The following is a 57,671-nucleotide window of genomic DNA, read 5'->3' as shown; positions in this document are numbered from 1 at the left end:
CTGCTGCTGCGGATGGCCGAGAACGCGCGCAAGCTCGTGTCCGCGGGCGTCACCCTGGCCCGGGACCTCGGCGGCCGCAACTTTCTCGACGTGGCCCTGCGCGACTCGATCGCCGCCGGCCTCACGGTCGGGCCGAACCTGCTCGTCGCGACCCGGCCGATCACCCCGACCGGCGGGCACTGCTGGTACATGGGCGGCGAGGCCGATGATCTTTCCGGGGTGCGGCGGGTCGCGCGGGAGAACCTGCGCGCCGGCGCCGACGTGCTGAAGGTGATGGCGTCGGGCGGCCAGATGACCGCGGTCGCTCCGCCGGCGTGGCGGTCCCAGTTCGACGTGACGCAGCTGCGCGCGATCGTGGAGGAGGCGGAGCTGCGCGGCAAGGGGGTGGCGGCGCACGCCCATTCGCCGGAGTCTATTTCGGACGTGCTGGAAGCCGGCGTGACGACGATCGAGCACTGCACGTTCCTGACGCCCACGGGCTACGCGTACGACGCCGATCTCGTCGCGCGGATCGCCTCCTCCGGGGTGTACGTCTGCCCGACCGTGCACGGGCAGTTCGAGGCGATCCGTTCGCGGGTCGGGTCGGCACCGCTCGACGGGTGGCTGTCGATGCTCACGCGGATGCGCGACGCCGGGGTAAGGCTGGTGGCCGGTGACGACTGCGGGTTCCACCTCGGCGACCTGGACAAGGCGGCCGACGACTACGTCGGCGGGCTCGAGGTGTTCGCGCTGGCCGGTTTCAGCGCCGCCGAGATCATCGAACTGGCGACGGTGACCGCGGCGGCGGCGTGCGGGGTCGGCGACGAGACGGGCAGCCTCGACGCCGGCAAGCGGGCCGACATCATCGCGGTGCACGGCGATCCGCTGTTCGACCTGGCGGCGCTGCGCGAGATCGACCTCGTGCTGGTGGCCGGCCGGGCGGTGACGCAGTCCGGTGTGGACACGGTGGCCGGGTCGAGCGGCGGCGGGCCGGACTCGCTACGGTCCGACCCCGGTGGCGGGCCGTGACAGCATCGCCCGGAACTCGCGCTCCAGGGCGTCGCCGTCTCGTGCCGTGTACCGGATTCTGGCGCCGTCGATCAGCACCGTGACGGTGACCGCTCTGCCGTTGCGTTCCACCGAGACCGGTTCCAGGTCGGTCACCCGGATCCGCTTGTCGAGGTGTGACTCGGCCGGCTTCTTCTTCCACCACTGCGTGGCCCATCGCCGCGCCCCGGGGAACAGCAGCAGCGGGGCGAACAGCACCGCACCGACGACGGCTGCGGCGAGGAACAGCCAACCCACCGACTCGATCGCGGCCCGGGCGAGCAGCACGAGCAGGCACGGCACGCAGATGACGAGCAGCAGGACGGAGACCGGCTTCGCGTCCTCCTGCCACAGGTAGGCGGCGAGGCCACCGAACACGATCAGCACGATGAGCGAGATGCCGGTCGTGGCGTCGCCGAGCAGCCGGTCGCCCCAGATCTCGAGCCGCTTCGGCTGCGGCAGGGCGCGGTAGCCGGTTCCGGTGAACCGCAGGGTCACCCGGCCACCCGGGCGGGCCCGAACCCCCGTAACGTCGGTCATGCCATGACACGGTAATGGGTTGTGTCTGCTTGCGGGTGGGTCGTATTCTCGTGGAGACGCCAAGCACGGGAAGGGGAAGCGAGATGTTCCGACGTTCATCGTCCGCACCGCGATCCTTCCAGTCGCGACCGGTACCGGGGCGACCGTAGGCATTGGCAACACGCCTACGCCGCCCACCCGCACCGGGTCCGGGCGGCTTTTCTTCGCTCTGATTTAACCGTCCTTTGTGGACGGTCATGCCTACGTGGTCCAAAGGAGAAGACACAGGTCTACGAAACCTGGGATCGGGGTTCGATTCCCTGCGTGGGCACGCACGTATCAACGGGTTGTGGCGCAGCTTGGGAGCGCGCTGCTTTCGGGTAGCAGAGGTCGTCGGTTCAAATCCGGCCAACCCGACTGTGCTGTTGTTTGTTGTTCGCTCGGAGAGGCCAGCCGACAGTTGGCGCCGGCCGCGGTTTCGAAAACCGTTGGGGGACACCCGTAGGAGTTCGACCCTCCTCCTCTCCGCTTCGGTTCCGCATGTCCTCGTTGCGAGCATACCTTCGTCACCGATATATTGCCGCCATGCGGGAGACGTTGCAAGAACCCACGTTCCTGATCCTCACCGCGCTCGCGGCCGGGCCGCTGCACGGATACGGCCTGATCACCGAGGTCGCCACGCTGTCCGGCGGGCGGGTCGAACTGCGCCCGGGCACCCTGTACGGCGCCCTCGACCGCCTCGGCGACGACGGCCTCGTCACCGCCGACCGCGAGGAAATCGTCGACGGCCGCCTGCGCCGCTACTACCGCCTCACCGACGACGGTGCTGCCGTCCTCGCCGCGGCCGCCGATCGGCTGCGCCGCAACGCGTTGGCGGCCACCCGGCGGTTGCGGGCCCGCTCCGCGACCGTCCGGCCGGCTGTGGGTGGCACGGCGTGATGGCGGGGTTCGGTGCGGCCGGTCGTGGCTTCCGGGCCGCTGTCGGCACGGTGCTGAGGGTCGCCGGTGTGCGCCGGACGCCCGACGAGGCGGATGCCGGGATGCGGCTGGCCGCCCGCTACCGGTGGCTGTTGCGCGCCTACCCGGCCGCGTACCGGGCCGAGCGGGGCGGCGAGATCCTCGACACCTATCTCGACGTCGCGGCCCGGCGGTCGTACGGCGTCTTCCGGGGGTGGCCCCGGCCGGCCGACGTCGTCGACCTGGTTGGCGCGGGCGTCCGGGCCCGGCTGCGGGCGCGTGGCTCGTCCGGCCTGGCCGACGCCGTTCCGTTCGCGTCGACGTTCGCCCTGTGCGCGGCGGTGGCGCTGGCCGCGGTGTGGCTGTCGACCGTCGAACCGCGGGCGGTGCCGGCCGGGATCGAGCTGCGGACGCTCGGGCCGGTGCAGTCCCTGGGCGCCGTCGCCTGGGTGGGCTGGATCCTGGCCGGGCTGAGCGCCGTCGCCCTGCCGGGTTGGGTCACCCGCCGGCTGGTGGCGGGTGCGGTCGCGGTCACCGTGCTGCTGGTGCCGGCGGCCGCGGTGACGCCGTTCGAGCGGCCGCCGCTGCTCGTGCTCGTGCCGCAGGTGGCGCTCGGGCTGCTCGCCCTGGGCTGGCGGGCGCACCGGGGCAGCCGGACCGCCGTCGGGATGTCGGCCGTCGCCACGGCGGGGCTGGCGTTCGCCGCGGCCGTCGACGGCGCGCCGCTGTACGGGTACTGGGCCACCGGCCGGGACGTCATGGCGTTCGTCGCCCTCGGGCTGGTGGCGGGCGCAGTCGGCACCGGGTTCGTGCGGGCGTTCCGGCGGGACGCCCGGGGCTGGTGGGCGACACTGCTCGTGCTGCCGCCGGCCGCCCTGCTGGTGGTGCAGCCCTTCGTGCGGATCGCTGGCGACACGACCGGCCTGACCACCGGCAACTGGTGGGCATACGCGGCGGCGGCCACGGGCCTGACGCTGTTCGCGATAGCGCCCCTCCCGCTGGCGACGGCCCTGCGCTCCCGCTGGCGCTGACCGCCGGCGCCTCCGTCAGAACAGGGCCATTTGACCTTCGCCGGGGGCGCGTCGTGACTGCGGCGTGCGGGCGCCCTCCCGGGGGCGGACGAACGGGACGGCCTCCTCCGGCACCGGGGGGCTGCCGCCGGTCAGGGCCCACAGGGACGGGCCGAGGATGATCCCGCGTCTGGCCAGGGCCCGGCGCATCACCAGGTAGTCCAGCGGGAGGCGAACGTCGTCGAGGGAGGGGAGGGGGAGGTCGTAACGCATGCGCATCAGGCGGCGGTTGCGGTCCACCGTCTCCCTGGTCTCGGCGGCCGAGAACGTGCGGGCGGCGGCCTCGCCGACGGCGGCGCGCAGGTCGTCGAACGCGGCCTTCAGCGCGGCGTCGACGCTGCCGAACGCGGCCAGCAACCGCGCCGCGGTGGTCGAGCCGAAGCCGCGGACACCGGGGAGGTTGTCGGAGGCGTCGCCACGCAGGGCGGCCAGGTCGGGGTACTGCCACGCCTCGACCCCGCACACGTCGGGCATCGAGACGGCGGTCACCAGCGTCGCGTTCTCCAGGCCGCCGTTGCGGACCCGCAGCACCGACGTGGTGGCATCGACCAGCGCGAACGAGTCGCGGTCGCTGGTGACCACGACGCACCGCCAGCCGCCGGCCCGGGCCAGCGCGACCGAACTGGCCAGCACGTCGTCGGCCTCGTAGCCGGTGGGCTGCACCACCTGGAAGGCGGCGTCCCGGAGCACCGACGGTGCCGCGAGAAGCTGCGAAAGAAGATCGTCCGGTTTGTCGGGGCGGTGCGCCTTGTACCCGGGGTAGTCGACCTTGCGGGCGGACGAGACGCCGCAGTCGAAGCCGACCAGGACCGCGTCGGGACGCAGTTGCGCGGCCGCCCGCGCGATGTACCCGACCAGCCCCTTGATCGCCCACACCGGCCGACCCCAGTCGTCGACGTGCTTTCCCGTGGCGGCGGCGTGGTAGGCGCGGTGCATGAGGCTGTTGCCGTCGAAGGACAGGAGCAACGGCTGGTCCGGCACGCCGTCCACCTTAGACCTGACAAGCAGCCGACACCCGGTTCACACGCCCCGTCACACGGTGCGCGAGGAGGATCTCGATCGAGAGAAACAGAGGAGCGCACAACCATGACGGACTTCGAAACCATCAAGAAGAACCAGCGGGCAGCCTGGGAGACCGGCGACTACCCGCGGGTCGGCAACACCTTGCAGATCATCGCCGAACTGCTGGTGGAGGCCGCCGACGTGCGGGCCGGCCAGCGGGTGCTCGACGTCGCCTGCGGCCAGGGCAACGCGGCGATGGCCGCCGCTCGCCGGTTCGCCGTCGCCAGCGGCGTCGACTACGCCCGGAACCTGCTGGAGCAGGGGCGCGAGCGGGCGAAGGCCGAGCACCTCGACGTCACCTTCATCGAGGGCGACGCCGAGAACCTGCCGGTCGGCGACCAGGAGTTCGACCTCACCTGCAGCACCGTCGGCGTCATGTTCGCCCCCGACCACCAGAAGGCGGCCGACGAACTCGTCCGCGCCACGAAGATCGGCGGGAAGATCGCGATCGCGAACTGGACCCCGAGCGGCATGGTCGGCCAGATGTTCAAGACCGTCGCCGGCTGGGCGCCGCCGCCGGCGGGCGTCCGTCCGGGGACGCTGTGGGGGACGCCCGGCCACCTGACCGAGCTGTTCGGTGACCGCGTGGAGTGGACCAACCTCACCGTGCGCACCTACGCGTTCCGCTACCTGAACGCCGAGCACTTCTCCGAGTGGTTCCGCGACTTCTACGGTCCGATCACGAGGCTGGCCGGCACGCTGTCGGACGACGACCTCAAGAAGTTCGCCGCGGAACTCGCCGACGTGCCGCGCGAGTTCAACGTCGCCGACGACGGGACGCTGGTCGCGCCGAGCGAGTACCTGGAAGCCGTGGGCGTCCGGCGCGCATAATCCCGAACGGATGGTCACGATCAGGCTGCTCGGACCGCCGGCCGTCGAGAAGGACGGCCGGCCGGTCCGCGCGCCCCGGGGACGCAAGGCGTGGGCACTGCTGTGCTACCTCCTGCTCGCCGACCGCCCGCCGGGCCGCCGGCACCTCGCCGAACTGCTGTTCGCCGACGCCGCCGACCCGCTGGGCGCGCTGCGCTGGACGCTCGCCGAGCTCCGGCGCGTCCTCGGCACCGACCTGTTCAAGGGCGACCCGGTCGACCGCACGCTGCCGGCCGGCTACGAGGTCGACCTCCACGGCGAGGACTCCGACGGCGACCTCCTCGAGGGGTTCGAGATCGACGCGGCCTTCGACGCCTGGTTGCTGGTCGAGCGGCACCGGGTCGCGGCGGCGATCGAGGCCCGGTTGCGCGCCGCGGCCGCCGCGGCGCTCGCGGCGAACAGGCCGGGGGACGCGGTGCCGTACGCCGCCCGCGCCGTCGCCCGCAACCCGTTGGAGCAGGGCAACCACGAACTCCTCGTGCGCGGGCTCGCGATGACCGGCGACCGGGCCGCCGCCGAGCGGCAGGTGGCGGCCTGCACCGACCTCCTGCGCCGGGAACTGGGTACGGAGCCGTCACCGGCGTTGCGGGAGGCGGCGACGCTCAGCTCGGCGTCCCCCAGCATCTTGCCGCTGCGCGGCCGCGCGGCGGCGCAGAGCCAGCTCGACGCCGGCCGCGCCGCGATCGCGGCCGGCGCCGTCGACGCCGGCCTGGAATGCCTGCGCCGGGCCGTCGCCGAGGCGGCCTCGTTCGGTGACGCGGCGTTGCGCGGCCGGGCGTTGGCGGCGCTCGGCGGCGCGCTGGTGCACGCGGTGCGCGGACGCGACGAGGAGGGCGCGGTCGTGCTGCAGGAGGCGATCGGCCACGCCACCCGCGCCGGCGACCGGGCGACGGCGGTGACCGCGCACCGCGAGCTAGGCTTCGTCGAGGTGCAGGCCGGCCGGCGGGCCACCGCCGAGAGCTGGCTGGCCCGGGCGACCGCCGATGCCGAGACCGACGACGAGCTCGCCGCGATCCTCGGCGTGCGCGGGATGAACGCCTCCGACTCCGGCGACTACGCGCGCGCGTTCGACCACCTCGACGACTCGGTGACCCGGGCGGCCCGGTGCGGCGACCACCGGCAGCACGCCTGGTCGCTGTCGCTGCTGGGCCGGGCGCACCTGCTGCGCGGCGAGCGGGCGCAGGCGGCCGCGGCCCTCGACGCCACGCTGGCGCTGGTGCACGACCAGCGGTGGATCGCGTTCCTGCCCTGGCCGCAGTCGCTGCGGGCGGAGCTCGACCTGGCCGCCGGTGACCTCGCCGCCGCCGCCGACGGGCTGGAGCACGCGTGGGCGCTGGGCTGCCAGCTCGGCGACCCGTGCTGGGAGGGCATGGCCGCGCGCGGGCTCGGCCTGCTCCACGCGGAGAAGGGCGAGCCCGGCGAGGCCGCCCGCTGGCTCGACGTGGCCGCGAGCCGCTGTTCCCGGGTGACCGACCGGTACCAGTGGGTGCACGCGCACGTCCTGGACACGGCGATCGGCGCCGCCCTCGACCGCGACGAGCCCGGCCGGGCCGAACCGATGCTGGCCGCGCTCAGTGCCCTGGCGGCCCGGTGTGACCTGCGTGAACTCGTGGTGCGGGCGCACCTGCACCGGCACCGGCTGGGTGACCGGGGCGCGCTCCGGGCGGCGCGCCTGCTCGCCGTCGACGTCGACAATCCGGCGCTGACCCCGCTGCTGTCCGTGTCCCCCGACCGGACGGGTTAGCCGGCTTTTCCGGTGGTCTGTCGGCTTTCGCATTGTTATGCACCGGGCGGCGGAGAAGCATTTCCTCGTGGCGGACGTTCGGGTGCTCGGCGGCCGGTACCGGCTGATCGAGCCGCTCGGCAGCGGTGGCATGTCGGTGGTGTGGCGCGGTTACGACGAGGTGCTGGGCCGGGCGGTGGCCGTCAAGGTGCTGCATCCGGGCGACGCCGTCGACGAGGACGCGCGGGAGCGCGTCCGGGTCGAGGCGCAACGCGCGGCCAAACTCGCCCACCCGTACATCACCGCCGTGCACGATTACGGCGTGTCGGGCGCCGGCGTCCCGTACGTGGTGATGGAACTGGTCGACGGCCCGACATTGGCCGACCTGATCGACGCCGGCCCGGTGCCGGTGGCCGACACGCTGCGCATCTGCGCCCAGGTGGCGGCCGCGCTGACCGCGGCGCACGCCCGCGGCGTGGTCCACCGCGACATCAAGCCGGCCAACATCCTGCTGTCCCGCGGCGGCGTGAAGGTGCTCGACTTCGGCATCTCCGCCCTCTCCGGCGAACCCGAACCCGCCCCCGACGGCCGGTCGGTGTGGGGCACACCGGCCTACCTGGCGCCCGAACGCATCGACGGGGGAGCGGTGACCCCGGCGTCCGACGTGTACGCGCTGGGCCTGCTGCTGTACCGGCTGCTCGCCGGCGGGATGCCGTGGCGGGCGGAGTCGGTGGCCGACCTGTTCGACGCCCACCGGTTCGTCGAGCCGGCGCCGCTGCCGACGGACCTGCCGGGGCTGCCGGCGGCGGTGCGCCGGATGTGCGACGACTGCCTGGCGAAGGACCCGCGCCGGCGACCGGCGGCGGGGGAGGTCGCGCGGGTGCTCTCGGCCGCGGCCGGCCGCCCGGGAACGGCCGCCGGGATGGCGGCAGGATTCGGCGTGGGCGCAGCAGCGACGGCGGGCGCGGGAGCGGCGGGGAGTTTGGGCGCGAGGGCGGCGGGCCTGGGCGCGGCGGCGGCGGGAGATTTGGGCGCGGGAACGGCGGCGGGCGCGAGCGCGGGAGTGGCGGCGGGATCTGGTCCGGGATCGGAATCGTTTAGGCGTCGGACGGCGGTGCGGGCTGTGCCCGTCCCCTCGGGGTTGAAGAGGGGAATCACCCGGCGGCGGCGGATGGCGGCCGGGGTGGCCGCGGCCGTTGCCGCGACGGTGGCGCTCGGCTTCGTGGCGGCCGCGACCCCGCGGGGGCCTCAGTCTTCCGGCAGGACGACCCAGTCGTCGATCACGGTGCCCGACGACGGCGCGAACACCGACTCGAAGGCGCGGTACACCGGCGTGCCCGACCTGCCGTCGCGGATCGCGAAGACGATCCGGTCGAACTGAGCGACCTCGCGGAGCGCGTCGGCGAAGGCGTTCGCGACGGTGGCGGGGTCGTTGCGGAACACGCCGCAGCCCCATGCGCCGAGCACCAGCGTGCGGTGGCCGTGGGCGGCCGCGACCCGGAGCACCCGCGTCGCCCGGCGGGCGAGGACCGCGGGGAGGTCGCGTGCGTCGGCGGGCTGGTTGCGGTGGATCGCGCCGGCGTTCGGGGCGGCGGCGGTGAGGAACGACGTGGTGTAGGGCTCGTCGAGGAGGGCGCCCTTGTCGTCGCGGAAGACCGGGACGGCCGGCGAGTAGATCACGCGGTCGGTGTAGCGGAGGTCGCGCTGGTCGCGGTGGTGGGCATAGAAATCGGACGCGGCACGCAGGCACGGGTACAGCGCCGACGCCCGCGCGAGGTCCTCCTCCTGCGCCTTGGCGCCGCCGAGGAAGCCGCCGCCGGGGTTCTTTGCGGAGGCGAAGACGAGGGCGGCGACGTCGCCCTGCAGTCGGCGGGTCGCGACGAGCGTGGACTCGTGGGTGACCTCGATGTCGGGCGTGCCCGGTGCGGCCTTCGGGAGGGTCTCGCCCGGTTCGTACAGGCGGGTGCCGGCGACCGCCGCCGCGACGTCGATCGTGACCTGGCGGCCCGACGGCGTGCGGTAGTGGCCCGCCCCGGCGATCTCCACCGTGACCCGGGCGATCTCCCGCAGCCTGCCGCTCACCCGCACAGCGTGGCCGCCCACCCGGTGATCGACAACCGAAATACGTTGGCGGGCGTACGCGGTGCGGGGCGGCGGGCGACCATCATGGACAGCGTGATGAGCGGGCAGCGGCGGGCGGTCGCGGGTGAGGTGGGGCTCGCCGTCGGGCTGCTGGTGCTCTGTCTGGCGACGCTGCCGGTCATCGCGCGGGTGCGGACCGAGGACAAGGCACCGGATCTGGCCGCGGTGGCGCTGATCGTGGTGGCCACGGCGGCGCTCGCGTTCCGGCGGCGGTGGCCGGTGGCGACGCTGGTGGTGGCGACCGTGGCCACCTCGGCGTACCTGGTGCTCGGCTACCCGCCCGGCCCGGTTCTCGTGTCGGCGGCGGTGGGCGTGTACTCGGTGGCCCGCCGGCTGTCGATGGCCGTGGCGGCGGTCGCCGCCGGTGGGGCGCTCGTCGTGCTGTCGGCACACATCGTCACCGACAATGCGACGATCGCCGGGCTGATCCCGGCGACGGCGTGGGTGGCGATCCCGTTCACGGTGGGCGTGGCCCGCCGGATGGTGCAGGAGGCGGTGGCCCGGGAGCGGGCCGAGGCCGAGCGGCGGCTGGTCGACGCGGAGCGGCTGCGGCTGGCGCAGGAGGTGCACGACGTGGTCGGGCACGGGCTGGCCGCGATCCAGATGCAGGCCGACATCGCGCTGCACATGCAGCAGACGAAACCCGGGCAGGCGCACGTGGCGCTGGCGGCGATCAGCCGGGCCAGCTCCGACGCGCTGGCCGAACTGCGGGCGACGCTGGCCGCGATCACGCCGGACGTCTCCGGCGACCGCGCGCCGACGCCCGGGCTGGCCCGCGTCGACGACCTGCGCCGCCGCGTCGAGGACGCCGGGGTGACCGTCGACCTCGCGGTGCAGGGCCCGCCCCGCACCCTGCCGGCCGCCGCCGACCTCGCCGCCTACCGCATCCTGCAGGAGTCGTTGACCAACGTGGTCAAGCACTCGCCGCACCCGATGGCGACCGTGGAGATCGCGTACCGGGCCGAGGGGGTCACCCTCACCGTCGCGAACCAGGACCTCGACGCGGGGTCGCACGTCGAGGGCTTCGGCATCGCGGGCATGCGGCGCCGCGTGGCCCATCTCGGGGGGACGCTCACCGCGGGGACCGGGCGCGCCGGCGTCTTCGAGGTGCGCGCGGAGATTCCTACGCCCGCGGACGTAGCCGAGGAGTCGTAGCGCGACGGACGTGTCCTTCCCGTGCGTTCACGAGCATGGGACGCATGACTCAGACCGTTGTCGCCACGGACGGATTGACGAAGCGCTACGGCACCCGGGCCGCCGTCGACGGCGTGACGCTCGAGGTGCGCCGCGGCGAGGTGTACGGGTTCCTCGGCCCGAACGGGGCCGGCAAGACGACGACGCTGCGCATGCTGCTCGGCCTGGTGCGGCCGACCGCCGGAACCGCGTCGGTGCTGGGCCACCCGCCGGGGGCGCCCGACGCGCTGCGCCGGGTGGGCGCGCTGGTCGAGGGGCCGGGGTTCTACCCGTACCTGTCCGGCCGGCAGAACCTCCGGGTGCTGGCCCGCTACCGGGGCCTCGACGACCGCGCCGCCGACCGGGCGCTCGACCGGGTCGACCTGGCGGCCCGCGGCAAGGACCGGTTCCGCACCTACTCGCTGGGCATGAAGCAGCGGCTGGGCGTCGCGGCGGCCCTGCTCGGCGACCCCGACCTGCTGATCCTCGACGAGCCGACCAACGGCCTCGACCCGGCCGGCATGGCCGCGATGCGCATGCTCGTGGTCGACGTGGCCGCGGGCGGGCAGACGGTGCTGCTGTCGAGCCACCTGCTGGCCGAGGTGCAGCAGATCTGCGAGCGGGTCGGCGTGGTCGCGGACGGGCGGCTGCTGCACCAGGGCACGGTCGACCAGATGCGCGGCGGGTCGGTGCTGGAGGTGCGCGCGGCGCCGGTCGCGGTCGCCGCACGGGTGGTGTCGCGCGTGGCCGGCGTGGAGGTGACGGCGGGCCTGGACGACCACGGCCACGAGGTGCTGACCGTGCCGGCCGCCGGGGTCGACGTGCCCGAACTGGCCCGGAACCTGGTGCACGAGGGCGTCGACCTGCACACGCTGGTGGTGCGGGAACGGGCGCTCGAAGAGGTCTTCCTGAGCATGACGGGGGTGTCGTGATGAGTGTTCTGCAGGCCGAACTGTTGCGGCTGCGCCGCTGGCCGACGCTGTGGGTGCTCGCCGGCGTCTGGACCGCGTTGCAGGTGATGTTCTCGTTCGCCTTCCCGTACATGGCGTACCGGTCCGACGATCCCGCCACCGCCTTTCAAGGCTCTTCGGGCGATCTGCTCGGCGGGATGCTGCCGCCGGCCGTGCCCGCGATCCTCGTCGCCGGCACGCCGATGTTCGGCGGCGCGATCGTGCTGATCTTCGGCGCGCTCGCCGCCGGCAGCGGCTACGGCTGGGGCACGTGGAAGACCGTGCTGACCCAGGGGCCGGGGCGGGGGACCGCACTGGGCGGCACGATCGCGTCGGTCGGCGTGTTCGTCGTCGGGCTGGTGCTGTGGACGCTGTGCCTCGATCTGGTGCTGTCGTGCGTGATCGCGCTCAGCGAGTCCCGGAGCGTTGTTCTTCCGGGCCTTGCCGACACCGCGCGGGCGGCCGGCGGCGCGGCCCTGGTGTTGGGAATGTGGGCCGCCGCGGGCATTTTTCTGGGGACCGTGACGCGCGGGCCGGCGTTGAGCGTCGGGCTCGGTCTGGTGTGGACGTTCGTGGTCGAGAACCTGTTGCGCGGCGCGGCGAACCTGCTCGACGCGTTGGCCGTGGTGACCGACCGGCTGCCGGGCACCGCGGCGGGCTCGCTGGCCGGTGCGCTCGGCGCGACCGCCGAGGGACCCGACGCCACGCCCGGGGTGCTGACCGTCCTCAGTGGACCGTCCGCGGCCGTTCTCACCGCCGCGTATCTGGCGGCGTTCCTCGCCGCCGCGGTCGTGCTCATGCGGCGCCGGGACCTGTCATGACTTCCTTGCGCTGGCATCCGGGTCCGCGGACGCGGAAGACGTTGCTGTTGCTGCACATCCTGTCGTCCGGCGCCTGGCTCGGCATCGACGTGGTGCTCGGGATCCTGGTGTTCACCGCGATCCTGTCCGGCGACTCGTCGGTCGCGGCGTCGGCGATCGCGAGCACCGGGCTCTTCGCGACGTGGCCGCTCGCGCTGATGGGCCTGCTGTGCCTGCTTTCCGGCGTGCTGCTGAGCACGGGCTCGAAGTACGGGCTGGTGCGGTACTGGTGGGTGGCGGTGAAACTGGTCCTCAACGTGGTGCTGGTGACGCTCGTCCTCGTGCTGCTGATGCCGACGCTGGGCCCGCTGGCCGCCGACGCGCGCTCCGGCGGCCCGCTGCCCGACATCGGCAACCTCGCCTTCCCGCCGGTCGTGTCGACGGTGGCCGTGCTGGTGGCGATGACGCTGTCGGTGTTCAAACCGTGGGGACGCGTACGATCGGGCCCGCGATGATTTCCGTGCTGGTGGTCGACGATCAGGATCTCGTCCGGCTGGGCCTGCGGGCCCTGCTGGAGAACGAGGACGGGTTCGCCGTCGCCGGTGAGGCCGCCGACGGTCTCGCCGCCGTCGACCTCGCCGTCCGCACGAAGCCCGACGTCGTGCTGATGGACATCCGCATGCCCGGCATCGACGGGTTGGAGGCGACCCGCCGGATCGTCGCCAACCCCGCCCTCGCCGAGACCCGCGTGATCGTCCTGACCACGTTCGAACGCGACGAGTACGTCTTCGACGCGCTCCGCCTCGGCGCGAGCGGCTTCCTGCTGAAGGACACGCCGCCCGCGCGCCTGATCGAGGCGATGCAGACCGTGGTCGACGGCGGCGCCCTGCTGGCGCCGTCGGTCACCCGGACGCTGATCCGCGAGTTCGCCGGCCAGCAGCACCGCGTGGTCACCCCGCACCCGAACCTGGGCCAGCTGACCGAGCGCGAACGCGAGGTGGTCGGCCTCGTCGCCCAGGGGATGAACAACGACGAGATCGCCCGCGAACTGGTGGTGAGCCCGGCGACCGCGCGGACCCACGTGAGCCGCGCGATGATCAAGCTGGGCGCGCGGGACCGCGCCCAGCTCGTCGTGTTCGCGTACCAGAGCGGCCTCGCGTAGCTCTTACGCCTTGCGGTAGACCAGGTGGACGACGCCGGACTTCAGCGGCGTGCAGGTCGCCAGCTCGAACGTGGCACCGGGGCCGGCCGGCGGGAACAGGCGTTCGCCGGTGCCGACGACCACCGGGTGCAGCAGCAGGCTGAGCTCGTCGACCAGGCCGGCGTCGAGCAGGGTGCGGGCCAGCGTCGTGCTCCCCACGACCGCGATCGACCCACCGGGTTCGGCCTTCAACGCCCGGACGGCGGGCAGGAGGTCTCCCTGGAGCTTGCGGGAGTTCTTCCAGGACAGGTCGCCGGCTTTTCCGGTCACCACGATCTTCTCCGGGCGGTTCATGTTCGCGACCACCGGGTCGTCGTCGGACCCGTGTGCGAACGCGCCGGCGAAGCTGTCGTAGGTGACGCGGCCCAGCAGCAACGTGTCGATGTCGCTGCCGGCGGGCCACATCGCGGCGAACATCTCCGCGTCCACGTACGTCATGTGCCACCGCTCGGGCGATTCGACGACGCCGTCCAGGGCGATGAACTCGGCGACGATGAGCTTGCGCATGATCTCCTCCAGGGTGATTGTCGGTCACCGGGTTCAGCGAACGACCCCCGCCCGAATCGACAAGATCCACGCTGGAAAAACGTCCTCGGTGGTCGATCTTGCAGTTGTGCCCGCCCTTTCGCCGGAATTCGCCCGTTTTTCGGCGAGCACAACTGCAAGATCAGGGGCGGTGTGGGCGGCCGCTGCTGCTGCGAGTCGCACCGCCAAACGCATCTGGCTCCAGTAAGCGCGCCGACGCCGCCTCCGGCATGCGTCTGGTTGGATGGGACGCCATGCGCTTCCTCATGACCATGAACGGTGGCGGGCCGACGGCCGACGAGACGCTCTACGCCGAGATGGGCCGGTTCATCGAAGAGCTCACCAACGCGGGCGTCCTCCTCGCGACCGGTGGCCTGGCGATGGACGGCACCCACGCGACGGCCAGCGGCGGGCGGGTGGCGTTCACCGACGGGCCGTACGCGGAGTCGAAGGAGACGATCGTCAGTTTCGCGCTCGTCGACGTGCGCTCCAAGGAGGAGGCGATCGAGTTGAGCCGCCGGTTCTGGGCGATCGTCAAGGACGGTGAGGGCGACCTCCGTCAGGTGTTCGGGCCCCAATGAGCAGAGAAACGCCGTGAGCCGGGATCCGCGGGCGACGGTCGAGGCGGTCTGGCGGCTCGAGGCGGCCCACATCGTCGCGGCGTTGGCGCGGCTGGTCCGCGACGTCGGGCTGGCCGAGGAGCTGGCCCAGGACGCGCTGGTGCTGGCGCTGGAGGAGTGGCCCGCCAAGGGAGTTCCGCCGAACCCGGCCGGGTGGCTGATGACCACGGCACGGCACCGGGCGATCGACCGGCTGCGCCGCGACGACCGGCTCGCCGACAAGGTCGCCGAGATCGGGCGCGACGTCGAGGCGGCGCAGCGCACGGCGGGCACCGCCGACTTCGACGCGGTGCTGGATCCGGACGACGTCCGCGACGACCTGCTCACGCTCATCTTCATGGCCTGCCACCCGGCGCTGCCCACCGAGTCGCGGGTGGCCCTGACGCTGCGCGTCCTCGGCGGGCTGGCCACCGACGAGATCGCCCGCGCGTTCGTGGTGCCCGAGGCGACCGTCGCCCAGCGGATCGTCCGGGCCAAGCGCGCGCTCGCCGGCAGGCGGTTCGAGCTTCCGCCGGCGGCCGAGCGCGCGGAACGGCTGTCGTCGGTGCTGGAGGTGGTGTACCTGATCTTCAACGAGGGCTACACGGCCACGGCCGGCGACGAGTGGATGCGTCCGGAACTGACCCACGAGGCGCTGCGCCTCGGCCGGGTGCTGGCCGGGCTCGCCCCGCACGAGCCCGAGGTGCACGGGCTGGTGGCGCTGATGGAGATCCAGGCATCGCGGACGGCGGCCCGCGTCGACCGCGACGGCACCCCCGTTCCGCTGCTGGAGCAGAACCGCGGCCGGTGGGACCAGTTGCTGATCCGGCGCGGGTACGCCGCGCTCCTGAGCGCCGAACGACTCGGAAAGCCGCCGGGGCCGTACGTCCTGCAGGCCGCGATCGCCGCCTGCCACGCCCGCGCGCGGCGGCCCGAGGACACCGACTGGGTGGCGATCGCCGCGCTGTACGGGTCGCTGCGGGCGGTCACGCCGACGCCGGTCGTCGAGGTGAACCGCGCGGTGGCCGTCGCGATGGCCTACGGACCGGAGCGGGGCCTGGAGATCCTGGACGGGATCGGCGAACTGCGTGGCTACCACCTGCTACCGTCCGTGCGGGGTGACCTGCTGGCCCGGCTCGGCCGCACCGCCGAGGCACGGGCGGAGTTCGCCCGGGCGGCGGAGCTCACCCGCAACGAGCGGGAGCGGGCGGTGCTCTTGCGGCGCGCCGATCCCATCATCTAGGACGAGACGGCGAAGATCGATTCGCCCGAACGGGCGTCTCCTCGGCCTTCCCACGATGTGGGCGCGCGAAGATCGGCGGCCGCGCTCACGGGCGTCCACGATTCGGACCCGCGGCCATGCTCAATGCGCTCGCTCCGCTCGCGCGGGCCGCGAGGCCTCGTAGGCGCCACCTTCCCTCGTCGCTCCGGTCGCTGCGCTCCCTTCACTCCTCAGTCCAGGCGACGCCGGCCCCGCGGCCATGACATCCGTCATGGCCGCGCCGTGACGGGCCGCAGCCCGCACAAGGCCGTACCCGCCCGACCATCGATTCATGCCAGTGATGACCACCAAGACCGGAGCCGTCCGGCTGACCGGCCTCACCAAGAGGTTCGGCGCGGTGACCGCCGTGGACGGCCTCGACCTCAGCATCGAACCCGGCGAGGTCGTGGCGCTGCTCGGACCCAACGGGGCCGGCAAGTCCACGACCATCGACCTGCTGCTCGGCCTGCTCCGGCCGGACGCCGGCACCGTCTCCCTCTACGACCTGGCCCCCGACCGGGCCATCGCCGCCGGCCGGGTCGGCGCGATGCTCCAGTCCGGGGGCCTGCTGCCCGACCTGAACGTCGCCGAGATCGTCACGCTCGCCGCCTCGCTGTACAAGGCGCACCGCCCCGTGCCCGAGGTGATGGCGCGGGCCGGGGTCGGCGACCTCGCCAAGCGCCGGGTCGGCACGCTGTCCGGCGGCCAGCGGCAACGGGTGCGGTTCGCGCTGGCGCTCGTCGCCGACCCCGACCTCATCGTGCTCGACGAGCCCACCACCGGCCTCGACGTGGAGGCCCGGCGGGCGTTCTGGACGGCGATGCACGCCGAGACGGCGCGGGGCCGCACGGTGCTGTTCGCCACCCACTACCTCGACGAGGCCGACGCCTACGCCGACCGGGTGGTGCTGATGCGCGCCGGCACGGTGATCGCCGACGGCACGCCCGCGCACATCAAGTCGCTGGTGGCGGGCCGCACGATCCGGGCCACGATCCCCGGGGCGCACCTCAGCGAACTCGCCGGGCTGCCCGGGGTGGACCGGGCCGAGGCGCGCGGGAACACCGTCCTCCTGACCTGTACCGATTCGGACGCCGCGCTGCGCGCGCTGCTGCGGCGCACGGCCGCCCGCGACATCGAAGTCTCCGCGCACGGCCTCGAGGACGCGTTCCTCGCTCTCACGTCTGGAGAAACCCGGTGAACCTGACATACCTGCGCCTGGAGGTCGTCCGGGTGCTCCGCAACAAGCGGGTCCTCGTCTTCAGCATTCTGCTGCCGTCGATCCTGCTGCTCGTGATCGGCTCACCGGACAAGCACGAGGCCTACCAGGGGACGACGGTCGCCGCCTACATCATGGTCAGCATGGGGATCTTCGGGGCGATGTCGTCGGCGACCGGCGCGGCCGGGTCGATCGCGGTCGAGCGCGGCGTCGGCTGGAACCGGCAACTGCGCCTGACGCCGCTGAACCCGCTGAAGTACGTGCTGAGCAAGGTGGTGCTCGCCCTTGTTCTCGTTCTCCCGCCGTTGACCGTCGTTTATGCCCTGGGCGCGGCGTTCCTCGACGTGCGGCTCAGCGCCGGCACCTGGGCGCTGGTGTTCCTCGGCTCGTGGCTGTCGGCGCTGCCGTTCGCCGCGCTCGGCCTGATCATCGGGTACGTGGCGAAGCCGGAGAGCATCCAGCAGGTCAGCGGACTGCTGTTCTTCCTGCTCGCGCTGTTCGGCGGGCTGTGGTTGCCGCTGGACCAGATGCCGCACGCGATGCGCGTCGTCGCCACCTGGACGCCGGCCTACTGGGCCGCCGACGTGGCCCGCGCGCCGCTCACGCACGGCTCGCTCGACGGCAAGGCGGTGCTGGTGCTGCTGGCGTGGGCGGTCGGGCTGGGGATCATCGGGATCCGCCGGTTCCGGGTCGACACGGCACGGGCATGAGAGCTTGTTAGCGTGCGCCATTTCCGCTTCGTGTGGCTGTGGGTCGCCGTCTGGCTGGTCTACATGGTCTACCCGATCGAGGCCGCCTGGCAGCACCCGGAGACGTGGCGGCGGGTGGTCGGCGTCGCCGCGGCCGTCGCGTACTCGGCGGTGTACGTCGTCGGGTTCCTGCGGCTGCGGATGTCGCTGCGGGGCAAGGCCCGGCGGATCGGGCGGCCCGAGACCACCGCGATCCTGGCGTCGATGATCGCGCTGGTGGTGGTGCTGGCGCTGGCCATCGGCCAGCCGTCGATGACGGCGCTGGTGTACCTCGCGGCGATGGCGGTGTTCGCGCTGCCGACCCGCGCGGCCTGGGCGCTGGTCGGCGTGCTCGCGGCGGCGGCGCTCGTGCTGCCCCGTACGCTCCCCGGGTGGACGCGCAACGACGACCTCGCCTTCCAGGTGGGCATCGCCGCGCTGGCCGTGTGGGGCGTCGTGCACCTGGTGGAGCGCAACACGCAGCTCGCCGCGGCGCGCGAGGAGATCGAGCGGCTGGCCGTCGACGCGGAGCGCAACCGGTTCGCCCGCGACCTGCATGACCTGCTCGGCCACTCGCTCACGGTGGTGTCGGTGAAGGCGGAGCTCGCCGGCCGGCTGCTGCACCTGGCCCCCGACCGGGCCGAGGCCGAGCTGTCCGACATCCAGCGGCTGGCGCGGGAGGCGCTCACCGACGTGCGGACCGCGGTCGGCGGGTACCGCGAGGTGTCGCTCGGCGTCGAGCTGGCCCGGGCGCGGGGTGCGCTGGCGGCCGCAGGGATCGAGGCGTCGCTGCCGGCCGATTGCGGGGTTGTTCCGGCCGCGCGGCAGGAGCTGTTCGGCTGGGTGGTGCGGGAGGGGGTCACGAACGTGGTGCGGCACAGCGGTGCGCGGACCTGCCGCGTCCTCTTGTCGGGCCGTTCGGTCGAGATCCTGGACGACGGCCGGGGGCCGTCAGATTCCGGCGGCGGCGCGGGCCTGGCCGGGCTCCGCGAACGGGTCGCGGCCGCCGGTGGTGCGCTGTCCATCGGACGCGCGGACAGCGGCGGGTTCGTGTTGACGGTGACGGTGCCGTGATCCGCCTCCTGCTCGCCGACGACCAGGCGCTCGTGCGGGGCGCGCTGGCCGCGCTGCTCGACCTGGAGATCGACCTCGAGGTGGTGGCCGAGGTGGGCCGCGGCGACGAGGTGGTCGAGGCGGCCCGGCGCACCCGTCCCGACGTCGCGCTGCTCGACGTCGAGATGCCCGGCCTCGACGGCATCGCCGCGACGGCCGCCCTGCGCGCGGCCGTGCCCGCGTGTCGCGTTCTCGTGGTGACGACGTTCGGCCGGCCCGGCTACCTGCGGCGGGCCATGGAGGCGGGCGCGGGCGGCTTCGTCGTGAAGGACACGCCGGCCCGGGAACTGGCCGACGCGGTCCGCCGGGTGGCGCTGGGGCTGCGCGTGGTGGACCCGACGCTGGCCGCGGAGACGCTGGCCAGCGGCGACACCCCGCTGACCCCGCGCGAGACGGGCGTCCTGCGGGCGGCCCGCGAGGGCGGGACGGTCGCCGACATCGCCTTTTCGCTGGGTCTCTCCGAGGGCACGGTGCGCAACCACCTGTCCGCCGCGATCGGCAAGACCGGCGCCCGTACCCGGGCCGAGGCGGTGCGCATCGCCGACGAGCGGGGTTGGCTCTGAGGCCTTAACGTAACGATGTGTCGGACACGTCCGTAGTGATGCAACTGGTGCTGGCCCGCATCAGCCCGGCAGTGCTCGACGCGATCCGCTCGCGCCCCTCGATGCTCGCCGACATCCTCGGTGCGGCCGGCAACTTCGTCGCCGACTTCGACGACCTCGTGGCGACCGCCGACGCCAAGCCCACCCGCGCCTGGTTCGACACCGCGGTCAACGGCACCGAACCCCTCGGCTACGACGAGCTGACCGTCGGCCCGGCGTTCGCCCTCGACGTGCCCGACGTCCGGGCGGTGGCCGTGGGCCTGGTCGAGGAGGGCTGGGCCCCCGAACCGCCCGCCGACACCGACCCGCCCGACGCCGACGTCGACGCCACGGCCCGCTCGCTGGGCGCCGCCGCCGGCTGGGACCCGGACGAGTTCGCGTCGTACGCGCCCGTGCTGGCCGAGTCGTGGTCACCGGACTTCCTGAACCGTCTCGTGCACGCCGTCGGCGCGGCCGGCAACTGGTCCGACGAGACGATCGAACGCGTGCACACGGCCGTCGCCGTCCCGGCGATCCACCCGCCGGCACACAGCCTGGCCGGCTTCTTCGCGAAAGCCGCCCAGACCGGCCAGGCCGTGGTCGGCGGCCTCGTGCCCTGACCAGCGCCCGCTTCCGCCCCGCGCGTGGCATTCTCGTCGGCATGGGACGGCCGTCGGTTTTCGAGTTCGCCGGGGGTGCGGACGCCTTCCGGGCGCTCGCCGCCGCCCACCACGCCCGCTGCCTGGCCGACCCCGTCCTCGATCATCCCTTCTCGCGCGGCACCCATCCCGACCACGTCGAGCGGCTGGCCGCCTACTGGGGAGAGGTGTTCGGGGGGCCGGCCCGCTACCCCGGCGGGCACACGAGGATGCTCCGCGTCCACAGTGGAGCCGAACCCGGCGACGGGATGGGCGACCGGTTCGTCGAGTGTTTCGTCGCGGCCGCCGATGACGCCGGCCTGCCGACCGATCCGGAGTTCCGCGCCCTGCTCCGGACGTACATGGAGTCGGCTGTCGCCGAGGTGTTCGCACGAGCCGGCACCGCGGTTGGCGACGGCCTTCCGACACCTCGTTGGGGCTGGAGCGGTCCGCAGACCTGACCCGCGGGCTCTATCCTCGGCCGGTGACCGGGGGCGGGGCACAGCACCAACGAAAGGCACGGGTCGTGATCGCGGGAGCGAGCGGCCTCATCGGGCAGGCCCTGTGCGCGTCCTACCGGTACGGGGGGCACACCGTGTGCCGGCTCGTCCGCCGGGAAGCGGAGAAGCCGGACGAGCGGAGCTGGGACCCGGAACGGCCCGACCCGGAACTCGTCGACGGCTGCGACATTCTCGTCAACCTCGCCGGGTCGCCGCTCAACGGGCGCTGGACCGCCGCCCGCAAGAACGCCATCCGCGCGAGCCGGATCGGTACGGCCGCGGCCCTGGCGGGCATGGTCGCCGGGGCGACGAAGCCACCGCGGGTGTTCCTGAGCGCATCGGGCATCCGGTGGTACGGGATCGACCGCGGCGACGAGGAACTCACCGAAGCCAGTGAACCCGGCCCCTACGACGGCCTGCTGCCCACGGTCGCGCAGGACTGGGAGAAGGCCGCGGGCGACGGGGTCGTGCACCTGCGGCTCGGGCTGGTGCTGTCGAGGAAGGGCGGCCTGCTCGAACGGATGCTCCCGCTGTTCAAGCTGGGGCTCGGCGGCCGGTTCGGTACGGGGCGGGAGTACTGGAGCCACGTGTCGCTGGCCGACGCGGTCGGCGCGATCCGGTTCCTCGCGATGCTGCCGGGCGCGGCCGGCGCGTACAACGTCACCGCGCCCGAACCGGTGCGGAACCGCGACTTCGCCACGGCGCTCGGCCGGGCACTGCGCCGGCCGGCCGCCGTGTCCCTGCCGTACGCCGTGCTGCGGCCCGTCCTCGGTGAGGTGGCCGACGAGGTCTTCGGCGGGCTGAGGGTGGTCCCGCACCGGCTCACCGAGGCCGGGTTCGGGTTCCGCCACCCCGACGTCGACACCGCGATCCGCGCCGCGCTCACCGACGGGTAGAGTTCCGACCCGGAACGGTGAGGTGGGGCCAGGGGAGCGGGACGTACATGGAGGCAGCACGTGGTCGGGTGCTGACCGCGGCCAACGCCATCAGCTTCGCGCGCCTGCTCGGCGTCCCCCTGTTTCTGTTCCTGCTCTTTGTGGCCGACGCCCCCGGTTGGGCGGTGGCCGTGCTCGCCGTCGGCGGCACCACCGACTGGGTCGACGGGTGGGTCGCCCGCCGCTTCGGGCAGGTGAGCCGGCTCGGCGAGATCCTCGACCCGGCCGTCGACCGGCTCTACATCGCGGCCACGGTGGTGGCGTTCACGGTCGAGGGCGTGCTGCCGCTGGCGTTCACGCTGGCGCTGATCCTGCGCGAACTCGTCATGGGCGTCACCCTGCTGGTGCTGCGGCGCAACGGGTTTGGCCCGCCGCCGGTGCACTACCTCGGCAAGACGGCGACGTTCCTGCTGCTCGCCGCGTTCCCGGTGCTGCTGCTCGCGCACGCGAGCGAGGCCGCCAACCCGTACGCGCACCCGATCGGCTGGGGCCTGGCCTGGTGGGGGATCGCCATGTACTGGCTGGCGGCGGCCCTCTACGTGGGCCAGGCCGCCTCCGCCACCAGGCAGCCCGCATGAGCGAGCGCAGCGACGGCATGACGAGACCGCCGCACCGGGAGGCGAACGACCTCCTCACCGACCTCTTCCGCACGCCGCTCGACTCCGGCTACGCCGACGCCGCCCGGCGCCGGGAGGAGCACGGTCCCCGCCCGCCCTGGCAGCAGCGGGGCGGCAAGGCGGGCCGCGCGATCGCGCTGGCGCTGGTCGGCTTCCTGCTCGCCGTCGCCTACCAGCAGGTCGTCGCCGCCAAGCCGGACGCCAACCAGACCCAGGCCGACCTGGCCAAGGAGGTCGCCGACCGGCGGTCCGAGGCCGACCAACTGGCCCGCGACGCCGACGGCCTGCGCGACGAGGTGTCCCAGGCCCGCGAGAACGCCCTGGCCGAGGACCCGGAGCTGCTGCGCCTGAAGGACCTGGAGGCCCGCACCGGCCTCGGCCGCGTGAAGGGCGACGGCGTCGTCGTCACCGTCTCCGACGCGCCGGCCGCGGTCGATCCGGTCACCGGCAGCGTCGACCCGGAGAACCCGGGCCGCGTGATCGACCGTGACCTGCAGGATCTCGCCAACGCGCTGTGGGAGGCGGGCGCCGAGGCGATCGCGATCAACGGGCAGCGCCTCACCGCCATCACGACGATCCGGGCCGCCGGCGAGGCGATCCTGGTCGACTTCAAGCCGGTCACCCGGCCCTACCAGCTGTCGGCGATCGGGCCCGACGGCATCGACAAGCGGCTGGCCGACTCGGCCACCGGCAAGCGCTTCAAACGTTTCGCGGAGACCTACCGGATGCAGTTCGACATCGAGGCCAAGGACGGGCTCACGCTGCCAGCGGGCGCCGACCCCGGCCTCCAGTACGCCCGTCCACCCAGCGCGTCGCCCAGCGTTTCGCCCAGCGTTTCGCCCAGCGTCTCGGGGAGTCCCCGGTGATCGCCGTCCTCGGCCTGATCGCCGGCGTCGTCCTGGGCCTGGTGCTGCAGCCGACGGTGCCGGCCGTCCTGGAGCCGTACCTGCCGATCGCGGTGGTCGCCGCGCTCGACGCGGTGTTCGGCGGGGTCCGCGCGAAGCTCGACGGCATCTTCGACGACAAGCAATTCGTGATCTCGTTCGTGTCGAACGTCCTGGTCGCCGCGTTCATCGTGTTCCTGGGCGACCAGCTCGGCGTCGGCGGCCAGCTGTCGATCAGCGTCGTGGTGGTCCTGGGCGTCCGCATCTTCGGCAACGTCGCGGCCATCCGCCGCCACCTTTTCCGGGCGTAGCGGTGGAAAAAGACCAAGACAAAGATCTTGAGAATACGCACACCGAGCCGCCCGAGGAGGCGGAGGTGGGCGATCAGGTGGCGGCGGAAGAAACCCCGGTGGAGGAGACCACTCCGCCGGAGGAGCGGCGCCGCCGGCGCGCCTCCGGTGCGGGTGCCCTGATCGGGGTGCTGCTCGTGGTGCTCGGGTTCGCGATCGCCGCCCAGGTGCGCAGCACCAACGCCGACTCGGGTCTCGACAACGCGCGCCCCGAGGACCTGGTCCGGATCCTCTCCGACCTCGACGCCCGGCAGGAGCGCCTGCGCCGCGAGATCGCCGAGCTGGAGGACTCCAAGCGCCAGCTCGAGTCGGGCGCGCAGGGCAAGGAGGCGGCGCTGGCCGAGGCCCGGCGCCGGGCCGAGGTGCTCGGGATCCTCGCCGGCACGCTGCCCGCCGAGGGTCCCGGTGTCCAGGTCGTGTTCGCCCCGCGTGACCAGCGGATCCGTGCCGACAGCGTGCTCGACGCGGTCGAGGAACTGCGCGGCGCGGGCGCCGAGGCGATGCAGATCGCCGGCGGCGCGGGGGCTCCGGTGCGTATCGTCGCGGGCACCTACTTCGTCGACTCGGGGGAGGGGATCACCGTCGACGGGGTCCCGATGTCGGCCCCGTACACGATCGACGTGATCGGCGATCCCCAGACGATGCAGACGGCGTTGAACATCCCGGGTGGGGTGGTGGACGCCGTTCGCCAGCGCGGCGGTAACGTGACCATGCACCAGCCGGGGCTGATCAAGGTCACGGCGCTCCACGACGGTGACCCGTTGAAGTACGCCCGGCCAGTGAACTGAACGGTAGGTAAGCAGTGACTCCGGAAGATCTGCGCTACACCGCGGAGCACGAGTGGGTGTCCCCGGTGGCCGCCGGCGGCTCCGGCGGCGTGCGCATCGGTATCACCGACTTCGCGCAGGACTCGCTCGGCGACATCGTGTTCGTCCAGTTGCCCGAGCCCGGCACCGAGGTGCAGGCGGGTGACTCGCTGGGCGAGGTCGAGTCCACCAAGAGCGTCTCGGAGATCTACGCGCCGGTGTCCGGCCGGGTGGTGGCCCGCAACGAGGCGCTCGACGCCGATCCGGCCGTGGTCAACTCCGACCCGTACGGCGCCGGCTGGCTGGTGGAGATCGAACCGTCCGATCCGGAGGCCGTTGCCGGGTTGCTCGACGCCGCCGCGTACCAGGCGTTGACGGAAAACTAGGGCCGGCCGGCGCCGATCCGTGTGAATCACGGTCCGCGCGCCTGGTTGACCCTGAAAACCGGCCGTCGCTAGGGTTGCCGAGGCAACCGTGCGACCCGGTGTCGTATGTGACTGCTTTGCTCTGTGTAGTTCCTGCTCTGTGGTACGCACTGCTCTGCTCGATAGTTCGCTGCGGTTGCCCGACCTTTGACCCGTGAGGTGATCCGATGACGCGCCAGGACGACGAGTTTCCCCCGCTCGACGTCACGTCCACGCTGAACCTTGGCGCGCTGGACGACGGCGTCGACCAGGATCCGCCGGACACCACCGCGGGCCGGGTCTCCGGGTCGCTGCCGCCGGGTACGGCGCTGCTGGCCGTGCGGCGCGGGCCGAACGCCGGCGCCCGGTTCCTGCTCGACCACGACGTCACCACGAGCGGTCGCCATCCCGACAGCGACATCTTCCTCGACGACGTCACCGTGTCGCGCCGGCACGCCGAGTTCCACCGCGAGAGCGGCATCTTCACCGTGCGTGACGTCGGCAGCCTGAACGGCACGTACGTCAACCGTGAGCGGGTGGAGTCGGCCACGCTCAGTAACGGCGACGAGGTCCAGATCGGCAAGTTCCGGCTAGTGTTCATCGCGGGTCCGCGCCCCGACGACCGGTAAAGTTGCCTGGTGACGTCCGGATCGGGTAGCTCTTCCGCCGCCCGATCCGCGCGTGCCCGGTCCGATCGTGTGTGGAGTTCGCCCGAGACGCCGCTGAGCATCGGTGAGGTGCTGAACCAGCTGCGGGGCGACTTCCCCGACGTCAGCATCTCGAAGCTGCGGTTCCTCGAATCGGAGGGGCTGGTCGAGCCCAGCCGCACCCCGTCGGGTTACCGGAAGTACACCCGTGCCGACGTCGCCCGCCTCCGGTACGTGCTGGCCGCCCAGCGCGACCACTACCTGCCGCTGCGCGTCATCCGCGAACAGTTGGCCGCGATCGACCGGGGCGAGACGCTGGCGGGCACGCCCGTACTCGTGGCCGTGCCCCCCGCGTCCACCGAAAGCCCGGCGGCGGTGCCGGCCGCCGCTGACGAAAGGGTCGACCGCGCGGACCTTCTCGCCCGCACGGGCGTCTCCGAGGAGATCCTGGTCGACCTCGAGAAGCACGGCATCGTGGCACCGGAGGACGGTGGGCTGTACGCGCCCGACGCGGTCGAGGTGCTCACCGTGGCGGGTGCGCTCTCCGAGTACGGCGTGACCGCGCGGCACCTGCGGGCCTACCGGGTCGCCGCCGACCGCGAGGTGGGCCTGTTCACCCAGTTGATCGCGCCGCTGGCGCGCGGCACCGGGCCGGCGGCGCGGGACCGGGCGGCCGAGACGGTGCGTGAGCTTTCCGGGCTCACGGGGCGTCTGCACGCCGCGCTGGTGCGTGTCGGTCTCGGGCAGACGCTGCGGTAGTTGTGACTCTTGCGCCCCACGCGCCGCTGCACGGAGCCTGCCTGCTGCGTGTACCGTGCAGGGATAGGTCGGCGAACCGAAGGGCGCTGCGGTGCGTGAGCTGAACGTGGTTGGGGTGCGGGTCGAACTACCTAGCAACCAGCCGATCGTGCTGCTCAAGGAGGTCGACGGCGACCGCTACCTGCCGATCTGGATCGGTGCGGTGGAAGCAACGGCGATCGCGTACGAGCAGCAGGGGGTCAAGCCGGCCCGTCCGCTGACCCACGATCTCCTGCGCGACATCCTGCAGGCGCTGAAGCAGCCGCTGCGCGCCGTCGAGATCGTCGAGATGCGCGACAACATCTTCTACGCCGAGTTGATCATCGGGGAGGGCGTCCGCGTGTCCGCCCGCCCGAGCGACTCGATCGCGCTGGCCCTGCGGGTCGGCGCCCCCATCCGCTGCGCCGACCAGGTGCTCACCGAGGCCGCCATCGTCATCCCCGACGAGCAGGAGGACGAGGTCGAGAAGTTCCGGGAGTTCCTGGAGCAGGTGCGGCCGGAAGACTTCGCGGGTTAGCGTCGCTAGCTGGCGCAGCGCTAATCGGGCGTCCCCGGCAAACTGCCCCAAACGGGTGACAAACCCTTACGCAGCAAGGATTTCGGCGTGTCGGAACGGCGTGTCGAGTGCGTTACCTGGCGGGAATCTGTCGATACAGGCGGTAGGGTTTGGCAGTCTGTAACGGATGCCGGTCGCCGCGTGCTGGGGCCGGGCGAGAAACGGTGGTGGGTCACATGGATGGGTCGGCGGAGTTGGGGCCCGCTCACGCGGACGACACCGTCGGTTACCGCGGTGTGACCGCCTGCCACGCGGCCGGCATCAGCTACCGGCAACTCGACTACTGGGCGCGCACCGCACTCGTGGTCCCGAGCGTCCGCGACGCGTCGGGGTCGGGCACCCAGCGGCTCTACTCGTTCCGCGACATCGTGGTGCTGAAGGTGGTCAAGCGCCTGCTCGATGCCGGTGTGTCGTTGCAGAACATCCGCAAGGCGATCGACACCCTGCGCTCCCGCGGCGTCTCCGACCTGGCCGGCATCACCCTGATCTCCGACGGCACCACCGTGTACGAGTGCCGCTCGCCCGAGGAGGTCGTGGATCTGCTCCAGGGCGGCCAGGGCGTGTTCGGCATCGCGATCGGCGGCGCCTTCAAGGAGATCGAGGGCACCCTGTCCAGCCTGGCCGCCGAGCCCGGCGAACCGGCCGACGTCGAACCGGCGACCCCGCCGGCCACCGACGAGCTGGCCGCGAGACGCGCCCGCCGCCGCGCCGGCTGACGTCTGCGTGAACTCCTGGGTTCCCGGTGGTCGCCGGTCCCCGGTGTGAGCATGATCGTCATGTGTTGAGTTCAGACCTCTCCTTCGCCCTCGACTTCGCCGACCGGGCCGGCAGCACGGTCCGCGACCTCGTCGCGGGTGGCTTCGACGTCGACGTGAAAGCCGACGCGACCCCGATCACCACCGTCGACCGGGTGCTCAACGACCGGTTCGTCGCGGAGGTCAGGGACCGCTTTCCCGGCGACGCGGTGATCGGGGAGGAGGCCAGCCACGCCGCCGCGGGCGACCGGACCTGGGTGATCGACCCGATCGACGGCACCCGCCAGCTGATCCTCGGCATCCCGGTGTTCATGGTGTCGATCGCGCTGGTCGTCGACGGGCGTCCGGTGGTCGCGGTCGCGCACAACCCGTCCACCCGGGAGACGTACCGGGCGACGTTGCGTGGGGGCGCGTTCCGCGACGGAACGCGGCTGGCCGTGTCGGATCGCGACGGGACGGTGGACGCGCCGGCCACGGTGGGCGGCGCCGGCGCGGTTCCGGTGGCGGGCGGGCTGCACGGCGACGGGCTGGTGCGCATCACCACCGACGGCGACCTGGTGCCGTACCGGTACCCGTGGCCGTCGGTGTTCTCCGGCTGCAAGGTGGCCGAGGGCGCGTGGGACGCCGTCCTCGACGGGAGCCGGTCGCCGTGGGACGTTGCCGCGATCGCCCTGCTCGTCGCCGAGGCCGGGGGCACGGTCACCGACCGGGCGGGCGCCGACCAGCGCTACGACGGTCCGGTCAACGGGTGCCTGCTGTCGAACGGGCTGATCCACGACCACCTCACGACGGAGTGGGGGCGCCCGAACCGGACGCCCCCACCTGGATGACTGCTACTCGTACGCGATTGCCGTCAGGACGTTGGTGCGGGCAGCGCGGATGGCCGGTGCCACCGCCGCGATCACGCCGATCACGGCGCCGAGCGCCAGGTAGGTCCCCATCGCCGACCACGGCAGGGCGAACTCCTTGATCCCGTCGTCCGCCAGCGCCTTGACCACCGCGGCGCCGAGACCGGTGCCGACCGCGACGCCGAGCAGCGCGCCGAACACCGAGATCACCACGGCCTCGACAGTGACCATCCGCATCGTCTGTGCCCGGCCCAGGCCGATCGCCCGCAGCAGGCCCAGTTCCCGGGTGCGTTCCAGCACCGACAGGGCCAGCGTGTTGACGATGCCGAGCACCGCGATGAGCACCGCCAGCGCGAGCAGGATCTGCACCATGAGCAGCACCGTGTCGAACTGTGCCACCTGGCCGTCGACGAACTCCTCGGTGCTGGCGACGCTGACCTCCGGGCTGTCGACCAGCAGCGCGTCGACCTGCTTGCGCACGTCACCGATCGGGGTGCCGTCGGCGACGGTCAGGTAGGCCATCGACGGCTGCGGGATCCGCATGTCCGGGATCACCGACGGCGACAGGATGTAGCCGCGCATGACCTCGTTCTTGGCGTAGATGCCCACGATCGTCAGCGTGTGCGGGCCGCCGCGGGCGAACTGCGCCGGCACCGTCGACCCGACCGTCAGGCCCTGTTCCTTGGCGTTCTCCTCGTCGATCACGGCCTGTTCCGGGCCGAGCTTGCCGAGGCTGCCGGACGCCGGCTTCATGCCGACCATGTTGGCCATCGCGCCGAGGTCGGTGACCGCGACGACGCCCCGGTCGTCGCCGTTGACCTGCGCGGCGTCCCAGTACTCGGCCGACACCGAGGACACGCCGGGAAGCGCGTCGATCTTGTCGACCACGGCCGGGTCGAACGTCGGCGGCCGCTCGGACATCTGGTCGCCGGAGACGAACAGGTCGGCCTTGACCTGCTTCTCGGCGAAGCCGTGCAGGCTCTTGTCGGCCGACGCCAGGATCGTGTTGACGCCCGTGATCAGCGCGATGCCGACCATCAGCGCCGCCGCGGTGATCGCCGTGCGGCGCGGGTTGCGGCCGGAGTTGAGCCGGCCCAGCTTGCCCGGCACCGACCAGGAGAACAGCCGCCCGATGACGGCCACCACCGGCCGGGCCAGCATCGGGGTCAGCAGCGCCACCCCGATGAAGCTGATCAGCACGCCGCCGAGGATCAGCATCAACGTGCCGTTGTTCAGGCCGAGGCCGAGCAGCGTCCCGCCGATCGCGCCGACGACGGCGCCGACGATCGTGATCTTCGTGAGCGGACGGTCGGGGGTCGCCGCCTCCTGCATCGCCGCCACCGGGGCGATCCGCGACGCGCGCACCGCCGGCAGCAACGCCGCCACCAGCGTCACCAGCATGCCCACGACGAACGAGGCGATGATCGCCGCGGGCGGCACCCCGATGCTCTCGATGCGCAGCGAGTCGCTGCCCAGCGAGCTGAACAGCTTCGCAAGACCCGCGCCCGCGCCGATGCCGGCGGCGAGGCCGATGATCGACGCGAGCAGCCCGACCGCCAGCGCCTCCACCATCACCGAGGTGATCATCTGGCGGCGACTCGCGCCGATCGCCCGCATCAGCGCCAGTTCCCGGGTGCGCTGGGCGACGATGATCGAGAACGTGTTGAGGATCAGGAAGGTGCCGACGAACAGGGCCACGCCGGCGAAACCGAGCAGGATGTTGTTGAAGAAGCCGAGCCCTTCCTTGGACTCCTTGTTCGCGTCGGCGGTGAGCTGCTTGCCGGTCTTCACGTCGTAGTCGCCGCCCAGCGCGGCGCGGACGTTGTCGCGGACGGTCTCGTCGCTGCTGCCGGGCGCGACCTTGACGTCGATGCTGCTGAAGACGTTCGGCTTGCCGAGCATCAGCTCCGCCGCGACCGACTCGTGGAAGTAGATCTGCAGTTCGCCGCCCAGGCTGTCGCGGCCACCGGAGTACTCCGCGATGCCGACGATGGTGAACGTGCGCTTGGGCTGCAGCGTCAGCACCGACGCCTGCTGGCCGACCTTGTAGCCGGTCTCCTTCGCGAGCGTCCCGTTGATGACGATCTCATCGGCGTTCTGCGGTCCCCGGCCGTCGCGCAGCTTCGTCAGGCCGTCCTCGCCGGTCCAGTTGCTGCCCAGCCGGGGCGGTCCCCAGGTGGTGACGACCTTGCCGTTCGGGCCGATCATGCGTGCGCCGTCGGAGCCGACGTCGCCCCGCGCGGATGCCACGCCGCTGACGGCGGCGACCTTGGTGACGACGTCGGGCGCGATGCCGTCGCCGGCGCCGTCCTCGCCGTCGTAGGCCTCGCCGAGCTTCGACTTCTGGTTCACCTGCACATTGGTGTTGGAGTAGACGTCGGCGAACAGACTGTCGAACGACCGTTGCAGCGTGTCGGTGAGCACGAACGCGCCCGACACGAACATCACCCCCAGCACCACGGCCAGGCCGGAGAGGACCAGGCGCAGTTTTCTGGAGAGCAGGCTCTTGAGGGTTGCCCAGATCATGACCGTCAGCCCTCCGCGCCGGTCGCGTCCCGCGCGCCGACGATGTCGGCGGCGGAGGTGTCGAGGCGCTTCATCATGTCGAGGACGCCGTCGGCGGTCGGGGCGTGCAGCTCGCTGACCACCGCGCCGTCGGCCAGGAAGATCACGCGGTCGGCGTAGGAGGCCGCGACCGGGTCGTGGGTCACCATCACGATGGTCTGTCCGAACGACCGCACCGAGTCGCGGAGGAAGCCGAGCACCTCGGCGCCGGACCGCGAGTCCAGGTTGCCGGTGGGCTCGTCCGCGAAGATCACTTCGGGACGCGAGACCAGCGCCCGGGCGCACGCGACGCGCTGCTGCTGGCCGCCCGACAGCTGCGAGGGACGGTGCCGGAGCCGGTCCCGCAGCCCGACGGTCTCGATGACCGTGTCGAACCACGCCTGGTCCGGCTTGCGGCCGGCGATCGACAGCGGCAGCAGGATGTTCTCCTCCGCGCTGAGCGTCGGCAGCAGGTTGAACTGCTGGAAGATGAAGCCGACCTGCTGGCGGCGCAGCCTCGTGAGAGCCTTGTCCTTCAGCCCGGTCACCTTCGTGGCGCCGATGTAGACGTCGCCCCGGGTCACCGTGTCGAGCCCGGCGAGGCAGTGCATCAGCGTCGACTTGCCGGAACCCGACGGCCCCATGATCGCGGTGTACCGGCTCCGCTCCAGCTCGACGTTGACCCCCCGCAGCGCGACCACCTGCGCCTCGCCGCTCCCGTACACCTTCCACACGCCGTCGGCGCGGGCCGCTACCTGCGAGCCGTGCCCCGTGCTTGCCCGCGTGGGCACCGTGACCGTCACCGTGGTCCTCCAGCTGTCGTCTGTGTGTTTTCACAGTCGATCCTCGGCTGCGGACGGCCCGGTCTCGTCGGCTTGTGGGGTGACCCGATCACTGGTTTCCGGCCGGGGCGTACCCGTAGCCGTCCTCAGGGTCGAACCCTGAGGACGGCGTGTCGCGATGCGGCAGTCGGACTTTGTTGTAATGTTTCTCGCGGCGACAGGACCTCGGTGCCCACTCCCGACATTCCTGGTTGATGGAACTTCCCACGAAGCGGCCAGATCTCGGATGAGAAATGGCTGCTGTCGTCCATCGTGCCGGCACCCCGACATGTATCTGCGGCTTTCGCTGTGCGCGCTGAAGCAGAAGGACCCTGATGGGCGATAGGGAAAAGAAAGAGAAGGCGCTGCGCGATCTCGACGAGGCGTACGGTTCCGAGCTTCGTCAGGACATCCGCCGGTCGCCGGCATGTTGCGAAGATCCGGAGGAGCTGGTCAGGAACGTATTCAGGGACCATCACGCGCAACACACATGGACCGTTCACAACGAGGAATGCCGGCCCCGGTCGCCGGCCGCCGACGACGAACGCAAGGCGATCTACCACATCGCCCGTGGCCTGCTGATCGCGCGGTACCGGGAGTGGCGCGCCAGCTTCTCCGACCCGGCACAGGCCGTCGAGGAGCTGAAGGAGCGGGCGCTGGCCCGCGTGGAGCACAGGAATGACGACCTGGCGGCGGCCCTGGCGATCCTGCCCGACGAAGTGATCGAGGTCTACCTGCTCGGCCTGCCGAGCAAATTCTGTACGTGTGAGCCCGAACGCTGCATGCACCGGTTCACCAACGCGGAGATCGCCGATGCCACGGATCCGCCGGGCGACGGCGGGATCGGATCGCAGCCGACGAAGAACCCCCTGGAATCGCCGAGAAAGAACCTGGTGAGAACGATGCGGAGAAAAGCCAACGCGAAGCTGAAGAACAATGCGGGTCCGCCGAGTACCGGCCCGAGAGGTGACGCGCGATGAGAACCGACAACGACGTCGTCGACCTGAGTACCGACCGGGCGGCAGAACTCAGTGCCGAGGTCGAACTGGCCCGGCTGGGATTCGATGCCCATCGGCGCGGCCACGTGTGGTTCGAGCGGAAGCACTACGGGCCGGCGATCCGGTTCTTCCGGGTCGCCGAACTCTGCGAGGTTCCCGACGCCGAGCACGACATCGACGAGCTCGAACTGTCGAACTTCGAGCGGGTCGCCGAGTGCCGGTGGCGCCCGGTCGTCGAGGAACGCGCTCCGCGGAAGCCGCGTTACAGAGGCATCTTCCGCTTTCGCGGACAGTTGCTTGCCGCCGCGTCGGTGATCGCCGTCGCTCTCATGGGTGTCTCGCTGTGGCCGGGCAGCGGCAACGGCTCACCGTCGGCGGCGACGAAGCTGGAACAGGCGCCGGTGGCGAGCCCGACGACGCTTGAACTGTCGCCGGTCCAACAGGTGCAGGGGCAACCGGTCTCGCCTGCGCCGACCGCACCGATCGGTCGCGGCCAGGCGACCACCCCGACCGCTCCCGACCGCACGGCGTCGTCGCCGTCGTCGAGCCCGAGCGCCCCGGCCGCACCACCCACCGGCGCCACGGATCCGCTCGGATCACACGGCCCCCGTTACCTGGGGCTGCCGCCGTCGCCGACCGACGAGTGGCGCCGCCTGGAGTTCATGGCGCCGGAGGGAACGGAGTTCACGGCCCGCCTCGTGTCCATGGGCAACGCGTCGTGCACGTGGCGGTTCGCCGGGCGGGCCTCGCGCGACGCACCGACCACCGGATCGACGACTGGCGAGGTCGTGGTCGCCCCCCGGGATCACAAGGACCTGAACGTCGCGATCAACGGATGGCCGGTGTTCGTCGTGGAGGCGACGGGGGCCGAGCCTGCCGCCTGCCTCCTGGTGGACCACGACTTCGTGCAGACGATCGAGAACGGCGGTGACGGATCGGGCTCCGGCGACAGGCTGAGCATCCCGGGCCTCACCGACACCGACGACCCCCGTGGCCGGTCGGGACCTCCGTCCGAGCCTCCATCTGCGGGCCCGCCGGGCCTTCCGAACAAGTGAGAGAGGGCATTCCGATGGTCATTGAGTCATCTGTTTCGCCTCGACCATGGATACAAAGCAGTAAATGTACGAACGGCGCCGATCTGTGTCTGCAGATGGCCGCCGAGCCCGACCGCGTTTCCGTGCGCGGGACGACCACGCCGCACGTGGAGCTCGACCTGACGTACGACCAGTGGCGGACCTTCGTGGCGGGAGTCGTGGCCGGCGAGTTCGACCGGTGAGCCCGGGCCGGCGGGTGACGGATCGCGGTTCGTCACCCGCCGCTTCGGGTCAGGGTCTGCGAGAGGAACGCCGCCGCCAGTGACACGGCGAAGGCCGCGGCATTCCGGGCGGCGACCGCCGGCCAGCCCGCGTCTTCGGTGACGGCCTTGGCGCCGTCGGCCAGGTCGCTGATGCCCCTGATGCTCAGTACCGGAAGGGAACTGTTCAGGTACCCGGCGCAGGCGACGCCGACGCTCTCCATGTCGACGGCGACCGCGTCGCTGTAGTTGAAGCGCAGGTGCTCGGCGACCGAACCGAGGCGCGTGTTGACGACGACCTCGCCGCCGGCGATCGGCTTGAAGTGCACGGCCGGCGGTACCACCTCGTCGATCAGTTTCTCCCAGGTTCCCGATCGGTAGACGTGGCCGGCCAGTTGTTCGAGCATGTGCGGCGCCTGCCAGACCTGCGGGCGGGGCAGGAACTCACGGCCCTCGACCTTGCCGCCGTGGAACGCGTAGACCTTGCTGCTCACCACGATGTCACCGAGCCGGACCTCGCGTTTCAGCGCGCCGGCGATCCCCACGAACAGCAGGGCCTTGGGCCGGAACATGACGATCGCCCGTTCTGCGATCAGTGCGGCCGTCGTGTTGCCCGGCCCGGTGCGCGTGAGCGCCACCGTGTTGTGCGTTCCCGGGATCCGGCCGGTCTCGAAGAGCGTTCCCTCAGGATGGCGGTGCGCCCGTTCGACCGCGACGAACCGCTCCACCGCCTGGTACTCGACATCGAGCGCGGTAAGCATCACCACGTCGGCCCGCGGTCTCAACCGATCAACTCGTGGACGGATCGACGATCGCAGCATGGTGTCCCCCCAGGGCGTGGCCGGATTGATCGTTGTCTCCTCCGGCTGTTGTCACTAGTGTGGCAAGAGCAGTTTCGCAATTGCAATATGGGCGTGCAGCTTGGCATTTGCGCACCTACGACGAGCGGCCCTCAGGCCAGGTGGGAGCGGGCACGGTGACACGTGGCAGTCCGACCGCTCAGCGGCGTCGGCTCGGTCGGCTCCTGAGATCACTGCGCGAACAGGCCGGCCTGAACGGCGAAGACGCGGGGGCGGCCGTCGAACGCTCGGCGTCATGGCTGAGCCGGATCGAGTCCGGGCAGGCGGCGCTGCGGCTGCGCGAGCTCAGAGACCTGCTCGGCGTCTACGGGGTGACCGACCCCGCCCGCATCGCGTCGTTCGAGCAGTTGGCGAACGCGGGGCGCCAACGCGGCTGGTGGAGCGACTACAGCGACGTGTCGAGCACGTTCGCCCGCTACGTCGGCCTGGAGACCGACGCGGCCGCGATCTCCACGTTCGAGGACCGGGTGATCCCGGGGCTGCTGCAGAGTCCGGGATACATGCGGGCACTGTTCAACCTGGCGGTGCCCGCCCCATCGCCGGAGGTCATCGAGGCCAGGATCCAGGTACGCGCCCGGCGCCAGCAGATCCTCCGCGAGGCCGACCGCCCCCGGTTCTCCCTCGTCCTCGACGAGGCCGTCCTCCGGCGCCGCATCGGTGGCGCGGAGGTCGCCCGGGAGCAGCTCGCCCACCTGCTCGACGCCATCGATCGACAGCACGTCGACCTGCAGATCCTCACGTTCGCGGGCGGCGCGGTGATGCCCCTGCACGCGTTCACCCTCCTGCAGTTCAGCGAGGACCCGGCGGTCGTCTATATCGACACGCTCACCGGCGGCGTCTGGGAGGAGGGCGACACGCGGACCGGCACCTACGCGGAGATTTTCGCCTACCTGCTGACGATCGCCCTCGACCGGCCGGCGTCCCGGCACCTCATCCAGGTCGCGAAGGACGCTCTCGACTCGTGACGGCGGGATCCGGTTACATCGACGGTGGTTGCGGTTCTTCAGCGGTTCGACGGCATGTCGGGCGCGAAATCCGGCACGTGGCGGCAGCGGGCATACCGGTGGTCCTAGGTTCGGTGGTGTGGAGTTTCGGGTCCTCGGTCCGCTGGAGGTCTGGAGCTCGGACGGTCGGGTGGCGATCGGCGGGCGACAACCGGCGAAGGTGCTCGCCGCGCTCCTGCTCGACGCCGGGCGCCTGGTCACCGTCGACTCGTTGATCGGTGCGGCGTGGGACGGTGCGGCGCCGGCGACGGCGAAGCACCAGGTGCACAAGGTGGTGGCCGACCTGCGGCGGCGGTTGCCGGGGGCGATCGAGACCGACGGCGCCGGCTACCGCGTCCATCCCGCCGAGTTCGACGCCGACCGGTTCGCCGCGCTCGCCGCGGCCGGCACCACCGACGATCTCGCGGCGGCGCTCGCGCTCTGGCGCGGCCCGGCGCTCGCCGACGTCGACAGCCGCGTGGTGCGGGCGGGGGCCGCGGTGCTCGACGAGCACCGGTTCACGGCCGTCGAGCGGCTCGCCGACCTGCGGCTCGCGGCGGGGGACGCGGGCGCCGCGGTGGCCGGGCTCACCGCGGCGGTGCGGGAGAATCCGCTGCGGGAGACGCTCAGCGTCCGGCTGATGATCGCGCTGGATCGGAGCGGACGCCGGGCGGACGCGCTGACGCTGTTCGCGCGCGCCCGTACCCTGCTGGCCGACGAACTCGGCGTCGACCCCGGCCCGGAACTCGCCGAGGCCCACCGGAGGCTGCTCCTAGCGGAGAACCGGCCGCCTGCCGCGCGTCATCAGATATCCACGCCGCAGCGCCGCGCGGCCGCGACCACGTTGCCCCACGATGTGCCCGACTTCCGCGGCCGGGCCGCGGACCTCGACCGCCTCCGTGCCGCGCCCGGCGCCGTCGTCATCACCGCGATCGACGGGATGGCCGGGGTCGGGAAGACCGCGCTCGCCGTGCACGCCGCGCACCGGTTGGCCGGCGACTATCCGGACGGTCAGCTGTTCTGCGACCTGCACGCGCACACGCCGGGCGGGCGTCCGCTCGAACCGGAGACGGCGCTGGAACTGTTGCTGCGCATGGTCGGCGTGCGGCCCGACGACATCCCGGACGGCCTCGCCGCCCGCACCGCCCGGTGGCGCGCCGAACTCGCCGGCCGGCGGGTGCTCGTGGTGCTCGACAACGCGGCCAGCGCGCGGCAGGTGCGGCCGTTGCTGCCCGGCACGCCGGGCTGCCGGGCCATCGTGACCAGCCGGCGGCGGCTCGGCGTGGTCGACGGCGCCACCGTGCTGTCGCTCGACGTCCTCCCGCCGACCGACGCGCTGACGCTGTTCGCGACGATCGTCGGCCGCGACCGGGTGCACGCCGATCCGCTGGCGGCCCGCCGCGTGGTCGACCGGTGCGGGTACCTGCCGCTGGCGATCCGGGTCGCCGGTGCCCGGCTGGTCCACCGTCCGATGTGGACGGTCGCGGACCTGTCGCGGCGGCTGGAGCGCGAACGGCTGGGGGAGCTGAGCGTCGACGACCGTGGGGTGGGGCCGGCGTTCGCGCTGTCGGCCGCGTGCCTCGACGCGCCGCGGCACCGGCTGTTCCGGTTACTGGGGCACCATCCCGGCGCGGACTTCGACGTCGCGTCGGCCGCCGCGCTCGCCGGCCTGCCGCCGTCGCGCGCGGAGCCGCTGCTGGAGTCGCTGGTGGACCTGCACATGCTGACGCAGCCGGCGGCCGGCCGGTACTCGTTCCATGATCTGCTCCGCGAGTACGCCCGCACGCTCGCTTCCGGCGCCTCCGGCGAGGTCGCTCGTGCCCGGGACCGGTTGCACGACTACTACCTGGCGGCGGCTACGGCCGCCACCGCGTCGATCGCGGCCGTGGACGGTGACCTCGACGCGGCGCTCGGCTGGCTCGACGCGGAACGGCCGGCGCTGGTGGCGCTCGCCGGCACGGTGCCGGACTGGCGGCTGGCCCAGGTGCTACGCGTGTACTTCGAGCACCGCGGCCACTTCGCCGACTGGCTCCGGACGCACGAGCACGCGCTGCGGTACGCCGATCCGGCCGGTGCGGTGCTGCTGCGGCTCGGGCTCGGCACCCGGGACATGTGGATGGGCCGGTTCACCGAGGGGATGGACCAGTTCCGCACCGTCCTCGCGACGGCCTCCGACCCGGGCGCGCGGGCGGCGGCCCTCACCAGCCTCGGCATGCTCGCCCATCTCGCCCACCGCGACGCGGAGGCGGCCGGATACCTGCGGCGCGCGCTGACCATCGACCACGACCTCTCCCGGGTCACGGCGCTGTGCCTGAACAACCTCGGCCTCACCGAGGGCCGGCTCGGCCGGTCCTCGTCGGCGCTGGAGTACCACGAGCGCGCGCTGGCCATGGCCCGGGGCGCCGGCAGCACCGCCGCCGAACGCGGGATCCTGCTCGGCATCGGCGAGACGTCGCTGCGGATCGGCGCGCCGGCCGAGGCGCCGTTCCGGCTCGCGCGCGACCTCGCCCGGGCCGGCCGGTTCCGGATGCAGGAGGCGCTGGCGCTCGACGGCATCGCGCACGCGACGGGGGACCGGTCGGCGTGGCGCGCGGCGCTGACGATCTTCGCCGAGCTCGGGGCGCCGCAGGCGGCGCTGGTGCGCTCGCATCTCGACGACCCCGGGACGCCGCACTGCGACCTGTGCCGGTCGGGGCGAGCCGGGGCGTGATCGTCCGGAAACGTGATGTTCACAGAAGAAATTCATTGAAATCCATTTGTGTCGATCGGTGTGGTGGTCGGCTTCACGGCCCTGTCGGTGCACCCGCGCAGGTGGGGACGGATCGTTGTGGCCGCAGCCAAATTGACCGCCGGTGCCGATGATGTCGCACGGGGAGGACATTGATCTTCGCCGCTCTTCTGTGCGGCGGGTGGCTCCGTTAACATCGGCCCGAGCCTATGTCGGGCGCGTCGGTGCAGACGTGGTCGACTTCCGCGGGGGAGGTGGCTTCTGTGGTGCGTTGTTCAACCGCACTCTCGAGAACACTGTCGACAACACCGAACGCGCCGGGCGACCCGCGTCGTTGACCGTGCCGACGCTCGTCCTCGCCGGTAGCGGCTCGCTCGCGCGATCCGTCTGCCGCAGTCTCGCCGTTGTCGTGCGGCGGCCGACGGATGTCGCCGTGGTCGCCCGGTCCGCGGGTGCCGTGCGCGACATCTGTTTCGTGGCGCAGGCCCGCGCCGCGCTGTCCGGCGCGCCCGTCCGGTTCACGCCCGTCGTGGTCGATCTCGCCGACCCGGCGGCGCTCACCGGTGCGCTCACCGACCTCCGGCCCGACGGTGCGCTGCTGTGCGCGTCCACCCAGTCGCCGTGGGAGCGGTGGGGCGCGCCGTCCGCCTGGACGAGCCTGCTCGACCGCGCGGGCTTCGGGGTGACCCTGCCGCTGCACGCCGACCTGGCGATCGCCGTCGGCCGTGCGCTGCACCGGGCGCGGCCGGACGCCTGGTTTCTCAACGCCTGCTTCCCCGACGCCGTGAACCCCGTGCTCGCCGCGCTCGGCGTGCCGGTCCTTGCCGGCATCGGCAACGTCGCCATCCTCGCCGCCTCGCTGCAGACCGCGCTGCGGCTGCGCCGCCCCGACGAGCTGCACGTGCTCGGCCACCACCTGCACCTGCACGCGCCGGCCCGGCCGGCGGACGAGGCGCTCGCCTGGCGCGACGGCGCACCGGTGGCCGGCGTCGGCACGCTGCTCGCCGCGCAGCGCGCGGTCGCCCGGCCGGAGCTCAACGAGGTGACCGGCCACGCGGCCGCCCTGCTGCTGCGCGGCCTGCTCGACGGCGACGAGGTGCTGACCAACCTTCCCGGCCCGGCCGGCCGGCCCGGTGGCTACCCGGTGCGGATCGGCCGGCTCGGTGTCGCCCTGCGGCTGCCGCCGGGCCTGACCGAGGCACGGGCGGTGGAGCTCAACCAACGCTGGTCGGCGGCCGACGGCGTGGTCGTCGACGGCGACCGGGTGACGTTCGGCGACCCGGCCGCCGCCGCCCTGCGTCCGCACCTGCCCGACGTGGCCGACGGATTCGCGGTCGGCGGCGTGCTGCGGGTCGCGGCCCAACTGACCGAAGTGCGCGAACGACTCCGCAAAGCGGCGCCCGAACCGGCGCGCCGCGGCATCGGGCCTGCCACCCGCACGGGCCCAGCGAGAAAGGGAGAACCCGTCATGTCGAGCTTCGCCGCGGCGTCGACCACGCCACCGGCAACCGATCCCGCCACCGCGAACCTGCTCCTCGACTTCTACGACGAACTGCCGCGCGCGATCGCCGCCTGTGTCGACGACCCGACCCCGAACCGCGACCCGAAGGCCTTCTCGCCCGGCTTCATGCTGCCCGAGCCGGGCGACGACGTGCGCGAGTACCTCGACGTCGCGACGGCCTCGTGGCGACCGACCACCGTCTACAGTGGACACCAACTCACCCTGCTCGACCTCACGAACAACCCGGGAACCCGTACCACCAAGACGTTTCCGTCATTGCTGATCGTCGCGCGGGCCGTGGAGTACATCCGCCGCACCGGCGAGTCGATCATGATCTTCTCGCCGACGTCGGCGAACAAGGGCACCGGGCTGCGCGACGCCGTGCTGCGCGCGGTCACCGCCGGGCTGGTGCGCCCCGACCAGTTGCGCATCGTGACGCTGGCGCCCGCGTCGTGCCGCGGCAAGCTGCGACAGAGCCGGCTCGCCGAGGACCCGCAGTTGCGCGCGCTGAACCCGTTGCTGCTCTACACCGGTGACGAACCGGAGGCGGTCAAGCCGCTCGGCCGGGAGTTCGTCGACACGTACGCCGACAAGCTCGCCGGCGTGAACGTCTGGTACTCCCTCGAACTGCGCAACTACCTCGTCGCCGACACCGCGCGGGCGTTCTTCGAGCAGCGCGTCGACCCGACCGACGCCGCGCCGCGCCCGCGCTGGCACGCCCACGCGGTCTCCAGCGCGTTCGGGTTGCTCGGCTACCACACGGGCCGGAAGATCCTGGAGGAGACCGGGCGCGCCGACCCGGACACCCGGCCCGGCAGCCTGCTGGTGCAGCACCTCGGCACGCCCGACATGGTGCTCAACCTGTGCCACGGCGACTTCGACCGCGCGAACGTGCCGTCGTACCGCGTCGACGAGGACTCCCTGTTGTTCCGGCGCGACGGCGACGACCCGCACTTCCCGGCGGTCACGTACACGCCCGACGAGGTGCTCGACCCGACGTTCTACACGCACCGGCCGGTGACGTCGACGGCCATGAACGAGATCATCGCCCGGCACGGCGGCGACGGGATCGTCGTCTCGCTCGCCGAGTGCATCACCCGGTACCCGGTGCTGCGCTCGTGGCTCGCCGGCTCCGCGCGTCCGCTCCCGGCCGACTTCCGCGACCTGCGCGAGTGGTCGACGGTGATGGCGTTCACCGGTGTGCTCAACGCGATCGACCGCGGGCTGGTCCCCGACGGCCACGACGTCGTGGTGCACGGGTCCGGCTCGTACACCACGGCCGACTTCGATCCGCTCGACGCCGCGGCGATCACGCCCGTGCGCACCGTCAGAGACATCGCGGACGCCTTGCTGAGCTGAACCGGAACAGACCCACGGGGGTGGTCGACGATGCCTGCTGCCAATGACCCGATCGAGCTGCCCGGAACGGGGTGGCGGATCTGGCCCGACGCGTTGCTGCGCACGACCGGCTTCCCGGCCGACGGGCTGCAGCGGCTGGCCGCGCCCGACGCGGCGGCCGCCGCCGACGCCCACCTCGCCGGCGCCCTCGACGAGGCCGGCTTCACCGACGCCTTCGCCAAGGCGGCCGCCGACGCCAGCCGCGAGTTGTACGAGATCGCCGGCGATCCCCGGTTCGTCGAGGCGATCACCTGGCAGAACACCAACGTGCTGCACGCCCTCGACGGGCTGCGCGCCGACGGACCGGACGGGCGGCGCAACTACAAGCGCCGCAACCGCGAGGAGATCGTGGCGCGGTACTGGCAGCGGTACTGCGCCAAGAACGACACCATCGGCTTCTTCGGGCCGATGTGCTGGGTGACGATCGACGGTGCCGGTCCCGCCGTGTCGGGCGGGCCGGGCCCGGGGTTCCTCACCGACCGCCGGGTGTACCTCGAACGCTGGGCGCTGGCCGCGTACGCCGAGCGTCTCGCCGCCGACCCCCGCGTCCGGCCGTGGCTGCCGGTGGTGCTGGAACCGCACCTGTTGCTGTGCGGGCGGGAGGTGCGCCGGCCGGTCCATCCGCCGCTGCCGCTGTCGGCCGCCGAGGCCGCGGCGCTCGCGGCCCTCCCGCGGCCGCGCCGGGCCGTCGACCTGGCCGACGACCTCGTCGCCGACGCCGGCAGCGGGCTGCGCAAGCCCGCCGACGTGTACCTCCTGCTGGACCGGCTGGTGGAGCGGGGAATCCTGCGGTGGGGCGCCGACCTGCCGATGGATCTCTCCGCCGGCACGGTGCTGCGGGCGGTGGTCGAGGACGTCGGCGACCCGGCACTGCGCCGGGAGTGCGTCGACGGGCTCGACCGGCTGGAGGCGGCCCGCGACGCGGTCGCCGCGGCGGCCGGTGAGCCGGCCGAACTGCGGGCGGCGCTCGCGGCCCTCGACGGGGAGTTCGCGGCGGTCGTCGGCACGACGCTGCGCCACGGCGCCGGCGAGACGTACGCGGGCCGGGCGCTCTGCCACGAGGACACCGTGCGGGACCTGAACATCACGTTCGGCGGGGACCTGCTGGCGGCGATCGCGCCGGCGCTGGACATCCTGCTGCGGGCCGCCCGGTGGCTCACCGCCGCGATCGCCGAGGCCTACGAGAGCGCGTTCCGCCAGGTGTACGAGGACCTGTGCGACGACCTCGGCACCCGCGAGGTTCCGTTCGGCGACCTCCGCTACCTGGCGTACGGCCTGCTGTTCGGCGCCGACCGGCCGGTCTCCGCGGTCACCGAGGAACTGGCCCGCCGCTGGGCCGGGGTGTTCGACCTGGCCGACGTCGCGCCCGGCACCCGCCGGCTCACGGTCGCGAGCGCCGACCTGGTCGAGCGGGTCGGCGCCGCGTTCCCGGCCGACCGGCCCGGCTGGTCCTACGGCCGGCTGCACAGCCCCGACCTGCAGATCGCCGCGCCGAGCCTGGCCGCGCTGGCGCGCGGCGAGTTCACCGTGGTCCTCGGCGAGCTGCACGCCGCGTGCCTCACCTGCAGCAGCGCCATCTGGATGACCAGTCATCCGGATCCCGAGGCGCTGCGCCGCACCGTCGACCGTGACCTCGGCGCCGGCCGGGTGAAGTCGCTGTTCCCGGAGAACTTCCCGCGGCTGACCGCCCGGATCGCCGACCTGGCCTGGTCCGACCGGACCTGGCAACTGGCGTACGAGCCGGCGCCCGGCGCCGACCCCGACCGGCTGATTCCCGCCACCGCCCTCACGGTGTCCGATGTGGACGGTCGGCTCGTCGCCCGCCGGGCCGACGGCGCGACCTGGCCGCTGATCGAGCTGTTCGGCGAGTTCCTGTCGATCCACGCCTCCGACGCGTTCAAGCTGGTCTCGGCGGGCGCGCACACGCCGCGCATCACGGTCGACCGGTTCACCGTGGCGCGGGAGACGTGGCGGTGCACGGTCGGCGAGACCGGCCTGGCGGCCGCGAAGGGCTACCAGGGCCTGTACCTGGCGGCCCGGCGCTGGCGGGCCGCGCTCGGGCTGCCGGAGCGGGTCTTCGTCCGGCTCGGCACCGAGATCAAGCCGACCTACCTCGACTTCACGAGCCCGGCGCTGGTGTCGTCGTTCGGCAACATGGTTCGCCGCGCGCGGGCCGACGGCGGCGACGACGTGTCGGTGGTGCTGACCGAGCTGCTGCCCACCCCGGAGGACACCTGGGTGCCCGACGCCGACGGCCGGCGGTACTACTCCGAGCTGCGGATGACGATCCGGGATCCGGTGGCGGCGCCCGGTTCCCTTCCGGAGCCCGGCGAGCGGGGTCAGCGGTGACCACCGTTCCCGGACTGATTCTCGCGCGGGCGCGGAGCGCCCCCGATGCGGTGGCACTCCGGCAGTGGGACCGCGAGGTGACCTACGGACAGCTCGCCGCCGCCGTCGGCGCGCTCGCCGGAACCCTGCGCGGGCTGGGCGTCGGCCCGGGGACGACGGTCGGCGTGTGCGGCCGCCGCCGCCCGGAGACCGTGGTCGCGATGCTCGGCGTGATGGCCGCCGGCGGGGCGTACGTGCCGCTCGACCCGACCCACCCGCGTCGGCGGCTGCTGGCCACGCTCGACGACGCGGGCACCCGCCTGGTCGTCGTCGACAGCGACGGCCGCGGGCTGCTCGCCGACGCCGGGGCGGGCCTGGAACTGGTGCCGGTTCCGGTGGTGGGCCAGGCATCCACGGAGACCGGCGACGATTCGGCGGGCGCTGACGATCCGGCGTACGTCATGTACACGTCCGGGTCGACCGGCGTTCCCAAGGGCGTCGTGGTGACCCACCGGGCGGTCACCGCGTTCTGCGTCGCCACCGCCGCCGGCTGGGATGTCGACGAGGGGACGACCGCGCTCGCGGTGGCGTCGTTCGGCTTCGACGTCAGCGTGCTGGACGTGTTCGTGCCGCTCGCCGCCGGCGGAACGGTCGCGCTGGTCCCGGAGTCCGACCGGGTCGATCCCGGGCGCCTCGGTCGGTTCGCCGCCGCGCACCGGCCGACCTGGGCGTGCCTGCCGGTGTCGCTGCTGCCGCTGCTCGACCCGGCCGACTTCGCCGACGTGCGGGTGCTGATCGCCGGCGCCGAACCGCCGCCGCCCGACCAGGTCGAGCGCTGGGCCGGCCCGGCCGATGCGCCGGTGCGCCGCTTCGCCAACGCGTACGGGCCCACCGAGGCCACCGTCATGGTGACCACGTTCGAGACGGCGGGGCACTGGGACCGTCCGCTGCCGATCGGGCGCGCGCTGCCCGGCCATCGCCTGCACGTGGTCGACGGCGACCTGCGGCCCGTGCCGCCGGGCACGCCGGGCGAGTTGCTGATCGGCGGCGTGGGGCTGGCGCGCGGCTACCTCGGCCGGCCCGACCTCACCGCCGAACGCTTCATCCCGGACCCGTTTTCCGGCCGGCCCGACAACCGGCTGTACCGCACCGGCGACCTCGTCGTCGAGGAGGACGGCGACCTGCGCTTCCTCGGCCGCGTCGACCGGCAGGTCAAGGTGCGCGGGCAGCGGGTCGAACCGGGTGAGATCGAGGCGGTGCTGGCCGCCCGGTCGGGGGTGCGGCAGGTGTCGGTCGAGCCGGTGTCCGGCGCGGACGGCACCCGCCTCGTCGCGTTCGTGGCGCTCGACGATTCGTCCCTCGACGCCGCGGCCCTGCGCGAGCACTGCGCGGCCGCGCTGCCGGCCGCGATGGTGCCGTCCCGGTTCGTGCCGGTGGACGCGTTGCCGCTCAACGCCTCCGGCAAGGTCGATCGGGCCGCCCTGCGCGAGCTCGCGACCGTCCACAGTGGACCCGAGGAGATCGACGCCTTCCGGCCGGCCGGCGAGGAACAGGCCGTCCTCGCCCGCGCCTGGGCCGACGTCCTCGGGGTCGCGGTCCGCTCCGGACACGACGACTTCTTCGACGCCGGCGGGCACTCCATCGCCGCGATGCGCCTGGTCGCCCGGCTGCGGGCCGACCTCGACCGGGAGATCGAGATCGAGGACGTGCTGGCGGGCCGCACCGTCGCCGGCATCGCCGCCCGGTTGGCCGGTGCGGCGGCGGCCGGACCGGAGCCGGGACGCGGTGCGCCGGCCGCCCTGTCGCCGGCGCAGCAACGGCTGTGGTTCCTCGACCGGTTCGCCCCGGACGCCACCGCCTACAACATCTCGATGGCCGAACGGATCCGCGGCCCGCTCGACACCGCGGCGCTGGCGGCGGCGCTCACCGCCGTCGCGGCCCGGCACGAGGTGCTGCGCTGGCGGATCCCGGACGCCGACGGCACCCCGTACGCGGCCGTCGACCCGCCCGGGCCGGTGCCGCTGCCGGTCGACGACGTCGGCGCCGGTGACGTCCAGGCGCGGCTCGACGCCGAGGCCGGCGTCCCGTTCGACCTGGCCACCGGTCCGCTGTGGCGGGCCCGGCTGCTCCGCGTCGCGCCCGACGACCACGTGCTGACCGTGACCGCCCACCACGCCGTGTTCGACGGCTGGTCGCAGGACCTGCTCTACCGCGACCTGGCCGCCGCGTACACGGCTGTATTGGCGGGCCGCGACACGCCATTGCCGCCGGCCGCCGCCGGGTACGCCGACTACGTCGCCTGGCGCGCGGCCCGCCACGCGCGCCGCGCCGACAGCGACCTGGCCTGGTGGCTGGCCCACCTGGACGGCGCACCGACCACTGTGGACCTTCCGCGGGACCGGCCGCGCCCGGCCGCCCAGTCGTTCCGGGGAACGCTGACCGGCGGCGAGCTGACGGTGGAGGCCTCCGACGCGCTGCGCCGGCTCGCCCGCGGCGTGTCGGCGACGCCGTCGGCCGTGCTGCTCGCCGCGCTCGGCCAACTCGTCGGCCGCCTGGTGGGCCGCGACGACCTGGTGCTCGGCACCCCGGCCGTCGACCGGCGGCACGCCGCGTTCCTCGACCTCGTCGGCTTCTTCGTGGAGATCATGCCGCTGCGGCTGCGGCTGCGCCCCGAAGCCGGGTTCACCGCGCACGTCCGGGCGGCCCGCGACGAACTGCTCGACGCTCTCGCGCACCCGGAGGCCCCGCTGGAGCGGCTGGTCGGCGCGCTGCGGCTGGGCGGCGACGCGGCCCGCAACCCGCTCGCGCAGGTGCTGTTCAACGCGTACAACTTCACCGCGCCCGCGCTGGTGCTGCCCGGCCTCGACGTCACACCGATGCACCCGGGCGTGCCCGGTTCGCCGTTCGACCTGACGCTGTACGCCATCGAGGTCGGCGGCCGGTTCCGCATCGACGTCGTCTACAACGAGGACCTGTACGACGCCGCCCGCGCGGAGGGGTTCGCCGCCGCGTTCCGGTACCTGCTGGAGCGGCTGCTCGCCGACCCGGAGCGGCCGGTCGGCGAGGTCGACCTCGGGCCGTACGCCGGGTTGCGCGAGGGCCTGGCCGGCGGGCCCGGCTCCGTCGTGGGCGCGCCGGTCGCGCCGGTCGCGCCGCGGCCGGCCGCCGGGTCGGCCAGGTACGCGCTGACGACGACGGAGAGCCGCATCGCCGAGGTGTGGCGGGACGTCCTGGACCGGGACGACTTCTCGCCGACCGACAACTTCTTCGACATCGGCGGCAGGTCCCTGCTGCTCGTCGCCGTCCAGCGCCGCCTCAACCACCTGTTCGGCCGGGACCTGCGCGTGGTCGACCTGTTCCGGCACACCAACGTCCGCGCGCTCGCCGCCCACCTGGACGGCGCCGCGGGCACACCCGACCTCGACCGGGCCGCCGCACGGGGTGCGGCCCGGCGTCACCGCGGCCGGGGCCGCGCCACCCGCCGGCCCGACGCGGAACAGCAATGAGGAACCGAGGAGGTCACCGATGACCAACTACGCGGAGGCGGAACCGGAGGGCGTGGAGCCCGTCGCCATCGTCGGGATGGCGTGCCGGCTGCCCGGCGCGGCCGACGTGGAGGAGCTGTGGCGGAACCTCGTCGACGGCGTGGTCCCGATGCGGACGCTGAGCCGGGACGAGCTACTCGCGGCCGGCGTGGCCGCCGACGTCGCCGACGATCCCGCCTACGTGCCGGTGACCTACCCGCTCGACGAGATGGAGTCGTTCGACCACGACCTCTTCGGGATGTCGCGGCGGGAGGCGACGTTCGCCGATCCGCAGATCCGCCTGTTCATCGAGCTGGCCCACAGCGCGCTGGAGCACGCCGGCTACGACCCGCGCAGCTACGCCGGCGACATCGGCGTCTACGGCGGCGCGGGAACGGGCAAGTACCTGTGGGGTCACCTGTACCGCAACCGCCGGTTGATGGAGCTGGCCGTCGACACGCTGGGCATGTCGACGGCGAACCTGCCCGACTTCGTGACCACCACGACCTCGTACCGGTTGGGCCTGCGCGGGCCGAGCGTCAACGTCTACACGGCGTGCTCGACGTCGCTGGTCGCGCTGCACCTGGCCTGTGAGGCGCTGCGCGCCGGCGAGTGCGAGCTGGCGCTGGCCGGCGGGACGTCGGTGGAGCTGCCGCACAACGTGGGCTACACCCACTCCGAGGGCAGCGTGGAGTCCGCCGACGGCCGCTGCCGCCCCTTCGACGCCGGCGCCACCGGCACGGTGTGGGCGTCCGGCGGGGCGATGGTGCTGCTCAAGCGGTTGTCCGACGCGGTGGCCGACGGCGACCCCGTGCACGCGGTGGTGCTCGGCAACGCGATCAACAACGACGGCGCGGCGAAGATCGGATTCAGCGCGCCCAGCGTCGACGGGCAGTCGGCGGCGATCGCCGCCGCGCTCGGCGCCGCCGGGGTCGACCCGCGCACCGTCAGCTACATCGAGGCGCACGGCACCGGCACGGCGCTCGGCGACCCGATCGAGGTGGCGGCGCTCAGCGCGGTCTACGGCCGGAACACCGACGAGACCGGCTGGTGCGGCCTCGGCTCGCTGAAGTCGAACATGGGGCACCTGAGCCAGGCGGCGGGCGTGGCCGGCGTCATCAAGACCGCCCTGGCGCTCGGCCGGGGGCTGATCCCGCCCAGCGTCGGCTTCGAGTCGCCGAACCCGGCCATCGACTTCGCGTCGAGCCCGTTCTACGTCAACACCACACTGTCCAAGTGGGACACCGGGCCGACGCCGCGTCGCGCCGCGGTCAGCTCGTTCGGCATCGGTGGCACCAACGCGCACGTCGTGCTGGAGGAGCCGCCGGCGCGGGTGCGGACGCCGTCGACCCGGTCGGCGCACGTGGTGCAGGTGTCGGCCCGCACGCCGGAGGCGCTAGCCGCCGCGGTGGACCGGCTCGCCGGTCACCTCGCCGAGCACCCGGACCTCGACCTGGCCGACGTCGCGCACACCCTGCGCGCCGGGCGCCGGGCGTACGTCCACCGGACCGCCGTGGTGGCGCGCGACACCGTGGACGCCGCGGGGGCGCTCGCCGCGCCCCGGCGCAGCCTCACCGGCGCCGGCAACCATCTGCCGCCGAACGTGGTGTGGCTGTTCTCCGGCCAGGGGAGCCAGTACGCCGGCATGGGTGCCGAGCTGTACCGCGCCGAGCCGGTGTTCCGGTCCACAGTGGACGAATGCGCCGACGTGCTGGGCGACGGGCTCGGCACCGACCTGCGCGAGCTGATCTTCGCCACCGGGCCGGCGGCCGACGAGCGGCTGCGGCACACCGGCCTCACCCAGCCGGCCCTGTTCACGGTGGAGTACGCCCTCGCCCGGCTGTGGTGGTCCTGGGGCGTCGTGCCGAACGCGATGGTCGGCCACTCGATCGGCGAGTACGTCGCCGCGACCGTCGCCGGCGTGTTCGCCGCGCCGGATGCGCTGCGGCTGGTCGCCACCCGGGGGCGGCTGATGCAGGCGCTGCCGGCCGGCTCGATGCTCGCCGTCCAGCTGGCCGAGGACGAGCTCGCCGGGCGGCTGCCGGCGGGTCTGGCGATCGCCGTGGTCAACGGTCCCGGTGCCTGCGTGGTGTCCGGGCCGACGGACGAGCTCGACGCGTTCGCCGCCGAGCTGACCGCCGCCCGCGTCAGCAGCCGGGCGCTGCGCACGTCGCACGCGTTCCACTCGCCGATGATGGAGCCGATCCTGGCGGCGTTCACGGCCGCCGTGGCCGACACGCCCCGGTCGGCGCCGGTGCTTCCGTTCCTGTCCAACGTCACCGGTGACTGGATCACCACCGAGGCTGCGACCGACCCGTCCTACTGGGCCGGGCAGTTGCGCGGGACGGTCCGGTTCGGTGACAGCGTGGCGCGGCTGGTCGGGACCGGCGACGAGTGGGCGTTCGTGGAACTCGGGCCGGGCCGCCAACTGGCCGGGCTCACCCGGATGCAGACCGCGAAGACGACCCCGGTCCTCCCGACGATCCCGGGCCGCGGCGAGAAGGGCGACCCGCTCGCCACCTGCTACACCGCCGCGGCGCACCTGTGGGCCCACGGCGTGGACCTCGACCCGCGGGCGCTCGGCGAGCGGGCCCAGCGCGTCCCGCTGCCCGGTTACCCGTACCAGCGGGTGCGCTGCTGGGTCGAGCCCGACATGGAGCTGGTGCCGGCCGGTCAGGCCGCCCCGGTGGTCCGGCCGGCCCCGGCCGACGCGACCCGGCGGGAGATCGACGAGTGGATCCAGGCGCCGGTCTGGCGTCAGCTCGCGCCCCGGGCCGTGGCGGACCCGGCACCGCGCTGCCTGGCGTTCACCGCCGGCCCCCGCGGCGACCGCCTGGTCGACGCCCTGCGGGCGGCCGGCACGGAGGTGGTCGAGGTGCGCCCCGGTGACGCGTTCGCGGCGGACGCCGACGGGTACCGGCTGCGGCCGGCCGCGCCCGAGGACTACGTGCGGCTCGCCGGGGCCGGCGTCCCGGAGCGGGTCGTGCACGCCTGGGCCCTCGACGCCCGCGACAGCCAGGACACCGTCTTCTTCAGCCTGCTGCACCTGGTGCAGGCGGCGATCGCGGCCGGCGCGACGGGTGACGCGCGGGTGCACGTCGACGCGGTCACCGCGGGCGCGTACGAGGTCGTCGGCGGGGATGCCGTCGACCCGGCGGGCGCCACCGTGGCCGGGATCGCGCTCACGGCGGGGCACGAGTCGGGTTCGGTGACCGTCCGCCACGTCGACATCGACGCCGATGCCGACATCGGCGCCGACCTGACCGCGCCCGCCGCCCGCCGGCTGTGCGACGCGCTGTGGCGCGACCCGGCCGACGAACCGGACCGTCCACTGGCGCTGCGCCGCGGCCGGGCCTGGGTCCGCGACTTCGAACCGGTCACCGTGCCGGACCCCGGGCACGCCGGGCACCTGCGCGACAACGGCGTCTACCTGATCACCGGCGGGCTCGGCGCGCTGGGCCTGGCGATCGCCGACGATCTGGCCGTCCGGGTCTCGGCCCGGCTGGTGCTCGTCGGGCGGGCCGGCCTGCCGCCGCGCGCGGAGTGGGACGGCCCGCTCGGCCGGCGCGCCGCCCGCGCCGTCGAGGCGGTGCGCCGGATGGAGGCGGCCGGCGCGCAGGTGCTCGCCGTCGCCGCCGACGTGTCCGACGCCGGCGACCTACGGCGGGTGCGCGAGGAGACGCTGGCCAGGTTCGGCCGGCTCGACGGCATCGTGCACGCGGCCGGCGTCCCCGGCAGCGGCATGATCGAGGCCCGCAGCCGGGATGACGCGCTGGCCGTGCTCGCCCCGAAGGTCGCCGGCACGCTCGCCCTGCGCGCGGTGTTCGGCGACCTGCCGATGGACTTCGTGGCGCTGTTCTCGTCGCTGGCCGCCGTGCTGCCGAGCATCGGCGACGTCGACTACATCGGCGCGAACGCGTTCCTCGACGCCGAGGCGGCCGTCAGCGCGGGTCCCGCCGGCGGGTGGGCGGCGCCGGTGCGGTCGCTGGGTTGGTGCGGCTGGCGCGACATCGGCATGGCGGCCGAAGCCGCCGGCCTTCGTGCGGACCCGGACGGGGACGCGGCGACCGGTGGGACGCCGATCGACCATCCGGTGCTGACCGTGCTGCACCCGGCCCGGCCGGGCCGGCCCGCGTACTGCGCCGGCACCGTGTCGGCCGGCACCCACTGGGTGCTCGACGAGCACCGCCTCACCGGCACGCCCGTCCTGCCCGGCACCGGGCAGCTGGAGCTGGTCCGGGCGGCGGTGGCGGCCGTCGTTCCGGCGCCGGACGGGCGGCACGTGGTGGAGCTGCGCGACGTCGCCTTCGTCCAGCCGTTCGCGGTGCCCGCGGGGTCCACCGCCGAGGTCCGGGTCGAGGTCGACGGCGCCGACGTCACGGTGGTGTCCATTGTGGACGGTGAGCGGCGGGTGCACACGTCCGGCACGGCCGCGTGGGTTCCGGTGGACGCCGACCCGGTCGACCTCGACGCGATCCGCCGGCGGTGCCCGGATCCGGCCGTGGTGGAGGTCGAGGGCGGGCGGATGCTCGCGTTCGGCCCGCGCTGGCACAGCGTCCGGGAGGCGTGGGCGGGATCCGGCGAGCAGCTCGTCGGCCTGACCGCGCCCGACGCCGCCCTCGCCGACCTCGACCGCTGGCCGCTGCACCCGGCACTGCTCGACGTGGCGACGATGCCGGTCAGTGGGCCTGCCAATGGGCCGGAGGCGGGTCCGGCGGCGTTGCCGATCGGCTACGGCCGGCTGGTGGTGCACGACCGCATCCCGGCCCGGTCGTGGGCCCACCTGCGTGCGACGAGCGCCTCGACCGCACCGGGCGTCCGGTCGTTCGACCTGACCGTGGTCGCCGACGACGGGCGGGTGCTGGTCTCCGTCACCGATTTCATGTTGCGTCCGGTCGACCTCGCGGCCGTCACGACAACCGTGACCACACCCGCCGCCCCCGCGCCCTCGGCGCGGGCGGCGGCACAGATCGCGGCCGGCGACGACCTCGACTCCGTGATGATCTCGCCGGTCGACGCCGTGGAGGTGTTCCACCGGGCCATGTCCGCCGACCTCACCCCGCACGTGCTCATCGACCCGATCCCGTTCCGCGGCCGGCTGCGCCGCAGCACCGACAACGCCCGCCGGCTGCTCGCGCGGCTGCGCGGCGAGGAGACCGCGGCCGGCGAAGACACCGACGCCGGCAGCGACCCGCCCGCTGTCGTGGATCCCGACGACCTCGTCGCGGTGGTCGGCCGGGTCTGGGCGGACGTGCTCGACCTCGACGACGTCGACGTCGACGACGACTTCTTCGCCGTCGGCGGCAACTCGCTCGTCGCCATCCAGGTGCTCGCCCAGATCCGCAAGGCGACCGGCGTGCGGCTGCCGATGCGGGCGCTGTTCGACGCGCCGACCGTTGCCGGCGTGGCGGCCCGCGTCGCCGATCTGCGCGCGGCCAACGCGGTCCCGGATCCGGCGCCCGCACCGGAAGCCGCGCCCGAGCCGCAACCGGCGACAGCGCCCGCAGCCACCACGATTCCGCGGCTGGCGCGATCGAAGGGACAGGCATGATCGTCGACGCCGACGTCTTCCCGGCCTCGTTCGGCCAGGAGCGGCTGTGGTTCTTCCACCAGCTCGACCCGGACCTGCCGCTGTACCAGGTCCTCGCGCCCGTTCCGCTGCCGTTCCCGATCACGCCGGCGCAGGTGGCGGAGGCGGTGCGGCGGCTGGTGCGGCGGCACGAGACGCTGCGCACCGCGCTGGACACCCGCGACGGCACGCTGTTGCAGGTGGTGCGCGACGAGGTGCCGGTGTCGGTGACGCACCACGACCTGAGGGGCCTGCCGGCGCCGGAGCAGCGGCCCCGGGCGCGGGCCCTGATCACCGCCGACGCCGTGATCCCGTTCCGCCTCGACGAGGCGCCGCTGTGGCGGGCCCAGCTGATCGAGTACGGCGACGACGGCCGGTGGCTGCAGTTCACCCTGCACCACGCGATCGTCGACGGCCGGTCGGTGGCGGTGCTCATCACGGAGCTGACCGAGCTGTGCCGGGCGGTCGTCGAGGACCGCGAGCCGCGGCTGCCCGACCTGCCCATCCAGTACGGCGATTTCGCGGCGTGGCAACGCGACCAGCTCTCCGGCGGCGGCCTCGACGCCCAACTGGCGTACTGGGCCGAGCGGCTCGGTGACCTGCCGGCGCCGCTGGAACTGCCGGCCGACCGGGCCCGCCCGGCGAAGAAGACCTACGCCGGCGGCGAGCTGGTGTTCGACGTCCCGGTCGACACGGTCGACGCCCTGAACCGGCTGGCGCGGGGCGAGCGGGCCACGCCGTTCATGGTCGCGCTGGCCGCCTACGGAACGCTGCTGTCGCGGCTGTCGGGCCAGTCCGACATCCTGGTCGGCACCCCGATCGACCGGCGCGGCCTGCCGGAGCTGACCAACCTGATCGGGATGCTGGTGAACACCGTCGTGTTCCGGCTGGACCTGTCCGGCACGCCGACGTTCCGCGAGCTGGTCCGCCGCATCCGCCAGCTGGTGTTCGACGCGCTCGACAACGGCGACGTGCCGTTCGACCGGCTCGTGGAGCTGTACCAGCGCGACCGCGACCCCAGCCGGTCGCCGTTGTACCAGGCCGGATTCAATATGATCGAGATCCCCGAGCCGTCGCTGTCGAACGGCACGGCGAAGTTCGACATCCTGCTCGACCTGGCGGTGGTCGCGGAGGAGCGGCTGATCGGGCGGATCGAGTACTCCAGCGACCTGTTCGACCACGCGTCGGCCGAGGTGTTCGCCGCCCGGCTGCTGCGGTTGCTCGCCGGCGGTCTCGCCGCGCCGGACACGCCGATCGACGCACTGTCCATCATGGACGACGACGAGCGCGACCGGGTGCTCGCCGCGGGCCGGTCCGTCGTGACCGGGCCGGCGCCGGGCGGGCTGATCACCGACCGGTTCGACGCCGTGGTGGCCGCTCACCCGGACACCGTCGCGGTGCGCGACGCCGACGGCCGTCACCTCACCTACGCCGACCTCGACGCGCGGGCGAACCGGCTGGCCCACCGGCTGGTCGAGCTGGGCGTGCGGGTCGACAGCCGGGTCGCGCTGTGCTGCGCCACCGACGCCGACCTCGTGGTGGCCGCCCTCGGCGTCCTCAAGGCCGGCGGCTGCTACCTGCCGCTCGACCCCGACTACCCGCCGGACCGCCTCGCGTTCTTCCTCCGCGACACCGCCGCGGTGGCGGTCGTCGCGCACCGGCGGCTCACCGGCCGGTTGCCGGCCGACGGGCCGCCCGTGGTGGCCGTCGACGAGCCGTTGCCCGGCCCCGATTCGCCGCCCGCCGGCCGTGCGACGCCGTCGTCCCTGGCGTACGCGCTGTTCACGTCCGGCTCCACCGGGACGCCCAAGGCGGTGGCCGTCGAGCACCGCAACGTGCTGGCGTACCTCGACGGGCTCGCCGCGGTGATCGACCAGCGACCCGGCGACGGGTACGCGATGCTGCAGCCGCTCACGTTCGACTTCTGCGTCACGATGTTCTACGGCGCGCTGCTGTCCGGCGGAACGCTGCACCTCGCCCCGCGCGATCTCGCCGCCGACGCCGGGTTCGTCGCGCAGCTCGTCCGAGAGGCGCCGGTCGACCACCTGAAGATCACGCCGTCGCACCTGGCGGCGCTGCGGGCCGCCGTCAGCGACCCGGCCGAGCTGATGCCCCGGCGCACGCTGCTGCTCGGCGGCGAGTCGTCGCGGTGGAGCTGGTTCGCCGACCTCCGCGCCACTCCCGGCCCGGCGGTCGTCGTCAACCACTACGGGCCCACCGAGACCACCGTCGGCGTGCTCGCGCTGCCCGGTGACCGGACGCCGCGGCGGTCCACCGTGACCACGCCGATCGGCTGGCCGCTGGCGCACGCCGTGACGTACGTGCTCGACGACCGCCGGCAGCCCGTACCGGACGGCGTCGTCGGCGAGCTGTGGGTCGGCGGCCCGCAGGTGACCCGGGGCTACCTCGGCCGGGCCGACCTCACCGCCGAACGCTTCGTACCGGACCCGTTCTCCGGGCGTCGCGACGACCGGATGTACCGCACCGGCGACCGGGTCCGCCGGTTGCCCGACGGCGCGGTGGAGTTCCTCGGCCGCGTCGACGACCAGGTGAAGGTCCGCGGCTACCGGATCGAGGTGAACGAGGTCCGGCTGGCGCTGGCGACCCACCCGCACGTCGACGACTGCGCCGTGGTGGTGCGCGGCGAACAGCTCGTCGGGTACGTGGTGCCGGACCGACGGGCCGCCGTGGACCTGGCGGCCGTGCGGGCGCACCTGGCCGGGCGGCTGCCCGAGTTCATGGTGCCGACGACGTTCGTGGTGCTCGACGAGCTGCCGCTCACCCCGCACGGCAAGCTCGACCGCCGGCGCCTGCCCGAGCCCGGCGGCACCGCCCAGCGGGAGCCGGAAACCCTTGACACCCCGCAGACCGCGACCGAGGAGACGGTGGCCGCGCTGTTCGGCCGGCTGCTGGACCGCGAGAACGTGGGCCGCACCGACAGCTTCTTCGCCCTCGGCGGCCACTCCCTGCTCGCCACCCAGCTCGTCAGCCGGCTCCGGGCCACGTTCGACCGCCCGATCGCGCTGCGTGCCGTCTTCGAGCGGCCCACCGTGGCCGACCTGGCCCGCGCGATCGAGGAGACCGCGCGCAAGGGGAGCCGGCGGCTGCCGCAGATCTCGCCGGTGCCGCGCGACCCGGCGCCTGTCGCCTCCTACGGCCAGACCCGGCTGTGGTTCCTCGACCAGCTGGAGCAGGCCGGCCAGCTGTACAACACCAACCTCCGGCTGCGCCTGACCGGCCCGATCGACGCCGTGGCGCTGCGCCGGGCGCTCACCGGGATCGTCGACCGGCACGAGGTGCTGCGCACCCGCCTCGTCCGCGACGGCGGCCGGGTGGTGCAGGTCGTCGTCGACACCGACCTGCCGTTCGCCGAGCTGGAGCTGTCCGATGTGGACGGTCCCGACCGCGACGGCCGGCTCGCCGACGCGCTGGCCGCGCACGGCGACCGCGGCTTCGACCTCGCCGCCGAGCCGCCGCTCCGGGCGCTGTTCGTGCGGCTGGCACCCGAACTGCACGAGCTGCTGGTCACCATCCACCACGCGGCGACCGACGCCTGGTCGGCCGGCATCCTCGTGCGCGAACTGCGCGCGCTGTACGCCGCGTTCCGCGACGGTTCTCCGGATTCGCCGCTGCCGCCGCTGCCGGTGCAGTACGCCGACTTCGCGGTGTGGCAGCGGGAGCTGGTCGAGTCGCGGCTGCGGGCCACCCAGCTCGCCTATTGGCGTCGGCAGCTCGACGGTGCGCCGTCGCGGCTGCCGCTGCCCACCGACCGGCCGGCCCCGGCCCGGCGCACGTACGAGGGCGGCCACGTCCCGCTGGAGTTGCCCGTCGGCGTCGCCGACCGGCTGCGCACCCTCGGCGCCGACCACGACGCGACGCTGTTCATGGTGCTGCTCGCGGCGTTCTACGCGCTGCTGGCCCGGCACAGCGACGCCACCGACCTCGTCGTCGGCACCCCGGCGGCGAACCGGCCCCGGCCCGAGGTCGAGTCGATGATCGGCTTCTTCCTCAACACGCTCGTCCTGCGGGTGGACGCCGGCGGCGACCCGACGTTCGTCGAGCTGGTCGACCGGGTCCGCCGCACGACGCTGGACGCCTACGGCAACGCGGACGTGCCGTTCGAGGCGCTCGTCGAGGAGTTGCAGCCGGAGCGCGACCTGGGCGGGACCCCGCTGGTGCCGGTGCTGTTCACGCTCGAGGACACCGAACGGGAGACCGGCGAGGTCGGCGACGCCACCATCACCTGGGCGCCGATGGGCACGTCGCTGTCGCGGTTCGACGTGTCGCTGTTCCTGTGGCGCCGGGCGGGCAACCTCACCGGCGCCCTGGAGTACCGCACCGACCTGTTCGACCGGGAGACCGTCGAACGGCTCGGCCACGACTTCACCCGCCTGGTGACGGAGGCCGCGGCCGACCCCGGCCGGCCGCTGTCCCGGCTCGCCCCACTGTCCACCGAGGACAATGCGGTCGTCGACGCGGCGTCGCGCGGCCCGGTACGGGAGTACCCGCCGCTGCTGCCGATCCGGTACGCGCCGGAGTCGGTGGTCGTCGACGAGAACGGCGTCGAGGTGACGGGCACCGCGTTCGCCGCGCGCGTCGACGGCCTCGCGGCGCGGCTCGTCCAGGCCGGCGTCGGCGTGGGATCGCCGGTGGGCATCAGCCTGCCGCGCGGGATCGACCTGCTCGTCGCCGTCCACGCGGTGCTGCGCGCCGGCGGCGCGTTCGTGTCGCTGGAGCCGGACTTCCCGGACGGCCGCCTGCGCGACATGGCGTCGCGCGCCGGCGTCGACGTGGTCGTCACCGACAACGCTCCACTGTGGACGGACCGGGTGGTGGTGTCGGCGGCCGAGTCGGCTTCCGGTGTGGACC

46 protein-coding genes, 3 tRNA genes and 1 pseudogene (1 of these 50 running past the window's edge) are annotated in these 57,671 nt (G+C 73.3%); 43 read left to right on the top strand and 7 right to left on the bottom strand.

Features of this window, described 5'->3' with window-relative positions; genetic code table 11:
- A protein-coding gene (locus Vau01_RS53710) for an amidohydrolase family protein (protein ID WP_204009371.1) crosses the window boundary here: on the top strand, nucleotides 1-1,008 show its 3' portion. Its footprint begins 258 nt before the window's first position; the window shows 1,008 of its 1,266 coding nt (coding positions 259-1,266); the start codon falls outside the window, past its left edge; it ends in the stop codon at nucleotides 1,006-1,008.
- On the opposite strand, the gene Vau01_RS53705 is transcribed toward Vau01_RS53710, so the two are convergent.
- A complete protein-coding gene (locus Vau01_RS53705) occupies nucleotides 979-1,566 on the bottom strand; it encodes a hypothetical protein (protein ID WP_204009370.1) in 588 nt (195 codons plus the stop codon). The two genes, Vau01_RS53710 and Vau01_RS53705, sit on opposite strands and share 30 nt — an antisense overlap.
- A gap of 238 nt (nucleotides 1,567-1,804) precedes the next feature.
- On the opposite strand from Vau01_RS53705, the gene Vau01_RS53700 reads away from it, so the two are divergent.
- The 5 genes from Vau01_RS53700 (at nucleotide 1,805) to Vau01_RS53680 (ending at nucleotide 3,533) form a co-directional block, all read left to right on the top strand.
- Nucleotides 1,805-1,876: transfer RNA gene (locus Vau01_RS53700), tRNA-Arg, on the top strand.
- A gap of 12 nt (nucleotides 1,877-1,888) precedes the next feature.
- A tRNA-Pro gene (locus Vau01_RS53695) sits at nucleotides 1,889-1,962 on the top strand.
- A 25-nt stretch (nucleotides 1,963-1,987) separates the two neighbouring features.
- A tRNA-Ser gene (locus tag Vau01_RS53690) sits at nucleotides 1,988-2,073 on the top strand.
- A 57-nt stretch (nucleotides 2,074-2,130) separates the two neighbouring features.
- On the top strand, nucleotides 2,131-2,484 hold the full coding sequence (locus Vau01_RS53685; protein ID WP_204009368.1) for a PadR family transcriptional regulator: 354 nt from the start codon (nucleotides 2,131-2,133) through the stop codon (nucleotides 2,482-2,484).
- The gene (locus Vau01_RS53680) at nucleotides 2,481-3,533 is read left to right on the top strand and encodes a GlsB/YeaQ/YmgE family stress response membrane protein (protein ID WP_204009367.1); all 1,053 of its coding nucleotides are present in this window, start codon (nucleotides 2,481-2,483) and stop codon (nucleotides 3,531-3,533) included. The genes Vau01_RS53685 and Vau01_RS53680 overlap by 4 nt, the downstream gene beginning before the upstream one ends.
- Nucleotides 3,534-3,548: 15 nt before the next feature.
- On the opposite strand, the gene Vau01_RS53675 is transcribed toward Vau01_RS53680, so the two are convergent.
- Nucleotides 3,549-4,553, bottom strand: a complete 1,005-nt coding sequence (locus Vau01_RS53675) for a 5'-3' exonuclease (protein WP_204009365.1) — start codon at nucleotides 4,551-4,553, stop codon at nucleotides 3,549-3,551.
- Between the two features lie 105 nt (nucleotides 4,554-4,658).
- Here Vau01_RS53675 and Vau01_RS53670 point away from each other — a divergent pair, with 105 nt between their 5' ends.
- The 3 genes and pseudogenes from Vau01_RS53670 to Vau01_RS64140 all read left to right on the top strand — a co-directional run.
- Entirely contained in the window at nucleotides 4,659-5,465 is an 807-nt protein-coding gene (locus tag Vau01_RS53670) for a class I SAM-dependent methyltransferase (protein WP_204009364.1), read from the top strand.
- A gap of 10 nt (nucleotides 5,466-5,475) precedes the next feature.
- The gene (locus Vau01_RS53665; RefSeq protein WP_204009362.1) at nucleotides 5,476-7,248 is read left to right on the top strand and encodes an AfsR/SARP family transcriptional regulator; all 1,773 of its coding nucleotides are present in this window, start codon (nucleotides 5,476-5,478) and stop codon (nucleotides 7,246-7,248) included.
- Nucleotides 7,249-7,285: 37 nt separating this feature from the next.
- Nucleotides 7,286-8,095 (top strand): annotated as a pseudogene (locus tag Vau01_RS64140) (serine/threonine-protein kinase); the annotation flags it as partial.
- Between the two features lie 380 nt (nucleotides 8,096-8,475).
- Here the strand turns inward: Vau01_RS64140 and Vau01_RS64135 are convergent.
- Nucleotides 8,476-9,309 (bottom strand): TIGR02452 family protein, encoded by an 834-nt coding sequence (locus tag Vau01_RS64135; protein ID WP_239152733.1) that lies wholly within the window; start codon nucleotides 9,307-9,309, stop codon nucleotides 8,476-8,478.
- A gap of 84 nt (nucleotides 9,310-9,393) precedes the next feature.
- On the opposite strand from Vau01_RS64135, the gene Vau01_RS53655 reads away from it, so the two are divergent.
- Genes Vau01_RS53655 through Vau01_RS53635 form a run of 5 tightly spaced genes read left to right on the top strand, consistent with a single transcriptional unit; the run spans nucleotide 9,394 to nucleotide 13,454 of the window.
- Nucleotides 9,394-10,524: a sensor histidine kinase gene (locus Vau01_RS53655; protein WP_204009359.1), complete on the top strand. Its 1,131-nt coding sequence runs from the start codon at nucleotides 9,394-9,396 to the stop codon at nucleotides 10,522-10,524.
- 44 nt (nucleotides 10,525-10,568) lie between these two features.
- On the top strand, nucleotides 10,569-11,474 hold the full coding sequence (locus Vau01_RS53650) for an ABC transporter ATP-binding protein (RefSeq protein WP_204009357.1): 906 nt from the start codon (nucleotides 10,569-10,571) through the stop codon (nucleotides 11,472-11,474).
- A complete protein-coding gene (locus Vau01_RS53645) occupies nucleotides 11,474-12,313 on the top strand; it encodes an ABC transporter permease (RefSeq protein WP_204009352.1) in 840 nt (279 codons plus the stop codon). Before Vau01_RS53650 ends, Vau01_RS53645 begins: the two co-directional genes overlap by 1 nt.
- Nucleotides 12,310-12,807, top strand: coding sequence for a hypothetical protein (locus Vau01_RS53640; protein WP_204009350.1), 498 nt, complete (start codon nucleotides 12,310-12,312; stop codon nucleotides 12,805-12,807). Before Vau01_RS53645 ends, Vau01_RS53640 begins: the two co-directional genes overlap by 4 nt.
- Nucleotides 12,804-13,454, top strand: coding sequence for a response regulator (locus tag Vau01_RS53635; protein ID WP_204009348.1), 651 nt, complete (start codon nucleotides 12,804-12,806; stop codon nucleotides 13,452-13,454). The genes Vau01_RS53640 and Vau01_RS53635 overlap by 4 nt, the downstream gene beginning before the upstream one ends.
- Before the next feature lie 3 nt (nucleotides 13,455-13,457).
- On the opposite strand, the gene Vau01_RS53630 is transcribed toward Vau01_RS53635, so the two are convergent.
- A complete protein-coding gene (locus Vau01_RS53630) occupies nucleotides 13,458-14,000 on the bottom strand; it encodes a dihydrofolate reductase family protein (protein ID WP_204009347.1) in 543 nt (180 codons plus the stop codon).
- Nucleotides 14,001-14,272: 272 nt separating this feature from the next.
- Between Vau01_RS53630 and Vau01_RS53625 the strand changes: the two genes are divergently transcribed.
- The 19 genes from Vau01_RS53625 to Vau01_RS53535 all read left to right on the top strand — a co-directional run bounded on the left by Vau01_RS53625 (nucleotide 14,273) and on the right by Vau01_RS53535 (nucleotide 28,236).
- A complete protein-coding gene (locus Vau01_RS53625) occupies nucleotides 14,273-14,599 on the top strand; it encodes a YciI family protein (RefSeq protein ID WP_204009345.1) in 327 nt (108 codons plus the stop codon).
- 13 nt (nucleotides 14,600-14,612) lie between these two features.
- Nucleotides 14,613-15,860 (top strand): RNA polymerase sigma factor, encoded by a 1,248-nt coding sequence (locus tag Vau01_RS53620; protein WP_204009343.1) that lies wholly within the window; start codon nucleotides 14,613-14,615, stop codon nucleotides 15,858-15,860.
- Between the two features lie 310 nt (nucleotides 15,861-16,170).
- The gene (locus Vau01_RS53615; protein ID WP_239152731.1) at nucleotides 16,171-17,076 is read left to right on the top strand and encodes an ABC transporter ATP-binding protein; all 906 of its coding nucleotides are present in this window, start codon (nucleotides 16,171-16,173) and stop codon (nucleotides 17,074-17,076) included.
- Nucleotides 17,073-17,804 carry an ABC transporter permease gene (locus tag Vau01_RS53610; RefSeq protein ID WP_204009342.1) on the top strand — a complete coding sequence of 244 codons (732 nt, stop codon included), beginning with the start codon at nucleotides 17,073-17,075 and terminating at the stop codon, nucleotides 17,802-17,804. Before Vau01_RS53615 ends, Vau01_RS53610 begins: the two co-directional genes overlap by 4 nt.
- 12 nt (nucleotides 17,805-17,816) lie before the next feature.
- The gene (locus Vau01_RS53605) at nucleotides 17,817-18,896 is read left to right on the top strand and encodes a sensor histidine kinase (protein WP_204009340.1); all 1,080 of its coding nucleotides are present in this window, start codon (nucleotides 17,817-17,819) and stop codon (nucleotides 18,894-18,896) included.
- Complete coding sequence (locus Vau01_RS53600; protein ID WP_204009338.1) at nucleotides 18,893-19,498, top strand: response regulator transcription factor; 606 nt, start codon at nucleotides 18,893-18,895, stop codon at nucleotides 19,496-19,498. Before Vau01_RS53605 ends, Vau01_RS53600 begins: the two co-directional genes overlap by 4 nt.
- 17 nt (nucleotides 19,499-19,515) lie before the next feature.
- Nucleotides 19,516-20,136 carry a hypothetical protein gene (locus Vau01_RS64890; protein ID WP_204009336.1) on the top strand — a complete coding sequence of 207 codons (621 nt, stop codon included), beginning with the start codon at nucleotides 19,516-19,518 and terminating at the stop codon, nucleotides 20,134-20,136.
- Between the two features lie 41 nt (nucleotides 20,137-20,177).
- Nucleotides 20,178-20,615: a globin domain-containing protein gene (locus Vau01_RS53590; RefSeq protein WP_204009334.1), complete on the top strand. Its 438-nt coding sequence runs from the start codon at nucleotides 20,178-20,180 to the stop codon at nucleotides 20,613-20,615.
- A 23-nt stretch (nucleotides 20,616-20,638) separates the two neighbouring features.
- A complete protein-coding gene (locus Vau01_RS53585; protein ID WP_204009333.1) occupies nucleotides 20,639-21,550 on the top strand; it encodes a TIGR01777 family oxidoreductase in 912 nt (303 codons plus the stop codon).
- Between the two features lie 47 nt (nucleotides 21,551-21,597).
- Nucleotides 21,598-22,167, top strand: a complete 570-nt coding sequence (gene clsA / locus Vau01_RS53580) for a cardiolipin synthase ClsA (protein WP_204009331.1) — start codon at nucleotides 21,598-21,600, stop codon at nucleotides 22,165-22,167.
- Nucleotides 22,164-23,072 (top strand): DUF881 domain-containing protein, encoded by a 909-nt coding sequence (locus Vau01_RS53575; RefSeq protein WP_204009330.1) that lies wholly within the window; start codon nucleotides 22,164-22,166, stop codon nucleotides 23,070-23,072. The genes clsA and Vau01_RS53575 overlap by 4 nt, the downstream gene beginning before the upstream one ends.
- The gene (locus Vau01_RS53570) at nucleotides 23,069-23,401 is read left to right on the top strand and encodes a small basic family protein (RefSeq protein ID WP_204009328.1); all 333 of its coding nucleotides are present in this window, start codon (nucleotides 23,069-23,071) and stop codon (nucleotides 23,399-23,401) included. The genes Vau01_RS53575 and Vau01_RS53570 overlap by 4 nt, the downstream gene beginning before the upstream one ends.
- Before the next feature lie 65 nt (nucleotides 23,402-23,466).
- Complete coding sequence (locus Vau01_RS53565; RefSeq protein ID WP_204009327.1) at nucleotides 23,467-24,228, top strand: DUF881 domain-containing protein; 762 nt, start codon at nucleotides 23,467-23,469, stop codon at nucleotides 24,226-24,228.
- A gap of 14 nt (nucleotides 24,229-24,242) precedes the next feature.
- Nucleotides 24,243-24,632: a glycine cleavage system protein GcvH gene (gene gcvH / locus Vau01_RS53560; RefSeq protein ID WP_204009325.1), complete on the top strand. Its 390-nt coding sequence runs from the start codon at nucleotides 24,243-24,245 to the stop codon at nucleotides 24,630-24,632.
- A gap of 206 nt (nucleotides 24,633-24,838) precedes the next feature.
- Nucleotides 24,839-25,279: an oxoglutarate dehydrogenase inhibitor Odhl gene (gene odhI, locus Vau01_RS53555; protein ID WP_203933126.1), complete on the top strand. Its 441-nt coding sequence runs from the start codon at nucleotides 24,839-24,841 to the stop codon at nucleotides 25,277-25,279.
- A gap of 93 nt (nucleotides 25,280-25,372) precedes the next feature.
- Nucleotides 25,373-26,056 carry a transcriptional regulator FtsR gene (gene ftsR / locus Vau01_RS53550; RefSeq protein ID WP_204009424.1) on the top strand — a complete coding sequence of 228 codons (684 nt, stop codon included), beginning with the start codon at nucleotides 25,373-25,375 and terminating at the stop codon, nucleotides 26,054-26,056.
- Nucleotides 26,057-26,147: 91 nt separating this feature from the next.
- Nucleotides 26,148-26,612 (top strand): bifunctional nuclease family protein, encoded by a 465-nt coding sequence (locus Vau01_RS53545; RefSeq protein WP_204009324.1) that lies wholly within the window; start codon nucleotides 26,148-26,150, stop codon nucleotides 26,610-26,612.
- A 215-nt stretch (nucleotides 26,613-26,827) separates the two neighbouring features.
- Entirely contained in the window at nucleotides 26,828-27,367 is a 540-nt protein-coding gene (locus Vau01_RS53540; protein ID WP_204009322.1) for a MerR family transcriptional regulator, read from the top strand.
- A 65-nt stretch (nucleotides 27,368-27,432) separates the two neighbouring features.
- Nucleotides 27,433-28,236 (top strand): inositol monophosphatase family protein, encoded by an 804-nt coding sequence (locus Vau01_RS53535; RefSeq protein WP_204009319.1) that lies wholly within the window; start codon nucleotides 27,433-27,435, stop codon nucleotides 28,234-28,236.
- Nucleotides 28,237-28,239: 3 nt separating this feature from the next.
- On the opposite strand, the gene Vau01_RS53530 is transcribed toward Vau01_RS53535, so the two are convergent.
- The gene (locus Vau01_RS53530) at nucleotides 28,240-30,780 is read right to left on the bottom strand and encodes an ABC transporter permease (protein ID WP_204009317.1); all 2,541 of its coding nucleotides are present in this window, start codon (nucleotides 30,778-30,780) and stop codon (nucleotides 28,240-28,242) included.
- A 5-nt stretch (nucleotides 30,781-30,785) separates the two neighbouring features.
- Nucleotides 30,786-31,601 (bottom strand): ABC transporter ATP-binding protein, encoded by an 816-nt coding sequence (locus tag Vau01_RS53525; protein ID WP_239152729.1) that lies wholly within the window; start codon nucleotides 31,599-31,601, stop codon nucleotides 30,786-30,788.
- 353 nt (nucleotides 31,602-31,954) lie between these two features.
- Here Vau01_RS53525 and Vau01_RS53520 point away from each other — a divergent pair, with 353 nt between their 5' ends.
- From Vau01_RS53520 to Vau01_RS64885, 3 genes are read left to right on the top strand one after another with little or no spacing between them, the layout of a single operon-like run.
- On the top strand, nucleotides 31,955-32,599 hold the full coding sequence (locus Vau01_RS53520; RefSeq protein ID WP_204009315.1) for an RNA polymerase sigma factor: 645 nt from the start codon (nucleotides 31,955-31,957) through the stop codon (nucleotides 32,597-32,599).
- Nucleotides 32,596-33,672, top strand: a complete 1,077-nt coding sequence (locus Vau01_RS53515; protein ID WP_204009314.1) for a hypothetical protein — start codon at nucleotides 32,596-32,598, stop codon at nucleotides 33,670-33,672. The genes Vau01_RS53520 and Vau01_RS53515 overlap by 4 nt, the downstream gene beginning before the upstream one ends.
- Before the next feature lie 14 nt (nucleotides 33,673-33,686).
- A complete protein-coding gene (locus tag Vau01_RS64885; RefSeq protein ID WP_204009312.1) occupies nucleotides 33,687-33,893 on the top strand; it encodes a DUF397 domain-containing protein in 207 nt (68 codons plus the stop codon).
- A 32-nt stretch (nucleotides 33,894-33,925) separates the two neighbouring features.
- On the opposite strand, the gene Vau01_RS53505 is transcribed toward Vau01_RS64885, so the two are convergent.
- The gene (locus Vau01_RS53505; protein ID WP_204009310.1) at nucleotides 33,926-34,696 is read right to left on the bottom strand and encodes a 5'-methylthioadenosine/S-adenosylhomocysteine nucleosidase; all 771 of its coding nucleotides are present in this window, start codon (nucleotides 34,694-34,696) and stop codon (nucleotides 33,926-33,928) included.
- A gap of 191 nt (nucleotides 34,697-34,887) precedes the next feature.
- Here Vau01_RS53505 and Vau01_RS53500 point away from each other — a divergent pair, with 191 nt between their 5' ends.
- The 7 genes from Vau01_RS53500 to Vau01_RS53470 form a co-directional block, all read left to right on the top strand.
- Nucleotides 34,888-35,736, top strand: coding sequence for a DUF5753 domain-containing protein (locus tag Vau01_RS53500; protein ID WP_204009309.1), 849 nt, complete (start codon nucleotides 34,888-34,890; stop codon nucleotides 35,734-35,736).
- A 118-nt stretch (nucleotides 35,737-35,854) separates the two neighbouring features.
- Nucleotides 35,855-38,464: an AfsR/SARP family transcriptional regulator gene (locus Vau01_RS53495; protein WP_204009308.1), complete on the top strand. Its 2,610-nt coding sequence runs from the start codon at nucleotides 35,855-35,857 to the stop codon at nucleotides 38,462-38,464.
- A gap of 289 nt (nucleotides 38,465-38,753) precedes the next feature.
- Nucleotides 38,754-41,342 carry a DUF6002 family protein gene (locus tag Vau01_RS53490; RefSeq protein ID WP_204009307.1) on the top strand — a complete coding sequence of 863 codons (2,589 nt, stop codon included), beginning with the start codon at nucleotides 38,754-38,756 and terminating at the stop codon, nucleotides 41,340-41,342.
- 30 nt (nucleotides 41,343-41,372) lie between these two features.
- Nucleotides 41,373-43,730, top strand: a complete 2,358-nt coding sequence (locus Vau01_RS53485; RefSeq protein ID WP_204009306.1) for a lantibiotic dehydratase — start codon at nucleotides 41,373-41,375, stop codon at nucleotides 43,728-43,730.
- On the top strand, nucleotides 43,727-47,215 hold the full coding sequence (locus tag Vau01_RS53480; RefSeq protein ID WP_204009305.1) for a non-ribosomal peptide synthetase: 3,489 nt from the start codon (nucleotides 43,727-43,729) through the stop codon (nucleotides 47,213-47,215). The genes Vau01_RS53485 and Vau01_RS53480 overlap by 4 nt, the downstream gene beginning before the upstream one ends.
- Nucleotides 47,216-47,234: 19 nt before the next feature.
- Nucleotides 47,235-52,784: a type I polyketide synthase gene (locus Vau01_RS53475; protein ID WP_204009304.1), complete on the top strand. Its 5,550-nt coding sequence runs from the start codon at nucleotides 47,235-47,237 to the stop codon at nucleotides 52,782-52,784.
- On the top strand, nucleotides 52,781-57,671 hold a 4,891-nt coding region (locus Vau01_RS53470), incomplete at its 3' end, for a non-ribosomal peptide synthetase (protein ID WP_204009302.1). The genes Vau01_RS53475 and Vau01_RS53470, both read left to right, overlap by 4 nt.

The organism is Virgisporangium aurantiacum, assembly GCF_016863635.1.
Taxonomy (GTDB): Bacteria; Actinomycetota; Actinomycetes; order Mycobacteriales; family Micromonosporaceae; genus Virgisporangium; species Virgisporangium aurantiacum.
Note: the sequence above shows the minus strand (reverse complement) of the source record. Positions and strands in the feature narration are given on the sequence as shown.

Coding starts and splice junctions, on each gene's coding strand:
- Vau01_RS53705 (WP_204009370.1), bottom strand. CDS start 1,566: ATGACCGACGTTACGGGGGTTCGGGCCCGCCCGGGTGGCCGGGTGACC.
- Vau01_RS53685 (WP_204009368.1), top strand. CDS start 2,131: ATGCGGGAGACGTTGCAAGAACCCACGTTCCTGATCCTCACCGCGCTC.
- Vau01_RS53670 (WP_204009364.1), top strand. CDS start 4,659: ATGACGGACTTCGAAACCATCAAGAAGAACCAGCGGGCAGCCTGGGAG.
- Vau01_RS53665 (WP_204009362.1), top strand. CDS start 5,476: ATGGTCACGATCAGGCTGCTCGGACCGCCGGCCGTCGAGAAGGACGGC.
- Vau01_RS53655 (WP_204009359.1), top strand. CDS start 9,394: ATGGACAGCGTGATGAGCGGGCAGCGGCGGGCGGTCGCGGGTGAGGTG.
- Vau01_RS53650 (WP_204009357.1), top strand. CDS start 10,569: ATGACTCAGACCGTTGTCGCCACGGACGGATTGACGAAGCGCTACGGC.
- Vau01_RS53645 (WP_204009352.1), top strand. CDS start 11,474: ATGAGTGTTCTGCAGGCCGAACTGTTGCGGCTGCGCCGCTGGCCGACG.
- Vau01_RS53640 (WP_204009350.1), top strand. CDS start 12,310: ATGACTTCCTTGCGCTGGCATCCGGGTCCGCGGACGCGGAAGACGTTG.
- Vau01_RS53635 (WP_204009348.1), top strand. CDS start 12,804: ATGATTTCCGTGCTGGTGGTCGACGATCAGGATCTCGTCCGGCTGGGC.
- Vau01_RS53630 (WP_204009347.1), bottom strand. CDS start 14,000: ATGCGCAAGCTCATCGTCGCCGAGTTCATCGCCCTGGACGGCGTCGTC.
- Vau01_RS53625 (WP_204009345.1), top strand. CDS start 14,273: ATGCGCTTCCTCATGACCATGAACGGTGGCGGGCCGACGGCCGACGAG.
- Vau01_RS53615 (WP_239152731.1), top strand. CDS start 16,171: ATGCCAGTGATGACCACCAAGACCGGAGCCGTCCGGCTGACCGGCCTC.
- Vau01_RS53590 (WP_204009334.1), top strand. CDS start 20,178: ATGGGACGGCCGTCGGTTTTCGAGTTCGCCGGGGGTGCGGACGCCTTC.
- clsA (WP_204009331.1), top strand. CDS start 21,598: ATGGAGGCAGCACGTGGTCGGGTGCTGACCGCGGCCAACGCCATCAGC.
- Vau01_RS53575 (WP_204009330.1), top strand. CDS start 22,164: ATGAGCGAGCGCAGCGACGGCATGACGAGACCGCCGCACCGGGAGGCG.
- odhI (WP_203933126.1), top strand. CDS start 24,839: ATGACGCGCCAGGACGACGAGTTTCCCCCGCTCGACGTCACGTCCACG.
- Vau01_RS53540 (WP_204009322.1), top strand. CDS start 26,828: ATGGATGGGTCGGCGGAGTTGGGGCCCGCTCACGCGGACGACACCGTC.
- Vau01_RS53530 (WP_204009317.1), bottom strand. CDS start 30,780: ATGATCTGGGCAACCCTCAAGAGCCTGCTCTCCAGAAAACTGCGCCTG.
- Vau01_RS53520 (WP_204009315.1), top strand. CDS start 31,955: ATGGGCGATAGGGAAAAGAAAGAGAAGGCGCTGCGCGATCTCGACGAG.
- Vau01_RS53515 (WP_204009314.1), top strand. CDS start 32,596: ATGAGAACCGACAACGACGTCGTCGACCTGAGTACCGACCGGGCGGCA.
- Vau01_RS64885 (WP_204009312.1), top strand. CDS start 33,687: ATGGTCATTGAGTCATCTGTTTCGCCTCGACCATGGATACAAAGCAGT.
- Vau01_RS53485 (WP_204009306.1), top strand. CDS start 41,373: ATGCCTGCTGCCAATGACCCGATCGAGCTGCCCGGAACGGGGTGGCGG.
- Vau01_RS53475 (WP_204009304.1), top strand. CDS start 47,235: ATGACCAACTACGCGGAGGCGGAACCGGAGGGCGTGGAGCCCGTCGCC.